General features: G+C 65.8%; 51 protein-coding genes and 1 tRNA gene (1 of these 52 running past the window's edge). 43 read left to right on the top strand and 9 right to left on the bottom strand.

Going from position 1 to position 57,244, the window contains the following annotated elements:
* Both GGD90_RS10180 and GGD90_RS10175 read left to right on the top strand, forming a co-directional pair.
* Window positions 1–243 carry the 3' portion of a protein-export chaperone SecB gene (locus GGD90_RS10180; RefSeq protein ID WP_153116467.1) on the top strand. It extends 231 nt beyond the left edge of the window, so the window shows 243 of its 474 coding nt (coding positions 232–474); its start codon lies beyond the left edge, outside the window; its stop codon occupies window positions 241–243.
* Between the two features lie 103 nt (window positions 244–346).
* Entirely contained in the window at window positions 347–1,975 is a 1,629-nt protein-coding gene (locus GGD90_RS10175; protein WP_153116468.1) for a GIY-YIG nuclease family protein, read from the top strand.
* 451 nt (window positions 1,976–2,426) lie between these two features.
* Here the strand turns inward: GGD90_RS10175 and GGD90_RS10170 are convergent.
* A tRNA-Ser gene (locus tag GGD90_RS10170) sits at window positions 2,427–2,517 on the bottom strand.
* Window positions 2,518–2,780: 263 nt separating this feature from the next.
* Between GGD90_RS10170 and GGD90_RS10165 the strand changes: the two genes are divergently transcribed.
* From GGD90_RS10165 to ubiG, 4 genes are all read left to right on the top strand, one after another.
* Complete coding sequence (locus GGD90_RS10165; protein ID WP_153116469.1) at window positions 2,781–3,458, top strand: OmpA family protein; 678 nt, start codon at window positions 2,781–2,783, stop codon at window positions 3,456–3,458.
* Between the two features lie 51 nt (window positions 3,459–3,509).
* Complete coding sequence (locus GGD90_RS10160; RefSeq protein WP_221227726.1) at window positions 3,510–4,838, top strand: TRZ/ATZ family hydrolase; 1,329 nt, start codon at window positions 3,510–3,512, stop codon at window positions 4,836–4,838.
* Window positions 4,839–4,911: 73 nt separating this feature from the next.
* Complete coding sequence (locus GGD90_RS10155; RefSeq protein WP_153116471.1) at window positions 4,912–5,580, top strand: OmpA family protein; 669 nt, start codon at window positions 4,912–4,914, stop codon at window positions 5,578–5,580.
* An 82-nt stretch (window positions 5,581–5,662) separates the two neighbouring features.
* Window positions 5,663–6,361 (top strand): bifunctional 2-polyprenyl-6-hydroxyphenol methylase/3-demethylubiquinol 3-O-methyltransferase UbiG, encoded by a 699-nt coding sequence (ubiG, locus tag GGD90_RS10150; RefSeq protein ID WP_153116472.1) that lies wholly within the window; start codon window positions 5,663–5,665, stop codon window positions 6,359–6,361.
* A gap of 92 nt (window positions 6,362–6,453) precedes the next feature.
* On the opposite strand, the gene GGD90_RS10145 is transcribed toward ubiG, so the two are convergent.
* Window positions 6,454–7,107: a helix-turn-helix domain-containing protein gene (locus GGD90_RS10145; protein ID WP_153116473.1), complete on the bottom strand. Its 654-nt coding sequence runs from the start codon at window positions 7,105–7,107 to the stop codon at window positions 6,454–6,456.
* Window positions 7,108–7,210: 103 nt separating this feature from the next.
* Between GGD90_RS10145 and GGD90_RS10140 the strand changes: the two genes are divergently transcribed.
* From GGD90_RS10140 to GGD90_RS10130, 3 genes are all read left to right on the top strand, one after another.
* Window positions 7,211–8,386 (top strand): benzoate/H(+) symporter BenE family transporter, encoded by a 1,176-nt coding sequence (locus GGD90_RS10140; protein WP_228273705.1) that lies wholly within the window; start codon window positions 7,211–7,213, stop codon window positions 8,384–8,386.
* Between the two features lie 94 nt (window positions 8,387–8,480).
* Window positions 8,481–9,113, top strand: a complete 633-nt coding sequence (locus tag GGD90_RS10135; RefSeq protein WP_153116474.1) for an MBL fold metallo-hydrolase — start codon at window positions 8,481–8,483, stop codon at window positions 9,111–9,113.
* A gap of 91 nt (window positions 9,114–9,204) precedes the next feature.
* Window positions 9,205–9,642, top strand: a complete 438-nt coding sequence (locus tag GGD90_RS10130; protein ID WP_228273706.1) for a GIY-YIG nuclease family protein — start codon at window positions 9,205–9,207, stop codon at window positions 9,640–9,642.
* Here GGD90_RS10130 and GGD90_RS10125 read toward each other — a convergent pair.
* Entirely contained in the window at window positions 9,639–12,122 is a 2,484-nt protein-coding gene (locus GGD90_RS10125; protein ID WP_184415077.1) for a putative bifunctional diguanylate cyclase/phosphodiesterase, read from the bottom strand. The two genes, GGD90_RS10130 and GGD90_RS10125, sit on opposite strands and share 4 nt — an antisense overlap.
* A gap of 7 nt (window positions 12,123–12,129) precedes the next feature.
* Window positions 12,130–13,404, bottom strand: a complete 1,275-nt coding sequence (locus GGD90_RS10120) for an EAL and HDOD domain-containing protein (RefSeq protein WP_153116476.1) — start codon at window positions 13,402–13,404, stop codon at window positions 12,130–12,132.
* A gap of 274 nt (window positions 13,405–13,678) precedes the next feature.
* On the opposite strand from GGD90_RS10120, the gene GGD90_RS10115 reads away from it, so the two are divergent.
* From GGD90_RS10115 to tilS, 3 genes are all read left to right on the top strand, one after another.
* A complete protein-coding gene (locus GGD90_RS10115) occupies window positions 13,679–14,296 on the top strand; it encodes a DNA-3-methyladenine glycosylase family protein (RefSeq protein WP_153116477.1) in 618 nt (205 codons plus the stop codon).
* A gap of 61 nt (window positions 14,297–14,357) precedes the next feature.
* Window positions 14,358–15,326, top strand: a complete 969-nt coding sequence (locus GGD90_RS10110; RefSeq protein WP_153116478.1) for an acetyl-CoA carboxylase carboxyltransferase subunit alpha — start codon at window positions 14,358–14,360, stop codon at window positions 15,324–15,326.
* Window positions 15,295–16,797 carry a tRNA lysidine(34) synthetase TilS gene (gene tilS, locus GGD90_RS10105; RefSeq protein ID WP_153116479.1) on the top strand — a complete coding sequence of 501 codons (1,503 nt, stop codon included), beginning with the start codon at window positions 15,295–15,297 and terminating at the stop codon, window positions 16,795–16,797. The genes GGD90_RS10110 and tilS overlap by 32 nt, the downstream gene beginning before the upstream one ends.
* On the opposite strand, the gene GGD90_RS10100 is transcribed toward tilS, so the two are convergent.
* From GGD90_RS10100 to GGD90_RS10090, 3 genes are all read right to left on the bottom strand, one after another.
* Complete coding sequence (locus GGD90_RS10100; protein WP_153116480.1) at window positions 16,725–19,436, bottom strand: sensor domain-containing protein; 2,712 nt, start codon at window positions 19,434–19,436, stop codon at window positions 16,725–16,727. The two genes, tilS and GGD90_RS10100, sit on opposite strands and share 73 nt — an antisense overlap.
* Before the next feature lie 129 nt (window positions 19,437–19,565).
* Window positions 19,566–20,174, bottom strand: coding sequence for a response regulator transcription factor (locus GGD90_RS10095; RefSeq protein WP_200384479.1), 609 nt, complete (start codon window positions 20,172–20,174; stop codon window positions 19,566–19,568).
* Window positions 20,168–22,216: a sensor histidine kinase gene (locus tag GGD90_RS10090; RefSeq protein WP_228273707.1), complete on the bottom strand. Its 2,049-nt coding sequence runs from the start codon at window positions 22,214–22,216 to the stop codon at window positions 20,168–20,170. Before GGD90_RS10090 ends, GGD90_RS10095 begins: the two co-directional genes overlap by 7 nt.
* Window positions 22,217–22,407: 191 nt before the next feature.
* Between GGD90_RS10090 and GGD90_RS10085 the strand changes: the two genes are divergently transcribed.
* The 25 genes from GGD90_RS10085 to GGD90_RS09965 all read left to right on the top strand — a co-directional run bounded on the left by GGD90_RS10085 (window position 22,408) and on the right by GGD90_RS09965 (window position 45,947).
* The gene (locus GGD90_RS10085; protein WP_153116482.1) at window positions 22,408–23,412 is read left to right on the top strand and encodes a TRAP transporter substrate-binding protein; all 1,005 of its coding nucleotides are present in this window, start codon (window positions 22,408–22,410) and stop codon (window positions 23,410–23,412) included.
* A 76-nt stretch (window positions 23,413–23,488) separates the two neighbouring features.
* Window positions 23,489–24,205, top strand: coding sequence for a TRAP transporter small permease (locus GGD90_RS10080; protein WP_153116483.1), 717 nt, complete (start codon window positions 23,489–23,491; stop codon window positions 24,203–24,205).
* Window positions 24,202–25,485 (top strand): TRAP transporter large permease, encoded by a 1,284-nt coding sequence (locus tag GGD90_RS10075; RefSeq protein WP_153116484.1) that lies wholly within the window; start codon window positions 24,202–24,204, stop codon window positions 25,483–25,485. The genes GGD90_RS10080 and GGD90_RS10075 overlap by 4 nt, the downstream gene beginning before the upstream one ends.
* Before the next feature lie 209 nt (window positions 25,486–25,694).
* A complete protein-coding gene (gene ndk / locus GGD90_RS10070) occupies window positions 25,695–26,123 on the top strand; it encodes a nucleoside-diphosphate kinase (RefSeq protein ID WP_153116485.1) in 429 nt (142 codons plus the stop codon).
* 68 nt (window positions 26,124–26,191) lie between these two features.
* Entirely contained in the window at window positions 26,192–27,286 is a 1,095-nt protein-coding gene (gene rlmN / locus GGD90_RS10065; RefSeq protein ID WP_153116486.1) for a dual-specificity RNA methyltransferase RlmN, read from the top strand.
* Complete coding sequence (pilW, locus tag GGD90_RS10060; protein WP_153116487.1) at window positions 27,283–28,149, top strand: type IV pilus biogenesis/stability protein PilW; 867 nt, start codon at window positions 27,283–27,285, stop codon at window positions 28,147–28,149. The genes rlmN and pilW overlap by 4 nt, the downstream gene beginning before the upstream one ends.
* Window positions 28,146–29,387 carry a helix-turn-helix domain-containing protein gene (locus GGD90_RS10055; protein WP_153116488.1) on the top strand — a complete coding sequence of 414 codons (1,242 nt, stop codon included), beginning with the start codon at window positions 28,146–28,148 and terminating at the stop codon, window positions 29,385–29,387. Before pilW ends, GGD90_RS10055 begins: the two co-directional genes overlap by 4 nt.
* 13 nt (window positions 29,388–29,400) lie before the next feature.
* Window positions 29,401–30,636, top strand: coding sequence for a flavodoxin-dependent (E)-4-hydroxy-3-methylbut-2-enyl-diphosphate synthase (ispG, locus tag GGD90_RS10050; protein WP_153116489.1), 1,236 nt, complete (start codon window positions 29,401–29,403; stop codon window positions 30,634–30,636).
* Window positions 30,633–31,919 (top strand): histidine--tRNA ligase, encoded by a 1,287-nt coding sequence (hisS, locus tag GGD90_RS10045; RefSeq protein ID WP_153116490.1) that lies wholly within the window; start codon window positions 30,633–30,635, stop codon window positions 31,917–31,919. Before ispG ends, hisS begins: the two co-directional genes overlap by 4 nt.
* The gene (locus GGD90_RS10040; protein WP_184415076.1) at window positions 31,919–32,608 is read left to right on the top strand and encodes a YfgM family protein; all 690 of its coding nucleotides are present in this window, start codon (window positions 31,919–31,921) and stop codon (window positions 32,606–32,608) included. Before hisS ends, GGD90_RS10040 begins: the two co-directional genes overlap by 1 nt.
* Complete coding sequence (gene bamB / locus GGD90_RS10035; RefSeq protein WP_153116492.1) at window positions 32,605–33,759, top strand: outer membrane protein assembly factor BamB; 1,155 nt, start codon at window positions 32,605–32,607, stop codon at window positions 33,757–33,759. Before GGD90_RS10040 ends, bamB begins: the two co-directional genes overlap by 4 nt.
* Entirely contained in the window at window positions 33,756–35,156 is a 1,401-nt protein-coding gene (gene der / locus GGD90_RS10030; protein WP_153116493.1) for a ribosome biogenesis GTPase Der, read from the top strand. Before bamB ends, der begins: the two co-directional genes overlap by 4 nt.
* Before the next feature lie 74 nt (window positions 35,157–35,230).
* Window positions 35,231–35,470, top strand: a complete 240-nt coding sequence (hfq, locus tag GGD90_RS10025; RefSeq protein WP_153116494.1) for an RNA chaperone Hfq — start codon at window positions 35,231–35,233, stop codon at window positions 35,468–35,470.
* A gap of 165 nt (window positions 35,471–35,635) precedes the next feature.
* Window positions 35,636–36,814 (top strand): GTPase HflX, encoded by a 1,179-nt coding sequence (hflX, locus tag GGD90_RS10020; RefSeq protein WP_153116495.1) that lies wholly within the window; start codon window positions 35,636–35,638, stop codon window positions 36,812–36,814.
* A gap of 20 nt (window positions 36,815–36,834) precedes the next feature.
* Window positions 36,835–38,061, top strand: a complete 1,227-nt coding sequence (gene hflK / locus GGD90_RS10015) for an FtsH protease activity modulator HflK (RefSeq protein ID WP_153116496.1) — start codon at window positions 36,835–36,837, stop codon at window positions 38,059–38,061.
* Window positions 38,061–38,951 (top strand): protease modulator HflC, encoded by an 891-nt coding sequence (gene hflC / locus GGD90_RS10010; RefSeq protein WP_153116497.1) that lies wholly within the window; start codon window positions 38,061–38,063, stop codon window positions 38,949–38,951. Before hflK ends, hflC begins: the two co-directional genes overlap by 1 nt.
* Complete coding sequence (locus GGD90_RS10005; protein WP_153116498.1) at window positions 38,948–39,133, top strand: DUF2065 domain-containing protein; 186 nt, start codon at window positions 38,948–38,950, stop codon at window positions 39,131–39,133. Before hflC ends, GGD90_RS10005 begins: the two co-directional genes overlap by 4 nt.
* Complete coding sequence (locus GGD90_RS10000) at window positions 39,130–40,290, top strand: ATP phosphoribosyltransferase regulatory subunit (RefSeq protein ID WP_153116499.1); 1,161 nt, start codon at window positions 39,130–39,132, stop codon at window positions 40,288–40,290. Before GGD90_RS10005 ends, GGD90_RS10000 begins: the two co-directional genes overlap by 4 nt.
* A gap of 8 nt (window positions 40,291–40,298) precedes the next feature.
* Window positions 40,299–41,606, top strand: coding sequence for an adenylosuccinate synthase (locus GGD90_RS09995; RefSeq protein WP_153116629.1), 1,308 nt, complete (start codon window positions 40,299–40,301; stop codon window positions 41,604–41,606).
* A 100-nt stretch (window positions 41,607–41,706) separates the two neighbouring features.
* Window positions 41,707–42,396 (top strand): tRNA (adenosine(37)-N6)-threonylcarbamoyltransferase complex dimerization subunit type 1 TsaB, encoded by a 690-nt coding sequence (gene tsaB / locus GGD90_RS09990; RefSeq protein ID WP_153116500.1) that lies wholly within the window; start codon window positions 41,707–41,709, stop codon window positions 42,394–42,396.
* A gap of 25 nt (window positions 42,397–42,421) precedes the next feature.
* The gene (gene rimI / locus GGD90_RS09985; protein WP_153116501.1) at window positions 42,422–42,898 is read left to right on the top strand and encodes a ribosomal protein S18-alanine N-acetyltransferase; all 477 of its coding nucleotides are present in this window, start codon (window positions 42,422–42,424) and stop codon (window positions 42,896–42,898) included.
* Window positions 42,895–43,773: a uracil-DNA glycosylase gene (locus tag GGD90_RS09980; protein ID WP_228273708.1), complete on the top strand. Its 879-nt coding sequence runs from the start codon at window positions 42,895–42,897 to the stop codon at window positions 43,771–43,773. Before rimI ends, GGD90_RS09980 begins: the two co-directional genes overlap by 4 nt.
* Window positions 43,774–43,829: 56 nt before the next feature.
* Window positions 43,830–44,462, top strand: a complete 633-nt coding sequence (locus GGD90_RS09975) for a LemA family protein (protein WP_153116502.1) — start codon at window positions 43,830–43,832, stop codon at window positions 44,460–44,462.
* A 31-nt stretch (window positions 44,463–44,493) separates the two neighbouring features.
* On the top strand, window positions 44,494–45,438 hold the full coding sequence (locus GGD90_RS09970; RefSeq protein WP_228273709.1) for a TPM domain-containing protein: 945 nt from the start codon (window positions 44,494–44,496) through the stop codon (window positions 45,436–45,438).
* An 11-nt stretch (window positions 45,439–45,449) separates the two neighbouring features.
* Complete coding sequence (locus GGD90_RS09965) at window positions 45,450–45,947, top strand: TPM domain-containing protein (protein ID WP_153116503.1); 498 nt, start codon at window positions 45,450–45,452, stop codon at window positions 45,945–45,947.
* Window positions 45,948–45,954: 7 nt separating this feature from the next.
* Here the strand turns inward: GGD90_RS09965 and lplT are convergent, their stop codons facing one another.
* Window positions 45,955–47,220: a lysophospholipid transporter LplT gene (gene lplT, locus GGD90_RS09960; protein ID WP_153116504.1), complete on the bottom strand. Its 1,266-nt coding sequence runs from the start codon at window positions 47,218–47,220 to the stop codon at window positions 45,955–45,957.
* Between the two features lie 48 nt (window positions 47,221–47,268).
* A complete protein-coding gene (locus tag GGD90_RS09955; RefSeq protein WP_153116505.1) occupies window positions 47,269–47,676 on the bottom strand; it encodes a hypothetical protein in 408 nt (135 codons plus the stop codon).
* 5 nt (window positions 47,677–47,681) lie between these two features.
* On the opposite strand from GGD90_RS09955, the gene alr reads away from it, so the two are divergent.
* From alr to GGD90_RS09925, 6 genes are all read left to right on the top strand, one after another.
* Window positions 47,682–48,854, top strand: a complete 1,173-nt coding sequence (gene alr, locus GGD90_RS09950) for an alanine racemase (RefSeq protein WP_153116506.1) — start codon at window positions 47,682–47,684, stop codon at window positions 48,852–48,854.
* Window positions 48,855–48,856: 2 nt separating this feature from the next.
* Window positions 48,857–50,221, top strand: coding sequence for a DNA repair protein RadA (radA, locus tag GGD90_RS09945; RefSeq protein ID WP_153116507.1), 1,365 nt, complete (start codon window positions 48,857–48,859; stop codon window positions 50,219–50,221).
* A gap of 180 nt (window positions 50,222–50,401) precedes the next feature.
* Window positions 50,402–52,978, top strand: a complete 2,577-nt coding sequence (locus tag GGD90_RS09940; RefSeq protein ID WP_153116508.1) for an ABC transporter permease — start codon at window positions 50,402–50,404, stop codon at window positions 52,976–52,978.
* Between the two features lie 139 nt (window positions 52,979–53,117).
* On the top strand, window positions 53,118–53,510 hold the full coding sequence (locus GGD90_RS09935; RefSeq protein ID WP_153116509.1) for a hypothetical protein: 393 nt from the start codon (window positions 53,118–53,120) through the stop codon (window positions 53,508–53,510).
* The gene (locus GGD90_RS09930; RefSeq protein WP_153116510.1) at window positions 53,501–55,201 is read left to right on the top strand and encodes an NAD(P)H-dependent oxidoreductase subunit E; all 1,701 of its coding nucleotides are present in this window, start codon (window positions 53,501–53,503) and stop codon (window positions 55,199–55,201) included. Before GGD90_RS09935 ends, GGD90_RS09930 begins: the two co-directional genes overlap by 10 nt.
* 41 nt (window positions 55,202–55,242) lie before the next feature.
* Window positions 55,243–57,156, top strand: a complete 1,914-nt coding sequence (locus GGD90_RS09925; RefSeq protein ID WP_153116511.1) for an NADH-dependent [FeFe] hydrogenase, group A6 — start codon at window positions 55,243–55,245, stop codon at window positions 57,154–57,156.
* Window positions 57,157–57,244 lie beyond the last annotated feature (88 nt).

The following is a 57,244-nucleotide window of genomic DNA, read 5'->3' as shown; positions in this document are numbered from 1 at the left end:
TATGAATTCTCGGCAACAACCGAGGGCGTCTTCGAGTATATCGGCGAAGAAGACGGGGATACGATGAAGCGAATCGTCGTGATAAATGGAGCAGGTTTGCTCTACGGCGCCATCCGTGACCAGTTGATGACTCTTACCGCTCGACTCAACTATGGTCCGATGCTCCTTCCCAGTCTGGACTTTCGGTCACTTGAGCCAGAATGCCAAGAGGCAACGGCTGCCGTGGCATCAGAACAGAAATAAGAACGCCGACATAATCAACACCATCGAGGGCAACAAGTCCACGAAACCCGCTTTCCCGGCGGGTTTTTTATTACCATGACATTTTCCAAAAAAGGGAGGTGCCATGGAGCTGCTACTCATTGTCGCGCTCGTCGCGGTGTTCGTGCTCTGGTTCAAGAAGCGCAAGGTCGAAGCCGCTCTCGCTGCGGCAAAGGAGGCGTCCGGCAAAGCTGCCCAGGAAAGCGCGGCCAAGCGCAATCAGGCGGAAGCCTTGCACAATCAGGTGCAGCGCCGCCTGTTCGAGCAAATAGAATCTCTTGAGAAGCGCATCGCCACCCTCTCCAAATACGAAGGCATCCTCGATGCCGACGCGAAGGCGCAGGACATCCTCGGCGAGGCCAACGACACGCTCGCACAGGCGAAGCTGGACGCCGAGCGCGAACGCAAGGAGGCCAACCAGGCAGCACGTGCCAAGCTCGAGCAGAGCGAAGCACGCCTGCAGGCCGCCGCCTTCGAAGCCGCGCGAATCATCGAAGCCGCGAAGCGGCGGGCAGAAGAAATCGCTGGCGAGGCCTACGGCGCCATGAACCGCGCCAAGGAGTTCGCCGACACTGCCCAGGCGATGAAGAACATCATCGAGGGCTACGGCGACGCCTACATCGTCCCCACCTACAACCTGCTCGACGACCTGGCGGAGGAGTTTGGCTACACCGAGGCAGGGCAACGGCTCAAGCAAGCCCGAGATACCAGCCGGGCCATGGTCAAAGCCAGTCGCGCCGCCACCTGCGAGTACGTCGAAGAGAACCGCAAGGAAACCGCCATCCGCTTCGCGGTCGACGCCTTCAATGGCAAGGTCGATTCGATCCTGTCGCGCAGCAAGGCCGACAACCACGGCAAGCTCGAGCAGGAGATCCGCGACGCCTACGCGCTCGTCAACTTCAACGGCGCCGCCTTCCGCAACGCGCGCATCACCGAGGAGTACCTCGATGTCCGCCTCGAAGAGCTGAAGTGGGCCGCCACCGCCAATGCGCTGAAGGAGCAGGAGCGCGAGGAGCAGCGTGCCCTGCGCGAACAGATGCGCGAGGAAGAAAAGGCCCGCCGCGAGTATGAGCGTGCCATCAAGGAGGCGGCGCGCGAGGAAGAAACCATCCGCAAGGCGATGGAGAAGCTGCAGCAGCAGGTCGCCATTGCAACCGACGCCCAGCGGGCCGAATTCGAGGCAAAGCTGCGCGACATGGAGGCAAAGCTGGCGGCGGCCGAGGAAAAGAACCAGCGCGCGCTATCGATGGCGCAGCAGACCCGCGCCGGCCACGTGTACATCATCTCCAACATCGGCTCCTTCGGCGAAGACGTTTTCAAGATCGGCATGACGCGCCGACTCGAACCCGTCGACCGGGTACGCGAGCTGGGCGATGCCAGCGTGCCGTTCGAGTTCGACATCCACGCCATGATCTACAGCGACGACGCGCCAGCGCTCGAACACGCCCTGCACCGCCATTTCCGTCGGCGCCAGATGAACAAGGTCAATCCACGCAAGGAGTTCTTCCGCGTGGATCTGGGCAAGATCCGCAGCGAAGTCACCACGCTCGGCGTCGAGGCGCAATGGACCATGGCGGCCGAGGTGCGGCAATACCGCGAGACGCTGCGCATTGAGCAGCAGATACTGGAGAACCCGCAGATCGCCGAAGAGTGGGAAGAGCGCCAGGAGAAGATCGAGACCGATACGCCAGAGGAAGAAGAAGTCACCGCGTAAGGAAACGTCCCAACCCACCCGACCCGCCGCCCGAAAAGCCGGCGGGTTTTTCTTCCCATCGCATTTTCAACAACCAAAAACGCACAGGGGCGAAAGGCCGACGGGTATCTCCATGCCAATCATGCAAGCGGCCATCGTTGCTGCCGTCACGAGCAGGAACCGTCAAAGCGCACACAGTACGAACTGGCCGAGCATGAGGCGCAGATTGCTCAGAGAGGACTGTGGCGCGATCCTAATCCGACGCCGCCATGGGCGTGGCGTGGAGCGAAGAAGGAATCGATTCGCTAGAAAGCCTAGAAGCGCACGGCCGCACTCCCGGGCGCTCGATGCAACTTGGGGCAGCTTCTAGGTGAGTGCCGGCCTGAACCAGAGCCTTGTTGTAGGCTGTATTGTAGGCCGGAGATGGTGACGCAAAAAAATCCCTTTTTATTCAAGGACTTTTTAGTGTTCTTGGCGGAGAGAGGGGGATTCGAACCCCCGTCAGGATATTATCCTGAACACGCTTTCCAGGCGTGCGACTTAAACCACTCATCCATCTCTCCGCGAGAGGCCGGATTCTAGCAGAACAGGTGCGGCCGTCAAAGCGCTTGCTGTCCCCGTTGTGGCTGACGGATGAGCTGATAGGCGCGTTTTCTCTGGCGGCCGGCAATCCTTGCGGATACGGCATTTGCCCGCTTTCCGGCTGGTCGCGAGCGTGGTTGAAAATTCGTCATGGGATATGTTTAAATCGTTCGGCGACGGGCGTTTGCGTCCGATCGGGACTAATAATTCATAACAGCCAGACAGAATCCCCAGGAGGAGTACCTTGAACAACAGAATTCTTGCATCCTTGCTGCTTGCCGCCGGTTTTGTCCTTGCCGGTTCGGCGATCGCGCAGACCGCCGTCGATCGCGTTTACGCGGTCGATAGCCGTAACGAAGTGGCCACCAGCGGTTTTGGTCTGTGCTGGCGTACCGGTTACTGGACGCCAGCGGCGGCCGCCAATGATCCGGCTGGCTGTGCCTGCGACCGCGACCTGACGCCGAAGGGCGTGTGTGAACCCGCCGCGGCCAAGGCGGCGCCGGCTGCGCCAGCCGTTGCCGCAGCGAAGAAGTGCGATTTCACCGTCGCGCTGAAGGATGACCAGTTGTTCGAGTTCAACAAGGCGGTGCTGCGTCCGGCGGCAATGGCAGCGTTGGACCGTGATGTCGTCGGCAAGCTCGCGACGTGTGCTGATGTGAGCCTGGTGGTGATCACCGGTCATACCGATCGCCTCGGCGACCAGACCTACAACCAGAAGCTCTCGGAAAAGCGTGCCGACGTGGTCAAGCGCTATCTGCTCAAGCAGGGCGTCAAGGAAGATGTCGTCGATACGATGGGCGCTGGCAAGACGCAGCCGGTTCCCGGCGTCTCGTGCAATGACAGTCTGCCGCGCAAGCAACTGATCGAATGCCTGGCGCCGAATCGGCGCACGGTGGTTGAGGTCAAGGGGCCGGCAAAGTAAGCGCTGCGTCGCAGCAACCCCGCTGCGGCGGGGTTTTTTGTTTTCCGATGAATGCTCATGAATATAGATCTGCTTATCGATGCGCGCTGGATCGTTCCCGTCGAACCGGTCGGAGTCGTCCTCGAAAACCATGCCGTCGCGATCGACGCCGGGAAAATCGTCGCGCTGATGCCGCGGGCCGCCGCTGCCGAAGCGTTTACGCCGCGTGTGCATCGCCGTCTTGACCGCCACGTGCTCATTCCCGGCTTGATCAATCTGCATACGCACGCGGCGATGAGTCTTTTGCGTGGCCTCGCCGACGATCTGCCCTTGCGCGAGTGGCTGGAAAACCACATCTGGCCGGCGGAGGGCAGGCACGTCTCGGCGCAGTTCGTGTACGACGGCACGCGCCTTGCCGCAGCCGAGATGTTGCGTGGCGGCATCACCTGCTTCAACGACATGTATTTCTATCCGAAGGCGGCAGCCGATGCGGCCGTCGCCGCGGGAATCCGTGCGGCGATCGGCATCGTCAGTTTCGATTTTCCGACCCCCTACGCCGCCGACCCGGACGATTATCTGCTCAAGGGTCTGGCGGCACGTGACGCCTTGCGCGACGAGCCGCTCATTTCTTTCTGTCTGGCACCGCACGCCCCCTACACCGTCGGTGATCGCAACTTCGCCCGCGTGCTGACGCTGGCCGAGCAGATCGACGCGCCGATCCACGTGCACATCCATGAAACCGCGCACGAGATCGAGGAGAGCATCAAGGTGCATGGCGTACGCCCGCTGGCGCGGCTGCATCGCTTGGGATTGCTCAGTCCCGGCCTGATCGGTGTGCATGCCGTTCACCTGACAGGCGACGAAATCGCGCTACTCGCGGCGCACGGCTGCTCGCTCGCGCATTGTCCGACGTCCAATCTGAAGCTGGCCAGCGGCATCGCGCCGGTCAGCGAGCTTCTGCACGCCGGCGTCAATGTCGGGCTGGGAACTGACGGTGCCGCCAGTAACAACCGCCTTGATCTCTTCCAGGAAATGCGGCTGGCGGCGCTGCTGGCCAAGGGCGTCAGCGGCCGTGCCGATGTTCTCGGCGCACATCAGGCCCTGCACATGGCGACGCTGGGCGGTGCGCGTGCGCTCGGACTCGATGCGAAAACCGGTTCGCTGCTGCCGGGCAAAGCCGCCGATCTGTGCGCTGTCGCTTTCGACGACCTTGCCCTTTCGCCGTGTTTCGATCCGGTATCCCATCTGGTTTATGTTGCGGGACGTGAGCATGTTTCCGATGTCTGGGTCGATGGTCAGGCACGCGTCGAACAGCGGCTATTGCTGGGAATTGACGAATCCGAATTGATCAAGCTTGCTGCTTTGTGGCAGAATAAAATTTGTCCGCGCGATGTAACGTGAAGGTGTAACGTAAAAGAAGCGCAAAAGTTTGCGCGGGTCGCTTCCGCTGACTACTAACAACGAGGATTCTCCAATGAACATGATTGCCAAACACACTCTGGTTGCTGCGATTAGCGCAGTGATCGGCCTGAGCGCTTCCGTTGCCCAGGCTCAAACCGCTGCTGACCGGGTCTATGTGATTGATTCCCGCAATGAAGTCGCCACCAGTGGCTTTGGCCTCTGCTGGCGTACCGGCTACTGGACGCCGGCCGCTGCCGCGACCGATCCCGCAGGCTGCGCTTGCGACAAGGATCTGCTGCCCGCTGAAAAGTGCGCACCGAAGAGCGCCACCGTCGCTGACAAGGCTGCTGGCGTGAAGCCGGCTGGCGAGAAGATCACCCTCTCCGCCGACGCGCTGTTCGACTTCGACAAGGCTGTTCTGCGTCCCGAAGGCAAGGCCAAGCTCGACGAACTCGCCGGCAAGGTTGGCAAGATCAAGCTGGAAGTGATCATCGCTGTCGGTCACGCCGACCGCTTCGGTTCCGACGCCTACAACCAGAAGCTGTCCGAGAAGCGCGCTGCCGCGGTCAAGGAATATCTGGTGAGCAAGGGTGTTGAAGCCAACCGTGTTTACACCGAAGGCAAGGGCAAGAAGCAGCCCGTCACCAAGGCCGATCAGTGCAAGGGCGGCAAGAGCGCGAAGGTTGTTGCTTGCCTGCAGCCTGACCGTCGCGTCGAAATCGAGGTTATCGGAACCAAGTAATACCGAAGCCGTCGAACTGAAAAGCCCTGCTTCGGCAGGGCTTTTTTGTTCCCCAGCCCATTGTCAGAAGATGCAGACGAAAATGATCAACGCCGACCCCAGTGAACTCGACAAATTCAGCCAGCTCGCGCACCGCTGGTGGGACCCCACCAGCGAATTCCGTCCGCTGCACGAGATCAATCCCTTGCGCCTTGAGTGGATTGACGGCCTTGCCGGCCTCGCCGGCAAGCGCGTTCTCGATATCGGCTGTGGTGGTGGCATCCTCTCCGAGGGGATGGCTGGCAAGGGCGCCCGCGTGACCGGTATCGACCTGTCGGACAAGGCACTCGCCGTCGCGCGCCTGCATCTGCTGGAAAGCGGCGCTGCCGTCGATTACCGCAAGGTTTCGGCCGAAGAACTCGCGGCCGAAGCGCCCGGCGAGTTCGACGTCGTCACCTGCATGGAAATGCTTGAGCACGTTCCCAATCCGGGCAGCGTCGTTGCCGCCTGTGTGGCGCTGGTCAAGCCGGGTGGTCACGTCTTTTTTTCGACGATCAACCGCAACCCGAAGGCCTATCTGTTCGCGGTGATCGGTGCCGAGTACGTGCTGAAGATGCTGCCGAAGGGCACGCACGATTACGCCAAGTTCATCAAGCCTTCCGATCTGGCGCGCTGGGCGAAGAGCGTCGGCCTGCCGCCGCAGGCGGTCATCGGCATGAGCTACAACCCGCTGTCGAAGCAGTACTGGCTGGGTAGCGACACGAGCGTCAATTACCTGATGCACACGCTGCGCGAGAGCTGAAACCGCCAATTGCCGTGCTGCTGCGAGGCGGCAGCGGCTGCTGGCAGGCGTTCATGACGGCTGCGCCGAGTGCTGTCCGTCCGGGCTGCCAGCTAGCCTCCTTCGCTTTCGTGACGGCCTCTGTCGAGCACTGGTGACAGGCTGGCGACTTCGCCGGCATAGTGGATCAGGTTGTGGCAGACCGCTGCCGTCGCGCCAAGGTTGCGATAGCCGTGCGCACGGTCGCCGGCAAAGCGCACGGCTTCGCCTTCGCGCAGCAACAGCCAGTCCCCGTCGACCAGCACTTCCATCGATCCGCTGATCAGTAATACATGCTCGGTGACGCCCGCTGCATGTGCTTCGGAATGGCGTACGTAGCCCGGCAGCAGCGTCAGTTCCAGCCATTCGAAGGCAAAGCGCGGCTCGTAGGGAAAAAGCGGCGCCACCAGCATGTCGTCGCTGGCGGGTTTCTCGCGCAAGGCATCGGCGCTGCGGAACAGCGCCGCGTCGGATTGCGTCGGCGGAGCAACGAGGAACGCCGACAGCGGACACTGCAAACCGCTGGCGATTTTCCACAGGGTAGCGACGGTCGGGCTTGATTCGCCGCGCTCGATCTGGCCGAGCATGGCCTTGCTGACGCCGGTTTCGCTGGCCGCGCGGTCGAGACTCCAGTTGCGCGCGCAGCGCAGCGCGCGCAACTGTGCCGCCAGATGCCGGTTCAAGGCCTGCGGGTCGGCGGCGGGAGAGGGAGAGGTCGGCGCTGCCATGGCGTTGACTCCGCTGAGGTTCTTGTGCGTTATGGCGCACGTCTGTTAAGGTTCGCTTTGTGCGCTAAAGCGCACGTCCGGATTACAACAGAAAGGTGCTGTGGTGAGCAAATCCCTGACAGCGTGGTTTTCTCTGTCGCACGTGCTCGCCGGCTTCGTCGCGGTGCTCGTCGGCTATACCAGTTCGGCAGCGATCATCTTCCAGGCAGCAGCGGCTGCCGGGGCGACACCGCAGGAGACCGCGTCGTGGTTCTGGGCGCTCGGCGTCGGCATGGGGCTGACCTGCATCGGCCTCTCGCTGCGCTTTCGCAGTCCGATCCTCACCGCCTGGTCGACGCCGGGCGCCGCGCTGCTGGTGACCGGCCTCGACGGCGTGCCGATGGCCGAGGCGATCGGTGCTTTCCTGTTTGCCTCGGTGCTGCTGGCGCTGGCCGGTTTCAGTGGCGCTTTCGAGCGCATCATGCGCCACGTGCCGAAAACGCTGGCCGCGGCGATGCTTGCCGGCGTGCTGCTGCGCTTCGGCATCGAGGTCTTTACGGCTTTGCCGGCGAACGCGGCATTGATCGCGCCGATGCTGCTCTGTTTCATCGTCGCGCGCCGTCTGCTGCCGCGCTACGCGGTGCCGCTGACCTTGTTGCTTGGCCTCTTCATCGCGGCCGGGCAGGGCGCCATCTACCTCGATCGTGTCAAGGTTGACTGGGCGGTGCCGGTCTTTACGACGCCGGTGTTTTCGCTGCCGGCGCTGATCGGCGTCGGCCTGCCGCTGTTCATCGTCACCATGGCTTCGCAGAACGTACCGGGCCTCGCCGTACTGCGCGTCAATGGCTATGCGACGCCGGCGTCGCCGCTGATCGGCTGGACCGGACTGACCGGCGTGCTGCTCGCGCCCTTCGGCGGTTTTTCCTTCAACCTGGCGGCGATCACCGCGGCGATCTGCATGAGCCGCGACGCTGACGCCGACCCGGCGCGGCGCTACCGGGCGGCGGTGTGGGCCGGCGTTTTCTACCTCGTCAGCGGCCTGTTCGGCGCCACCGTCGCCAGCCTGTTTGCCGCCTTCCCGCACGCGCTGGTGATGGCCATCGCCGGACTGGCGCTGCTCGGTACGATCGGCAACAGCCTGGCGGCGGCGTTGGCCGACGAAGGCGAGCGCGACGCGGCGCTGGTCACTTTCCTCGTCACTGCCTCAGGCATTGCGCTGTTCGGCGTCGGCAGCGCCTTCTGGGGCCTGCTCTTCGGTCTGCTGACGGCCTTCGTCAGCCGCCGCCGCGCAGCGGGCTGAAACGCACAGCAACAGCGCCGCCGTGCCTGCGGCCACGGGCAGTGGCGGCGCTTGCCGGTACAATCCGCGGATCAACTTTCCGGTAGATTTGTCCATGCAATATCGAATCATTCCCGTGACGCCTTTCCAGCAGAACTGCACGCTGCTTGTCTGCGAAAAAACGAAGCGGGCGGCGGTCGTCGATCCGGGCGGCGATATCGAGCAGATTCTCGCTGTCGCCGCCAAAGCCGGCGCGACGCTGGAGAAGATCCTCGTCACGCACGGCCATATCGACCATGCCGGCGGCGTCGCCGCGCTCGCCGAGCGCCTGTCGCTGCCGATCGAAGGGCCGCAGCGCGAGGACCAGTTCTGGATCGACGGCATGCCGCAGCAGAGCAAGATGTTCGGCTTTCCCGACGTGCGTGCCTTCACTCCGGACCGCTGGCTCGAGCAGGGTGACGTGGTCTGCTTCGGCGCTGTCTCGCTGGAAGTGCTGCACTGCCCCGGACACACGCCGGGCCATGTCGTCTTCTTTCACCGGCCGTCGCGGCTGGCACTGGTCGGTGACGTGCTCTTCGCCGGTTCAATCGGGCGCACCGATTTCCCGCGTGGCGATCTCGACACGCTGCTCGCGTCGATCCGCGAGCGCCTGTGGCCGCTCGGCGACGACGTCGCTTTCATCCCGGGGCACGGGCCGATGTCGACCTTCGGCGACGAGCGCGCCAGCAACCCCTACTGCGGCGACTGAGGTGGCGGGCGGCAAGGCGGAAAAGCCGCGCGCCGCTGCGGGGCGCCAGTTGTCACCGCAGCGGATGAAGCCCGGGCAGACAAAGCCGGCGTTGGCTAGGAAAACGGGCGCTGCGCACTCGCTGCCCGCAGCGTCGCCGGCCACGCCAGAGGCGACGCTGCCGGAGCAGGCTTTCTGCACCTACCAGATCATCTTCGACCTGCCAGCGCCGGCGCGCATCGCCGTCGGCCGTTTTGGCAGCTTCGATTTTCCGGCCGGCCGCTATTGCTATACCGGCAGCGCGCGGCGTGCCTTCGAGGCGCGTATCCGCCGCCACCTGTCGCGCGAGAAGCGGCTGCGCTGGCATATCGACTATCTGCTGTCGGCGCCGGGCGTGCGCATCGTCGACGTGCATCGGCTGACGCTGCCCGAGTGCGAGGTCAATCGGCAGACCGCCGGCGAGATCGTCGTCGCCGGCTTTGGCGCCAGCGACTGTCGCGCGGCTTGCGGCAGCCACCTCAAGCGCATCGGTGCCGCGGCCTTGCCTTAAACGCTGTGCCGGCGCAGCAGTGCGGCGAATTCGTCGGCGGGTAGCGGCCGGCTGAAGTAGAAGCCCTGGATCTCGTCGCAGCCGGCGGCTTCCAGAAAAGCCAGCTGCTCGACCGTCTCGACGCCCTCGGCGATCACCGTCAGACGCAGGTTCTTGGCCAGTCCGATGATGGCGCGGGCGATCGCCGAATTGTCGGCGTCGTCGGGAATGCCATGGACGAAGGAGCGGTCGATCTTCAGCGTGTCGATCGGCAGGCGCTTCAGGTAAGACAGGCTCGAGTAGCCGGTGCCGAAATCGTCGAGCGAGAGATGGATGCCGGCGTCGCCGAGTTCCTGCATCATCACCAGCACCTCTTCGGTGCCGCTCATCAGCATGCTTTCAGTGATTTCCAGTTCAAGCGCGTCGGCCGGCACCGCGTACCGCGCCAGTGTGTTGAGGATGGCCTGCGGCAGATTGGCGCTGAACTGGCGTGCCGAAAGATTGACCGCAAAGCGCACCTGCGGCAGACCGGCGGCGCGCCAGGCGGCGATCTGCCGGCAGGTGGCGTCGATCACCCATTCGCCGATGCTGGCGATCAGTCCCGTTTCTTCAGCGACCGGGATGAACTGCGCCGGCGACACCGGCCCGACGCCAGGACGGTTCCAGCGCAGCAGTACCTCGGCGCCGCGGATGCTGCCGTTTGCCAGCGCCAGCTGTGGCTGGAAATGCAGGCTGAGTTCGTTGCGTTCGACGGCACGACGCAGATCACTTTCCAGCTTGAGCAGTTCGAGCGAGCGCTGGTTCATCTCCTGCGAGTAGAAGACGTGAATGCCGTTGCCAGCGCGCTTGGCGCGATGCATCGCCACGTCGGCGCAGTTGAGCAGCGCTTCGCTGTCGCTCTCGTCTTCCGGGAAGATGCTGATGCCGATGCTCGCCGAGAGCAGAATTTCGTGTTGTTCGAGCTGAAAGGCTTCGCCAATGGCTGCCAGCAGTTTCTGTGCGACGTGGCCGGCGTGTTCGCGGCGCGCAATGCTCGGCAGCAGGATGACGAATTCGTCGCCACCGAGGCGCGCGACGACATCTTCCTCGCGCAGGCACACGCTCAGCCGGCGGCTGACTTTGCGCAACAGCGCATCGGCGGCGGCATGGCCGAACGAGTCGTTGATGTTCTTGAAACGATCGAGGTTGAGCAGCAGCACGGCGCCGTGCGCCTGGCCGCGTCTGGCATTGGCGAGCGTCTGCTGCAGCAGGGTGAAGAACAACGTGCGGTTGGGCAAGCCGGTGGTGGCATCGAAAAAGGCCAGACGCTCGATTTCGCGTGCCGCTGCGCGCCGCTCGCTGATGTCGGAAAAGACAACGCACAGGTGGCGGCTGTCCGGGTCGGCAGCGGCGGTCGAGCTGATCGAGACGCAGCCGGGAAAGCTGCTGCCATCGCTTTTGCGTATCTGCAACTCGCCACGCCAGACCTCGCCACCGCCGACGTGCCTCGCGATGGCGGCCGAACGGAGTGCGTCTTCGGCCGCCAGCAGCTCGGCGATCGGCCGGCCGCCAATGCGGTCCGCGGCGAAACCGGTCAGGCGCGTAAACGCCTGGTTGACCGAAACAACGGCGCCGACAGCGTCGGTGACAATGATCGCTTCGCTGTTCTGTTCGAAAATGCGCGCGTGCAGGCGCAATTCCTCTTCTGCGGCAAGTTGTCCAGATATATCAATAACATAGCCTATCATGCCGCAGGCGTTGCCGTTTTCATCGCGGGCCAGCGACAGCGAGACGCTGGCCCAGAAGATCTCGCCCGATTTCCGCCGGCGGCGGACGGTCATCTCGTGGCTGCCGTTTGCGAAGCACAGGTTGAAGGCATGGTCGTCTTCCGCTTCGTCGGCGTAGAGCAGCAGCAGGTGCTGACCAAGCACTTCGTCGGTGGCATAGCCGAACATGCGTTCGGCACCGGCGTTCCAGCCGGTGATATGACCGGCGCTGTCCATGGTGATTACCGAATCGCGGATCTGCGCCAGCATCTGCGACTGGCGGCGAAGCTCGATTTCGCTGTGCGTCAGCGCCGCGACGCGCTGGTCGTAGGCGCGCCGCGAGTGCAGCAGGCCAGCGAGCAGCGAGGCGAAGTCGGCAAAGCGGCGCAGTGCACCGGTGGCGTAAATTCCGTGTTGGCCGACGCCGATGAAGCCCAGCGTTTCCTCGCCGAAAACCAGCGCCAGCGCCAGATATTCGCTGTCGGCGGCGACGCCTCGTCGGCGCGTCAGCGTGCCGCAGCGCGCGGCGTCGGCGAACAGTTCAAACCAGGGCGCGGGCAGTGTGGCCGGCAGCCCGTCGGCGCAGAACAGCGCTTGCGGACTGCCGACGGCGCAGCGGAACAGGGCGGCGATCGAATCGGCGCAGACGCCGCTGTCGCGATAAAGCACCGCCGAATACAACTGCCCGGCCAGTTCGAAATCCCCGGGCCCGGCGTCGATACCCGGACTGAGGATGGCGCTGGACTCGGGTGACATGCCTCGATTATTCCAGCGGCTGACGCGCGATTTCTGCTGCCCAATGCACGGCCGTCGCCTGGGCGTCGAGATGCAGGGCCGGCGCAATGCCGAGGCGGTCGAGCGCTGCCGCGGCAAGCTGGTCATGGCCGGATTCGCTGGCGATCTGCGCGGCAAGCAGTTCACCGAGCATGCCGCGACGCTCGACCAGTGCTGCGCTGATCGATTCGTGCAGCGGCAGGGCAGCGGTGATTTCCGCCAGTGGCAGATTGAGCAGCACGTCGAGTAGCGAGAAGATGCCGACGGTGAAGGCTGCGTCGCTGAGGTTTTCGATGCCTTCGGGAGCCGGCAGCTTTTCGCACATCGCTTCGAGCGCGCGGCCGCGCGCCGCGGCCAGCGTCAGCAAGGGATTGGGTTCGCCGTTGCCGATCGGGTTGGCGTAAATGAGCAGTTGCAGCCAGCGCTTGAGTTGGCGCCGGCCGAGCACGTCGATCGCCTGGCGGAAACTGACGATCTTGGTCCGCGCGCCGACGGCGACCGAATTGACCAGACGCAGCAGGTTGTACGACAGGCGTGCTTCTTCGCGGAAGATTGCCTCGATCTCGCGCGTGTCGGCGTCGGCGATGACCAGACCGAGCAGCTTGACCAGCTTCAGGCGCGCGATGTCGGCCTCACGCCGGCGCTGCCGGTCGAGCAGCGCGACGAAACGTCCGTCATGCAGCGCGAAGTGCTTTTCCTTGAGCCACTCGGCCAGCGTGCGCGTGCCGACGCCGGTCGCCATCATCTGCAGGCCGGACTGGTGCGCGCGAATCAGTTCAAGCACCGGCAGTTCGGTGCGCGCAAAAGTGGCGTCGAGTTGCAGCCAGTCGAAGGCATCTACGGGAACTTGTGCGATCAGGTCCTTGCGGTCGATGCGCAGGCCGCAGTGATAGCCGCGTTGGCGTAGCGCGGCGCAACTGGCGATTGCTTTCGGCGACGACAGCGCTGCCGCGGGAAGGACGAAAACGCTTTGCTGCGCCGGCAGGCTACGGCTCAGTGCCGGGTCGCCGAGGTCTTCTGTGGTAACCGGCAAAAACAGCGGCATGGCTTTCGTCAGCGCCTTGATGCCGGTGGATCTGCCCAGCGAGTCGGCCAGTGCAGCGAGCGGCGCGGCAACTGCCGGCGGCGCGGACGACGCGTTGGCCGCGCCGCTTGCGGCGTTGCCGCCGTCTGGCCAGACGCGGCAAACGGCTGCCGCCCACGCGTGTTCGGGTGAAAGCAGCGCTTGCAGAAACAGTCGGGGTACGGGAGATAGTTCGTTCATCTGCTTAGCGGCGCTCCGAACCGTGGCCGGGTTCTGGCGCCGTCGTTCTGGTGAGAGCGCTGATACTACGCTGCCCGTAAGGGAATTCAAGCCCGTGATCAGCGCAGTTTATGCTCGCGTTTTATTTGCTGATCGGCGCTGCTGCATTATCGCGGTAACGCGAACCGTTCGCGAGGCCCGAGGTGGCCGGTGTGGCTCGTCAGATGCGCCTGCGCGCGGCCCTCGCCCCTACAATGCTGCAATCTCTTGTCGCAACCCAGGCTGGTACCCGGCGATGATCCCCAACTATTGGCAACAGGCGTCACAGGCTCTGGCAGAAAATGACGTGGTGATGGCGACGCTGGTCGAGCGCTACGCCGACGTTTCGCTGGCCACGCGCGGCGATGCTTTCGCGACGCTGGCGCGTTCGATCGTCGGTCAACAGATTTCGGTCAAGGCCGCCGACAGTGTCTGGTCGCGGGTGCTGGCCGCGCTGCCGGAGCTTTCGCCGGCGGCCGTGCTGGCCAGCGAGGTGCCGGTCTTGCGTGGCTGCGGGCTGTCGGCACGCAAGGTCGAATACCTGCTCGACCTCGCCGGGCATTTCCGCGACGGCTCGCTGGAAGTGGCGCGCTGGCCGACGATGAGCGACGCCGAGGTGATCGCCGAGCTCACAGCGGTGCGCGGCATCGGCGTGTGGACGGCCGAGATGTTCCTGATCTTCAACCTGCTGCGCCCCGACGTGCTGCCGCTTGACGACATCGGCTTGCAGCGCGCGGTGGCGCTGCACTACCACGCCGGCGAGCGGCCGACGCGGCGCGTGCTGGCCGAGCATGGCGAGCGCTGGCGGCCCTGGCGTTCGGTGGCGACCTGGTATCTCTGGCGCAGTCTGGACCCGGTGCCGGTCGAATACTGAGCCCCGGAAGCCGCGGCGTTTTCGGTTAAAATGCGCCACCTTGCACTTGGACCCGCGCCAGATGAAGACCACCTTTCTCGATTTCGAACAGCCGATCGCCGAACTCGAAGCCAAGATCGAAGAACTGCGTTTCGTCCAGGACGATTCGGCTGTCGATATCTCCGAAGAAATCGGCCGGCTCGAAAAGAAGAGCCAGTCGCTGACCAAGGACATCTACGGGAAGCTCACTTCCTGGCAGATCTGCCAGGTGGCGCGGCACCCGCAACGGCCGTACACGCTCGATTATCTCGGCCGCATCTTCACCGACTTTCACGAACTGCACGGCGACCGCTCCTTTGCCGACGACCGGGCCATCGTCGGCGGTCTGGCGCGCTTCAACGGCCAGACGGTGATGGTCATCGGCCACCAGAAGGGTCGCGACACCAAGGAAAAGATCCTGCGCAACTTCGGCATGCCGCGTCCCGAGGGCTACCGCAAGGCATTGCGCCTGATGAAGCTGGCCGAAAAGTTCGAGATTCCGGTGTTCACCTTCGTCGATACGCCGGGCGCCTATCCGGGCATCGACGCCGAGGAACGCGGCCAGTCCGAAGCCATCGGCCGCAACCTCTATGAACTCGCCGACCTGAAGACGCCGGTGATCGTCACCATCATCGGTGAGGGCGGTTCCGGCGGCGCGCTGGCGATCGCCGTCGGCGACGTCGTGCAGATGCTGCAGTACTCGACCTATTCGGTGATCTCGCCCGAGGGCTGTGCCTCGATCCTGTGGAAGAGCGCCGCGCGCGCGGCCGACGCGGCCGAGGCGATGGCGATCACCGCGGCGCGCCTGAAATCGTTTGGCCTGGTCGATCGCGTCATTCCCGAACCGCCCGGCGGCGCCCATCGCGACCACGCGGCGATGGCGCAGAGCCTCAAGAAAGCGCTGCAGGACGCGTTGCGCGAGGTGTCGGCGCTGTCGACCGAGGCGCTGCTGGAAACGCGTTTCAAGCGCCTGATGGCCTATGGCCGGACGAAAGAGCAGCCCGTCAGCTGATCAGCCCGCCGGCGTCGCCACGGCCGCCGGCTTGCAGCGTCGCGAGGCGGCCACGGCTGACGCTGGCGACGCCGCCGTGCAGGCTGTTCTTAGCAGTCTCTCCACTTTTTGCGTCGCCCGCGTGCCAGCGGGCGATCGTCTTTGCGTCGCCCTCTCGGGTGGCCGCGATTCGCTGGTGCTGCTCGACGCGCTGCAACGCCTGGCGCTGCCGAACGCGCTGTCGGCGCTGCACGTCAATCACGGTCTCTCGCCACACGCCGCCGACTGGGCTTGCTTCTGCGCCGATTTCTGCGCCGCACGCGCCATTCCGCTGCAGGTGATCGAACTGGCGCCGATCGCCAGCGATGGCGAAGGTCTCGAAGCGGCGGCACGTCGCCAGCGCTATGCCGCTTTTGCGCGCTGCGCGGCCGACTGGCTGGCGCTCGCGCATCACCGCGACGATCAGGCGGAAACCTTGTTGCTGCGCCTGCTGCGCGGCGCCGGCGTCGCTGGTGCCGGAGGCATGCCGGCCGAGCGGGCGCTGCACGCCGACCCCGCACCGGCAGGCGGATCGCCAGCGCGCGCGCCGCGGCTGATCCGGCCCTTGCTCGATCTGCCGCGGGCGACGCTGACCGCCTACGCCGGGCACTTCGGCTTGCGCTGGATCGAGGACGAGAGCAACGCCGATTGCCGGCATCGGCGCAATTTCATCCGCCACCGGATCCTGCCGCCCTTGTCGTCGGTCTTTCCCGGTGGCAGCGCTGCGCTGGCGCGCGCTACCGGCCATTTCGCCGAAGCGGCGCTGCTGCTCGACGAACTGGCGCAGCTTGACCGGGAACGACTGGCACCGGCCGGCGGGCGGCTGTCGCTGGCCGCGCTGAATTCACTGACGGATGCACGGGCACGCAATCTCCTGCGCCACGAGATGAGGTGCGCCGGGCTGCCGGCAGCGGACGCGCGCTGGCTGGAGGAAGCGCGCCGGCAACTGGCGAGTACGCGCGCGACGGCAGAAACCTGTGTCGCCCTGCCGGCCGGATCGCTGCGCGTGTTTCGCGGCGAGCTGTACGTGTTGCCCCGGCTGCCACCCTTGCCCTCAGCCTTGCCCTGGTCTTTTGACGGTGATGCGGTGCTCGACTGGGGAGGCAGGCGGCTGCTGCTTCGCCGGACGATCGGCGCCGGCATCAGCCTGGCGCGACTCGCTGAAGGCGCGGCGCACTTTGCGCTGCGCTGCGGTGGCGAACGTCTGCAGCCCGATGCGCGACGGCCGCGGCGCAGCCTGAAGAACCTGCTACAGGAGCAAGCCGTTCCGCCCTGGCAACGCGAGCGTTTGCCGCTCCTGTGGTGCGGCGGGCAACTGGTGTGGGCGGCCGGCATCGGCGTCGATGCGGCCTTTGCCTGCGCCGCCGGCGAAGCGGGCGTTCAGCTTGATTGGGAAGGGCTGTCGTCAGCCGCTGTGGTCGCGTCGCCTCTGGCGAGCAGTTCGGCAAACTGAGCGGCCGGCATCGGCTTGCCGAACAGGTAGCCCTGCGCCTCGTTGCAGCCCGCTGCGCGCAGGAAACTGGCGTGCTGCAATTCTTCGACCCCTTCGGCGATGGTCGTCAATTTGAGAATGCGGCCGAGCTGGACGATGGTGTCGACGATCGCGGCATCGTCGTTGTTGCGCGCAATATGGCGAACGAAGGACTGGTCGATCTTCAGCTTGTCGATCGGGAAGCGCTGCAGGTAGGACAGGCTCGAGTAGCCGGTGCCGAAGTCGTCGATGGCGAGGCGTACGCCGAGCGCTTTCAGGCGCTGCAGCATGCCGAGCACCTCGTCGGCCTCGCTGATCAGCATCGACTCGGTGATTTCGAGTTCCAGAAGTTCGCCGGGCAGGCCGCTGGCGGCGAGCGCACGCTTGATCAGTGCGACCGGGTCGCCGCGGCGGAACTGCTGCGCCGAGAGATTGACGGCGACGGTCAGTCCCGGCGGGTAGTGCTGCCGCCACAGTTCCGCCTGGTGGCAGGCGGCAAGGAGCACCCATTCGCCGATCGCGTGGATCAGGCCGCTCTGTTCAGCCAGCGGGATGAAGATGTTCGGGCCGATTTCGCCAAACTCGCGGCTGGTCCAGCGCAGCAGCGCTTCGGCGCCGGTGATGGCGCCGCTGGCGAGATCGATCTGCGGTTGATAGTGCACCGACAGTTCCTCGCGTTCGATCGCCAGCCGCAGCCCGTTCTGCAACTGCAGACGGCGCCTGCCGTCGGTATTCATGTGCTCGTTGAAGAAGCGGTAGGCGTTGCGGCCACTTTCCTTGGCCTTGTACATCGCGGTATCGGTCTTCAGCAGCAGGGTGTCGAAGTCCTTGCCGTCCTCGGGCCAGACGGCGATGCCGATCGAGAACGAGCAGGCCAGCGTCTGGTCGTCGACGGTGAAGGGCGCTTCCATCGCCTGCAGGATGTTGGCAGCAATGCTGGCAACGGCAGCGCTGTCCTTGACGCTGCTCAGCGCGATCAGGAATTCGTCACCTCCCTGCCGGCTGATGGTGTCGGTATCGCGTACGCAACTGCCCAGTCGTGCGGCGATGGCGATCAGCAGGCGGTCACCGATGGCGTGGCCGAGGCTGTCGTTGATTTCCTTGAAATGGTCGAGATCGAGCAGCAGCAGCGCGAGTCTGCGCCGTTCGCGGCTGGCGAAAGCGAGTGCCTGTTCGACGCGGTCGCGCAGCAGCAGGCGATTGGGCAGATTGGTCAGCGGGTCGTGATGCGTCAGGTGTTGCAGGCGCGCTTCGATCGCCTTGCGTTCCGACAGGTCGGCGAGGATCGCAATGAAATGCGTCGGCTGGCCGGCGTCGTCATGCACCGCGGTGATCGCCAGCCAGCCGGGAAATACCTCGCCGCTGCGCCTGCGGTTGGAGATTTCTCCCTGCCAGTGTCCCGTTCGCACCGCCTCTCGCCAGATATCCGCAACATAGTCCTTGCTCTGCAGCCCGGAAGCGAGAAAGTCCGGCGTCTTGCCGAGGATTTCGTCGCGCGCGAACCCGGTGATGCGGCTGAAGGCATCGTTGGCGGCGAGCACCAGCCGCTCGCAATCGGTGATGATGATGCCTTCGGCGCTGCTTTCGAAGACGCGCGCGGCAAGGCGCAATTCGCTCTCGGCCTGACGCAGCTTGCCCATGTCGACGTCGAGACAGAACATCTCGGGCTCGTCGCGGCTGTTGACGATCAGCGCGTGGCTGGAATAGACCGGTACCAGGCTGCCGTCGCTGCGGCACAGTGCGATTTCTCCGGCAGGAATCGGCACGCCTTCATCGAGCCAGCGCTGGTGCTGGTCGACAAGCACCGTGCGCAGCTCGGGCGGGATGATCGTGTCTTCGAGTTTTCGCCCGAGCACCTCGTCGCGCCGGAAGCCGTACAGTCTTTCGCTCGCCGGGTTCCAGAAGATGATGCGGCGTTCGCGGTCGTAACCCTGGACGGCGATATTGGGCAAGCCTTCGAGCAGGGTGCGGAAGGAAAGCTCGCTGTCGCGCAGTTTATCTTCGGCGCGGTGGCGCGCCGACACGTCGCGGGCAACTGCGGTGACGCCGGCGAAGGCGCCTTCGCCGTCAAGCAGTCGCGACAGGCGCGATTCAAACCAGTGACGACCCTGTGGCAGGTCGAGTGCGTAATCGATGCTGATGACTTCGGGCTTGCGCCGCAACTGTTCGATGGCGTCGAGCATCTTTGCGGCGACATCGGCCGGAAGTCCGACCGAGTCGAGGCGGCGGCCGAGAAACTGTTCCATCGGCAGCAGCAGCGTCGGCGCGTTGGGTTGCGCGCAGTCGATCAGCGTGCCGTCGGGGTCGATGACGAAAACGAGGTCGTCGATCGAGCTGAGGATCGACTGCAGCCGGCCCTCGTCTTCAAGGACCGTTTGCTGCGAGCTAGCCAGTTGCGTCAGCCGCCAGCGCATCAGGAAGAAGAGCAGAACCGCGGTGATGCCGACGAAAAGCCAGCCTTTGAGCATCTGCAACTGGACGAGCTGCTCGGTATTGCTGACCAGCGTTGCAAGCGCGCTGTCGGACAAGGCAATCCACAGCGCGGCGACCAGCGCATAGATGCCGGCGACGATCGCCGCCGAAGCATTGACGCTGATGGCCTGCGGGTGCTGGGGGCACATTTTCGTCGCTTTCCTTTCACGGGGGCTGCCGGATTCGCCTCGCTGTGCTGAGCGCTGTCGCTTGCGCCTGGAATGACCTATTCATTTTCCGCACCAGCGTCGCGCGAGGCGAGCGCGGCGAGCGAAAATTCAGCGTTCGCCGAGGGCAGAGAGCCGTTGCGCAAGCTCGACGGCGGTTTTCACGCCCATTTTTTCAAACAGGTTGGCACGATGGACTTCGACGGTGCGCATGCTGATGTTCAGTTCGTCGGCAATGACCTTATTGAACTTGCCGGCGAGAACGAGTTCCATGACCTGCCGTTCGCGCTGCGTCAGGCGCGCCAGCAGCGCCTGCGTCGAGCCGAGCGATGACGCGGCCGAACGCTGCCGGGTATCGGTTTCGATGGCGGCGACGACCCGGTCGACCAGTTCATTGTCGTTGAAAGGCTTCTCGACAAAGTCGAAGGCACCCTTCTTGATCGCGGCGACGGCCATCGGTACATCGCCGTGGCCGGTGAGAAAGATCACCGGCAGCTGGCTGCCACGCTGGCGCAACTGCTCGAACAGTTCCGGGCCGCTCATGCCGCCCATGCGGATGTCGAGGACGACACAACCGGCCAGTTCGCAAGTCCAGGCGGCGAGGAAGTCCTCGGCCGACGGATAGGCGAGGCAGGCGACGCCTTTCGATTCGAGCAGCCAGCCGAGCGAATCGCGGATCGCCTCGTCGTCGTCGACGAGATAGGCGCGGGCGCTCACGATGCCGGGCCGTCGGCTGCCGTTTCGGTCGAAATCGGCAGATTGATGACGAATACACAGCCGCCCTGCGGGTTCGCTTCAAGCCACAGGCGGCCGTGGTGGAATTCGATGATCGAACGGCAGATGTTGAGCCCCATTCCCATTCCCTCCGGCTTGCTCGAGAAAAACGGCGTGAACAGCTTGTCGCGGGTGTCTTCCGGAATTCCAGGGCCGGTGTCGATGACGCGGATCTGCATCTGCCGGTCGACGCGTGCCAGCGCGATGGTCAGGTTGCGCCGCTCCGGCGGCAAGTCTGCCATGGCTTCGACGGCGTTGCGCATCAGGTTGACCAGCACCTGCTCGAGCATCACGCGGTCGGCCTGGATCTCCGGCCGCATTCCCTGCACCTCGCGCAGGATGCGTACGTTGCGGCTCTTCGCCACCGCCTCGATGAAGCCGATGCTGTCGTCGACCATCTCGGCCAGATCGCAGGGCGCCAGCTTCGGTTCGCTCTTGCGCACGAAGTCATGCACGCGACGGATGATCTGGCCGGCGCGCTGCGCCTGCACGCCGAGCTTGCCGAGCGCGTCGCGCAGTTCGCCGACGGTGTAGGTGCCGGATTCGAGCTTGTTCAGACAGCCGGTGTTGTAGCTGGCGATCGCCGCAAGCGGCTGGTTGAGTTCGTGCGCCAGCATCGACGCCATTTCGCCCATGGTTACCAGGCGCGAGGTGACCTGCAGTTTTTCCTCCTGCTGGCGTGCCAGTTCGTCGGCGCGTTTGCGCGCGGTGATGTCGAGGATTGACGACATCCAGCCGGTGTGCTGGCCGTCGGCATTGATCAGTGGCGCGGTGCACACCAGCACATCGACGCGCTCGCCGTTCTTGTGCCGGAAGCGCAGCTCGAAGCCTTCGCCAGGGCCGCGGCCGGCGAGCGTGGCGTGGTAGAAGCCTTCGGACTTCTCCTTTTCTTCGGGCGCCCAGTACGGCATCGGCGGCGCGCAGCCGATCAGTTCCTCGGGAGTGAAGCCGACCATCTGGCAGAAGGCCGGGTTGACGTAGGTAATGCGGCCGTCGCGGTCACGCGCGCGCATGCCGACGGTGAGCGAATCCTCCATCGCCTTGCGGAACGCGTGCTCGGCGCGCAAGGCCTGTTCTGCCGCCAGGCGGCGCTGGATCAGGCCGTGCACCACCCACAGGCTGAGCAGGACGGCGCCGGCAAGGATCAGGATCAGCGTCGCGATCAGCGTCTGCGCGACGCTGCTGGCGACCTTGTAGGCGGTGACATGGAAGAGCAGACCGTAGCCCGGCGGGTCGAACGCCAGCTTGTAGCTGAGCAGCGGATCGGCGGCGTCGACGCGCGACTTGCTGGCGAGAACCTTGCCGTTGCCGTCGACGATGCGTACCTGATACTTCTCGGCCAGCCACCACGGCGTCAGGTGCTTGAGCAGCGCGTCGAGCGAATAGACGGCGACGATTTCGCCGCGCGCCCGGCCGGCGTTTCCGGCGCTGTCCGGTTCGCGCACCGGTAGGTGCAGCTCGAACGAGGCCTCGCCCGACTCGCCAAGGATGTCCGAATAGACTGGCTTGAGCAGTTTGTCGGCGCGCTCGCTGGCCAGCGTCGAAGTGTTGTTCTTCGCCGCTTTGGCGGGGGCGGCCGGCGTCGTACCGGCGGGGGGCAGCGCGTCGATCATCCTGCCCTGCGCGTCGAGCCAGAAGATCTGCGTCAGTTCCGGGCTGTTGCGCAGGATGTGCCGGGCACGCGTGGCAAACAGGCGGTTCGCGTCGCGCTCGAACGCGATGTCGAGCGCCAGTTGCTGCAGTGTTTCGGTATTGCCGTCAAGGTGGAAGCGGACGTTCTGCTCGAGCCACAGTACGTCGGCAATCAGGGTCGAACGCTGCTCCTCGACCTCGTTCTGGCGCAGCAACCAGAGCAGGGCGATGAGCAGCACCAGCAGCAACGTTACGGCGAGCTTCGGAATGGTCAGATACCAGCTCGACCAGGCCTGCGTGGCTGGCTCCTGGCGTGGGGATGCGGGACTCTGCGTCATGGCGGCGATGTTACCCAAGTTCTTCTCCGGGCGCCGTGCTTTGCCCTAGCCTGGTGGCGCTTGTTCCGTCGGCGCGGCGCGACTTGCGGTTATCCACAATAGGCGATTTTCCATACTTAAGTAACATCTGCGCGGTCGCCCCGGCGCGCCTTGCGGCGAGGCGTTTCCTTCGGTCACCGAGCGTCAATAACGAGAATAGAGGAGCCAACATGAGAATTTCCGCATTGCTGCTAGGCCTCGTCGCCTGTGCGCTATCCGCTACCGCGTCGGCGGATGCGCCGATCGTCATCAAGTTCAGCCACGTCGTTGCCGTCGACACGCCGAAGGGCATGGCCGCCGAGTTCTTCAAGAAGAAGGCCGAAGAGCTGAGCAAGGGCAAGGTCAAGGTCGAGGTGTACGCCAACTCGACGCTCTACAAGGACAAGGAAGAAATGGAAGCGCTGCAGCTCGGCGCGGTGCAGATGCTGGCACCGTCGCTGGCCAAGTTCGGCCCGCTCGGCGTCAAGGAATTCGAAGCCTTCGACCTGCCTTACATCTTCGACAACTACACTGAACTGCACAAGGTCACGCAAGGCCCGCTCGGTCAGAACCTGCTCAAGAAGCTCGAGCCCAAGGGCATCCTTGGTCTGGCTTTCTGGGACAACGGCTTCAAGTCCTTCTCGGCGAACACGCCGATCAAGTTGCCGGCCGACCTCAAGGGCAAGAAGATGCGCATCCAGTCGTCGAAGGTGCTCGAAGAGGAAATGCGCACGCTCGGCGCCTTGCCGCAGGTGATGGCCTTCTCCGAGGTCTATCAGGCGCTGCAGACCGGCGTCGTCGACGGCACGGAGAACCCGATCTCCAACCTGTACACGCAGAAGATGCACGAAGTGCAGAAGCACCTGACGCTGACCGACCACGGCTACCTCGGCTATGCGGTGATCGTGAACAAGAAGTTCTGGGAAGGCCTGCCCGCCGACGTCCGCGCCTCGCTGGAAACCGCGATGAAGGAATCGACCGTCTACGCCAACAAGATCGCCAAGGATCAGAACGACAAGGATCTCGAGTCGGTGAAGAAGAGCGGCAAGACCACCGTCTACTCGCCGACCAAGGAAGAACGTCTGGCCTTCAAGAAGGCGCTGGTGCCGGTGCATCAGAAGATGGAATCGCGCATCGGCAAAGAGCTGATCGAGGCGATCTACAAGGAAACCGAGTTCGACCCGAGCAAGCTGTAGGCTCGGTTGAGGTAACGACGCCCGTCCGGCCGCATGGCTTGACGGGCGTTTTTTTGCATCGCGGGAAGGACTGGCAATGAAGTGGCTTGATCATCTCGAGGAATGGATCATCACCTTCCTCATGGGCGCGGCGACGACGATCATCTTCGTCGCCGTCATGCACCGCTATCTGGCGGGCATGGCGATTCCGGGGCTGCAGGACTGGTTGCTCGGACTCAATTTCAGCTGGGCGCAGGAACTCACCATCATCATGTTTGTGTGGATGGCGAAGTTCGGCGCTGCCTATGGCGTGCGCACCGGCATCCACGTCGGCGTCGACGTGATGATCAACCGCCTCAACGAGAAGAACCGCCGTCTCTTCATCATCTTCGGCCTGTGTGCGGGCGCGCTGTTTACCGGCATCGTCGGCACGCTCGGTGCCAACTTCGTCTGGGAAAACGGCGCCCATTACGCATTCCTCAGTGCTCTCGGCAGCGATGTCGGCGATATCCCCGAGGGACCGACGACCCCCGACCTCGAGTGGCCGACCTGGATGGTCTACAGCGCGATTCCGCTCGGTTCTTCGCTGATGTGTTTCCGCTTTCTGCAGGTGCTGTGGAATTTCCTGGGCACGGGCGAATTGCCGCACCACGACCACGGCCACGTCGAAGGACTGGAAGAGGAAAAGGACAAGACGCCGGTCGATTTCAATCCCTTCGCAATGAACGACGACCTGCACATGCGCGACCTGAAACATCCACAGCCCGGTGACAATCCCGCTGTCGACGAGAGCGGCAAGGGAGAGCGCAAATGAACGCCGCCATCATCTTCGGTCTGCTGCTGGCGCTGATGCTTACCGGCATGCCGGTGTCGATCTCGCTCGGCCTGACCGTCCTCACCTTCCTGTTCACCATGACGCAGGTGCCGCTTGAGTCGGTGGCGCTGAAGCTGTTCACCGGCATCGAGAAGTTCGAGATCATGGCGATCCCGTTCTTCATCTTGGCCGGCAATTTCCTCACGCACGGTGGTGTGGCGCGAAGGATGATCAACTTCGCGACGGCGATGGTCGGTCACTGGTACGGCGGCCTCGGTCTGGCCGGCGTGCTCGCCTGTGCGCTGTTCGCCGCGGTGTCCGGTTCCAGCCCGGCGACTGTGGTGGCGATCGGCTCGATCCTGTTGCCGGCGATGGTCAAGGCCGGCTTCCCCAGTCGCTTCGGCGCCGGCGTCATCACCACCTCGGGCGCGCTCGGCATCCTGATTCCGCCGTCGATCGTCATGGTCATGTATTCGGTGGCGACCAATACCTCGGTCGGCGCGCTGTTCATGGCCGGCGTCATTCCCGGTCTGGCGCTGGCTGGCGTTCTCGGCGGCGTCACCTGGTACCGCGCGAAGAAGTTCAACTATCCGCGCATGACGAAGGCGAGCTGGGCGGAACGCGCGAAGGCTTTCCGCGAATCGATGTGGGGACTGCTGTTGATCGTCGTCGTCATGGGCGGCATCTATTCGGGAATGTTCACGCCGACCGAAGCCGCGGCGATGAGCGCCGTCTACGCCTTCTTCGTCGCTGTCTTCGTCTACAAGGACATGTCGTTGAAGGATGTGCCGAAGGTGCTGCTCAACTCGGCCAACATGTCGGCGATGCTGCTCTACATCATCACCAACGCCGTGCTCTTCTCGTTCATCATGACCAACGAGAACATCCCGCAGGCGCTGGCTGACTGGATGCTTGGCCACGGCCTCGGCATCATCGCCTTTCTGCTGGCGGTGAACATCATCCTGCTGCTCGCCGGTAACTTCATGGAGCCGTCGTCGATCGTGCTGATCTTCGCGCCGATCCTCTTCCCGGTGGCGATGAAGCTTGGCATTCACCCGGTGCACTTCGGCATCCTGATGGTGGTGAACATGGAAGTCGGCATGTGTCACCCGCCGGTCGGCCTCAATCTGTATGTCGCTTCGGGTATTACCAAGATGGGGATTACCGAGCTGACGGTGGCTGTCTGGCCGTGGCTGCTGTCGATGCTCGGCTTCCTGGCGCTGGTGACCTACTGGCCCGATCTCTCGCTCTGGCTGCCGCGCACGCTCGGCATGATCTAGCCAGTTGCCGCCGGCGTGCTGCCGGCGGCTCCTCGTTGCGAAGCCCGCGCCGCACTGGCGCGGGCTGCCTTGCGTCGGTCATTTCAGCAATCGGCGCGGACTCTTGGTAGAATCGCGAGTTCCTCGCCGACGCGGCGCGCCTGTGCGTGGCCGCTTGACGGCGCCGGCATTTCCCCTTTCTTGTCCTTTCCCCTGTGGAGAACTGATTCATGGCTATCGAACGCACCCTTTCCATCATCAAACCCGACGCCGTCGCCAAGAATGTCATCGGCCAGATCTACTCGCGCTTTGAAGGCGCCGGCCTGAAGGTCATCGCTGCGCGCATGGCCTGGTTGTCGGAGCAGGAAGCCGGCGCCTTCTACGCCGTGCACAAGGAACGTCCCTTCTTCAAGGATCTGGTCAAGTTCATGACCTCCGGCCCGGTGATGATCCAGGCGCTGGAAGGCGAAAACGCCATCCTGACGAATCGCGACCTGATGGGCGCCACCGATCCGAAGAAGGCCGCGCCGGGAACCATCCGCGCCGATTTCGCCGATTCGATCGACGCCAACGCCGTGCATGGCTCCGATGCCGCTGAAACGGCCGCCGTCGAGATCGCCTTCTTCTTCCCGACGCTCAACGTTTTCGCCGGTCGCTGAACCAGTGAAACGCGCGCTGCGTGTGCCGCGTAGCCGGCCCGCGCAGCGCGGCTACTGACCGATCCGCGATGTCAGCCAACCTGCTCGATTTCGACGCCGCCGGACTCACCGCCTTCTTCGCCGAGCGCGGCGAGAAGCCTTTCCGTGCGCGGCAGGTGCTGCGCTGGCTGCATCGCGGCGGTGTCGGCGATTTCGACGCGATGACCGACATCGCCAAAAGTCTGCGCGAAAAACTGAAGGAGGTGGCGACGGTGACGCCGCCGGCGATTGTCGCCGACCGCCTGTCCGGCGACGGTTCGCGCAAGTTCCTATTTGACGTCGGTGCCGGCAACGCCGTCGAGAGCGTCTTCATCCCCGAGGACGACCGCGGCACGCTGTGCATTTCGACGCAGGCCGGTTGTGCGCTTGATTGCGCTTTCTGCTCGACCGGCAAGCAGGGCTTCAACCGCAATCTGACGACCGCCGAGATCATCGGCCAGCTGTGGCAGGCCAATCGCGCGCTCGGCGCCGATCCCAAGGGCGAGCGCATCATCAGCAACGTGGTGCTGATGGGAATGGGCGAGCCGCTCGCCAATCTCGACAATTCGATCACTGCGCTGCGCCTGATGCTCGACGACAACGCCTACGGCCTGTCGCGGCGGCGTGTCACGGTATCGACCTCGGGCCTCGTGCCGGCGATGGACCGCCTGCGTGACGAGTGCCCGGTGGCGCTCGCTGTCTCGCTGCACGCGCCGGACGATGCGCTGCGCGACGAACTGGTGCCGATCAACCGCAAGTACCCGCTGCGCGAACTGCTCGCTGCCTGCCTGCGCTATCTTGAGCGTGCGCCGCGCGACTTCGTCACTTTCGAATACGTCATGCTCGACGGCATCAACGACAGCGACGCGCACGCGCGCGCGCTGCTGGCGATTGCCCGCCGCGTGCCGTGCAAGTTCAATCTGATTCCCTTCAATCCGTTTCCCGGTTCGCCCTACCGCCGTTCGCCGTCGCCGCGCATCCGCCGCTTCGCCGAAATCCTGCAGGAAGGCGGCTACGTCGCCACCACGCGCAAGACGCGCGGCGACGACATTGCTGCCGCCTGTGGCCAGTTGGCCGGGCAGGTGGACGACCGGACGCGGCGTAGCGAACGCCGGATCATCAATGTTCACAAGGTGGCCCCATGACCGACAGGCTTGCACAGCGTCAGCGCGCGGCATTGCGTCTGCCGCCTTCTCCGGCATCCGTCCGCTCCCGCGCAAGCTATCGCGGTGTTCTGGCACTGGTGGCGGCGTTTGCGGCGTTCCTTCCCGGCGTCGCGTTGGCGCAGGGTGCGACGCAGGCGACTTCGGAGCAGGTGACGCAAGGCGGCGTCGGCGATCCGCGTACGCGCGCCAAGCTGCACACGGAACTCGGTTCGCTGTACTTCCAGGATGGCAATATGGCGGTCGCGCTCGAAGAGCTGCGCATCGCCATCGCCGCCGATGCTTCCTACGCCCCGGCTTTCAACGTGCGCGGTCTGGTCCATGTCTATCTGCGCGAGATCGCGCTCGCCGAGGACGACTTCAAGGAAGCTTTGCGGCTTGCCAGCAACGATCCGGAAATCAACAATAACTACGGCTGGTTCCTGTGCCAGACCGGGCGCGAGAAGGAGGCGATCAGCTTCTTCATGCGCGCGCTGCAGAATCCGCTCTACCAGACGCCCGAGCGCGCGTGGCTGAATGCCGGCCAATGCTCGCTGAAAGCCGGCGATATCGCGTCCGCTGACGATTATTTCCAGAAATCGCTGCGCTTCTCGCCGAACAATGCACAGGCATTGTTGCAGCTCGCCAGCATCAGTTATCTGCGCGGCGATTTCAGCGGCGCGCAAACCCGTCTCGGCGAGCTTCTGCGTCGCGTCGAACCCAACGCTGAAGCGCTGTGGCTGGCGCTGCGCATCGAGCGCCGCCTCGGTGACCGCGCCGCCGAGGCGAGTTACGCCAGCCAGTTGCGTCGCCGCTTCCCGGCGTCTCCCGAATTCCAGAAGCTGTCCAAGGGCGAATACGAATGAGCGAAGAGACACCTGCACCGGCAGTCGCGCAAGCCGCTGCCGTTACCGAGCCTGATCTGGCAGGGCAGGCCACCGAGTCGTTGCCGGTGGCTGAAGTCGACTCCTTGCCCACCGGCCCGGCGGAGACGGCGCCTGCCCTGCCGGTCGAGCCGGCCGCAGTGCCTGTGCCCACTCCGGCTCCCGGCGTCGGCAGCATCCTGCGTACGGCGCGCGAAGCGAGAAACCTCGCCGTCGCCGATGTTGCCAAATCGCTCAAGCTGAGCACCCGACAAATCGAGGCGCTCGAGTCGGGCGACTGGTCGCGCTTGCCGGGAATGACTTTCGTCCGTGGTTTTGCGCGCAATTACGCGCGGCTCCTGCAGATTGACGCCAGCGTACTGCTCGCGGCCTTCGATGCCGAGAAGCCGGCGGCCGAACCGGTCAAGCTGGCGCTGCCGCCGAGCGAAGGGGCGACGCTGCCGCAGGCCGGGCGTCCCGAGCGGCGTGACCTGATGGTGGTGATCACCGGCGTGTTGCTGGTGGTCGCTGCGCTCGCCGTTTATTTCCTGATGCCGCAAGGTGTTCAGGGCGAGCCGGACAAGGCTGCGTCGGCTGGGGAAGAAGCCGCTGTCGAGCCGACGCCGGCCGACGTCGCGCCGGAGCCGGTGGTGCCGGCTTCGCCGGAAACGATCCCGGCGGCACCTGCCGCCACGACCGCGACGGCTCCTGTCGCTACCTCCGTGGCGACGCCGCCTGCCGTCGTCACGCCGCCTGCCGCTCCGGCGCTTGCTTCCGACGCACGCGCAAAACCGCTGGCAGACCTGCCGGCGAAGACTGCGGCCGCCGCTCCTCAAGCGAACGCGACAGTTGCCAACGCTGCCGTTCCTGTTCCCGCCCCGGCAACAACGCCCGTGCCCGGCGCGCCCGCAAAAGCGGCAAGCAGCGCGACGCCGGCGTCTGCGGCGCTCGCTGTCGAGAAGCCGAGCGCTGCCGCCGCACAGCCGGCGGCGGCAGCTGGCGGCGAGGCCTCGCTCGTCTTCAGCTTTGCCAAGCCGGCGTGGGTTGAAGTCCGCGACCGCAGCGGCCAGATCGTTTTCTCGCAGCTCAGCCCGGCGGGCAGCGAACGCCGCGTCGATGGCCGGCCGCCGTTCACGCTGGTCGTCGGCAACGCCACACATGTCGTTTTGCGCTACAAGGGCAAGCCGGTTGAAATGAGCACCCGCAGCAAGGACGATGTGGCGCGTCTCACTCTCGAATGACCAGGATTTTTCAATGAACGTGATTTCCCGCAAGCCGACGCGCGCTGTTCGCGTCGGCAAGACGGTCATCGGCGGCGGCGCTCCGGTCGTCGTGCAGTCGATGACCAATACCGATACTGCCGACTGGCTCGGCACCGCGATCCAGTGCGCCGAACTGGCGCGCGCCGGTTCCGAACTCGTCCGTATCACCGTCAATACGCCTGAAGCGGCGGCTGCCGTGCCGCGCATCCGCGAGCATCTGGCGAAGCTCAACCTCGAAGTGCCGCTGATCGGTGACTTCCACTACAACGGCCACCGTCTGCTCGCCGACTATCCCGAGTGCGCGCAGACGCTGGCCAAGTACCGCATCAATCCGGGCAACGTCGGTCACGGCAAGAAGCGCGACGAGCAGTTCGCGCAGATGATCGAGTTCGCCTGCCGCTACGACAAGGCGGTGCGCATCGGCGTGAACTGGGGCAGCCTCGATCAGGAACTACTGGCGCGCGTGCTTGACGAAAACTCGCGCCGCGCCGAACCGGCGCCGCTCGGCGCGGTGATGCGCGAGGCGATGATCAGCTCGGCGCTCGAATCGGCGGCGAAAGCCGAGGAGCTGGGCCTCGTGCGCGCGCGCATCGTGCTCTCGTGCAAGGTCTCGGGCGTGCAGGACCTGATCGCGCTCTATCGCGAACTCGCGGCGCGCGCCGACTATGCGCTGCATCTGGGACTCACCGAAGCCGGCATGGGCTCGAAGGGCATCGTCGCCTCGACCGCTGCGCTCTCCGTGCTGCTGCAGGAAGGCATCGGCGACACCATCCGCGTCTCGCTGACGCCCGAACCCGGCGGCAGCCGCACCCAGGAAGTGATCGTTGCGCAGGAAATCCTGCAGACGATGGGACTGCGCGCGTTCACGCCGATGGTTACCGCCTGTCCCGGTTGTGGCCGCACCACCAGTACAGTCTTCCAGGAACTGGCGCAGCACATCCAGAACCACGTCAGGAGCCGCATGCCCGACTGGCGCAACGAGTACGACGGCGTCGAGAACATGACGCTGGCGGTGATGGGCTGCGTCGTCAATGGCCCCGGCGAGAGCAAGCACGCCAACATCGGCATCAGCTTGCCGGGATCGGGCGAGGCGCCGGCGGCGCCGGTGTTCGAGGACGGCGTCAAGACCGTCACCCTGCGCGGCGAGCATATCGCCGAAGAATTCACCGCCATCGTCGAACGCTACGTGGCACGCACCTACACCAGAAAGAACCCGATTCACTCATGAGCCGAAACATCCAGTCCGTCCGCGGCATGAACGACATCCTGCCGGACGAGGCAGAACTCTGGGAACGCTTCGAAGAAATCGTCCGCAGCTGGCTGAAAGGCTACGGCTACCGGCCGATCCGCCTGCCCATCGTCGAGCCGACACCGCTCTTTTCGCGCGCCATCGGCGAGGTGACCGACATCGTCGAGAAGGAAATGTATTCCTTCGTCGACAGCCTCAACGGTGAGCCGCTGACGCTGCGCCCGGAAGGCACCGCCGGCTGCGTGCGTGCCGTCATCCAGCACAGCCTCGCCGGCGAGCGGCCGCAGCGCCTCTACTACACGGGCCCGATGTTCCGTCACGAGCGGCCGCAGAAGGGGCGCTACCGGCAGTTCCATCAGGTCGGCGTCGAGGCCTTCGGTTTTGCCGGCCCCGACGTCGATGCCGAGCACATCCTGATGGGCGCGCGCCTGTGGGACGATCTCGGCCTTGACGGGATCCGTCTCGAGATCAATACGCTCGGTCAGGCCGAAGAACGTGCGCGCCATCGTGCCGAACTGATCACCTACTTCGAGGCGAACGCCGAACTGCTCGACGAGGACGCCAGACGGCGGCTGCATAGCAACCCGCTGCGCATCCTCGACACCAAGAACCCGGCGATGCAGGAACTCGTTGCCGCCGCGCCGAAGCTGATCGATCACCTCGGGCCGGAATCGCTGGCGCACTTCGAGGGCGTGCAGCAGATCCTGCGCGACGTCGGCATTCCCTATACGATCAACCCGCGGCTGGTGCGCGGCCTCGACTATTACAACCTGACCGTGTTCGAATGGGTCACCGACCGCCTCGGCGCGCAGGGTACGGTCTGCGCCGGCGGCCGTTACGACGGTCTGGTCGGCCAGCTCGGCGGCAAGGCGACGCCGGCCTGCGGTTTCGCCATGGGCGTCGAGCGCCTGCTGGCGCTGATCAGCGATGCCGGCGGTGTGCCGGCGCCGGTGGCGGTCGATGCCTATATCGTGCACCAGGGCGACGCCGCGTCAAGGCTGGCGCCGCGCGTCGCCGAAGGTCTGCGCGACCAGGGGCTCGACGTGCTGCTGCACTGTGGCGGCGGCAGCTTCAAGTCGCAGATGAAGAAGGCCGATGCCAGCGCTGCGCCGTTTGCGATCATTATCGGCGACGACGAGGCCAATGCTGGCGAAGTCAGCCTGAAGCCCTTGCGCGACGGCGGCGAACAGAAACGTATTGGCGTCGATCTGCTGGCTGACGCCATCATCCAATGCTTACTCGACGATGAGGACGAATCCTGATGGCCACTTACGACCTCGAAGAGCAGGAACAGCTCGACGAAATCAAGACCTGGTGGAAGCAGCACGGCAATACCGTTACCGCGGTCGTCCTCGCCGCTTCGCTCGCCGTCGCCGGCTGGCAGGGCTGGAACTGGTACCAGCGCAATCAGGCGGCGCAGGCCGCGGCGATCTTCTCCGTGCTGCAGCAGGCGGCGGCCAGCGGTGACGCGCAGCGCGTCAAGACGGCCAGCGGCGAACTGCTGGAGAAATTCCCCTCGACGCCGGTGGCGGCGCTCGCTGCGCTGACCGCGGCCAAGTCGGCAGTTGATAGCGGCGATGCGAAGACCGCGCGCGCACAACTCGGCTGGGTGGTCAGCAACGGCCGCGACGAAGCGCGCGAACTGGCGCGCCTGCGTCTGGCGACGTTGCTGATCGACGACAAGGCCTACGACGAGGCGCTGCGCCTGCTCGACGGTGCGGTCAGCGAAGGTTTTGCCGCCCGCTTTGCCGACGTGCGCGGCGACGTGCTCAGCGCACAGGGCAAGAAGGCCGAAGCCGCCGCGGCCTGGCGGCAGGCCAGCGCTGCGCTCGACGCCAAGGACGCCGCTGCCGGGAAGGGGCGCAGCACGCTGCAGGATCGCGAGGCGAACGCGCCCTTTCGCGAACTGCTGCGCCTGAAGCTCGAGGCCAGCGGCGAGGCGGCACGATGAACCGGGCGCTGGCGCGGGCCGCCTGCGTTGCGCTGTTGCCGCTGCTCGGCGCCTGCTCGACGCTCGATTCGCTCAATCCGTTCGCGAGCAAGCCGGGCGGGCCGAAAATGGCCGAACTGAAGGCGATCACCGCCAGCGCCGATACGCGCGTCGTCTGGCGCGACAGCGTCGGCAAGGCAGGCGACTACGTGCTCGTGCCGGCCGTGGTCGGCAGCAGCGTCTATGCCGTCGGCCGTGACGGCGCGCTGACGCGTTTCGACAACGGTCGCCAGGTGTGGCGCGTCAAGATCGGTCAGACCGTCTCCGGCGGCGTCGGCGCCAGCGAGCGCATGGTCGTCGTCGGCACGCCCAAGGGCGAGATACTTGCCTTCAACGCCGCCGACGGTGCCGCCTTGTGGACTTCCCGCGCGACCAGCGAAGTGCTGTCGCCGCCGGTCATCGCCGAAGACGCGGTGGTCGTGCGCAGCGGCGACAACCGTCTGGCGGCTTTCGAACTCGCCGACGGCAAGCGCCGCTGGGTCTATCAGCGGCCGTCGACGCCGCTGTCGGTGCGCGTCACGGCGGCGCCGCTGGTCGCCGATCGCTTCGTTTTCGCCGGTTTCCCCGGCGGCAAGCTGGTTGCCGTCAGCCTCGGCAACGGCGCACCGATGTGGGAAGGCGCCGTTGCCGTGCCCAAGGGCGTCACCGAACTCGACCGCGTTGCCGACATCACCAGCGTCCCGGTGATCGACGGGCGCGAGATCTGCGCCGTCGCCTTCCAGGGCCGCGTCGCCTGCTTCGACCTCGGCAACGGCTCGCTGGTCTGGGCGCGCGAGCTGTCGAGCGCTGCCGGGCTGGCCATCGACAGCCGCTACGTCTATGTCAGCGACGACAAGGGCGCCGTGCACGCGCTCGACCGCAACAGCGGTGCCAGCATCTGGAAACAGGACCGCCTGTTCCTGCGTCGCCTGACGGCACCGCTGGCGCGGCGTGGCCTGATCGTCGTCGCCGATGTGCAGGGTGTGGTGCATTTCCTCAATCGTGAGGATGGCGCTTTTGCTGCCCGCCAGACCACCGACGGCAGCCCGGTGCTGGCGCCGCTGCAGGCCAACACTGACGGCGTCGTCGTGCAGACGAGCAACGGCAGTATTTACGCAATCGAGATGCAATGAAACCGACCGTAGTTCTGGTAGGACGGCCGAATGTCGGCAAGTCGACCCTGTTCAACCGCTTGACCAAGACGCGTGACGCGCTGGTGGCGGACATTCCGGGGCTGACGCGCGACCGTCACTACGGCCACGGCCGCATCGGCGACCGTCCTTTCCTGGTCGTCGATACCGGCGGCTTCGAGCCGCTGGCCAAGGACGGCATCATGCACGAAATGGCGCGGCAGACCGAGCAGGCGATCGCCGAGGCCGACGTCGTCGTCTTCGTCGTCGATGGCCGTGCCGGACTCGCCGCACTGGACAAGGAAATCGCCGTCAAGCTGCGCCGTGCCGGCCGGCCGGCGCTGGTCGCCGTGAACAAGGCTGAGGGGCTCAACCCCGGCGTCGTCGGTGCCGAATTCCATGAGCTCGGTCTTGGCGAACCGCATCCGATTTCGGCGACGCACGGCGAGGGCGTGCGTGCGCTGGTCGAAGCCGCGCTCGATACGCTCGGCCCGGCCCCGGCCGAAGACGAGGAAGGCGCCGCGGTTGCCGACGATGTGCTCAAGGTGGCGATCGTCGGCCGCCCCAATGTCGGCAAGAGCACGATGATCAATGCGCTACTCGGCGAGGAGCGCGTCATCGCCTTCGACCAGCCGGGAACGACGCGCGACGCCATCGACATCGATTTCGAGCGCGCCGGGCGCAAGTACCGCCTGACCGATACCGCCGGCCTGCGGCGCAAGGGCAAGGTCTTCGAGACGATCGAAAAGTTCTCGGTGATCAAGACCTTGCAGTCGATCGAAGAAGCCAATGCCGTCGTCCTCGTGCTCGACGCGCGGCAGGAGGTTTCCGACCAGGACGCGCACATCGCCGGCTTCATCGTCGAATCCGGGCGCGCGCTGACCATTGCCGTGAACAAATGGGACGGGCTTGATCCCTACGTGCGTGAGCGCGTCAAGGTCGATCTCGAGCGCAAGCTCAAGTTTCTCGACTTCGCGCGCTTCCACTACGTGTCGGCGCTCACCGGCCTCGGGCTCGAGCAGGTGTTCCGCTCGGTTGATGCCGCTTACAAGGCCGCGACGGCGAACCTGCCGACGCCGCAACTGACGCGTGCGCTGATCGACGCCGTGGCTCGCCAGCAGCCACCGCGGCACGGCGTCTTCCGCCCGAAGATGCGCTATGCGCACCAGGGCGGACGCAATCCGCCGCTGATCGTCATTCACGGAAATGCGCTCGAACACATCTCGGACAGCTACCGGCGCTACCTCGAGAGCTACTTCCGCGAGACTTTCCGCCTGCAGGGAACGCCCTTGCGCATCCAGTTCAATGTTTCGCACAATCCGTATGCCGATCGCAAGAAGCCTGCCGAAAAACCGGCACGCGGCGGGCATGCGGTGGCGACCGGTCGGAAAATCCATTAAGCTGTTCCACAGGGTCGCCGTCAGGCAGAAAAATCAGGGCACACCCAGCCACCCCACAAGATGGAGCTTCAAACATGAGCAATAAAGGGCAACTTCTACAAGACCCGTTCCTCAACACGCTGCGCCGCGAGCATGTGCCGGTGTCGATCTATCTGGTCAATGGCATCAAGCTGCAGGGCCAGGTCGAATCCTTCGACCAGTACGTCGTGCTGCTCAAGAACACCGTGACGCAGATGGTTTACAAGCACGCCATCTCGACCGTCGTGCCGGCGCGTCCGGTCAATATTCAGGTTGATTCGGGCAACGAAGCCTGAGCACCCGCCGACGCGTGTCACTCGTTCCGACTGCTCGTCTTTACCGGCGCTCCTGCCCGCCGGCGCAACAACAGCCCGGGATGCCTGTCCCGGGCTTCCGCCGGTTTCCGGCGTCAGGCCGCAGCCGGGGTGCATCCGTCAATGCCTCGCCGCTGAAGCCAGTGCATGCGTGAGGCTTCCCCCGCCGAACGCGCGGTGATCGTCCAGATCGATTTCGGCAGCGACGCTATCGCCGAGCAACTCGACGAAGTGCGTCTGCTGGCCTTGTCGGCCGGCGCCGAGATTGCCGGTGAGGTATGCGCCCGACGCAGCAGTCCCGATCCGGCGACCTTTGCCGGCAAGGGCAAGGTGCAGGAAATCGCTGCTTTCGTCGCCGCTTCGGCGGCGCAGCTGGTGATCTTCAACCACCAACTGTCGCCGGCGCAGGAGCGCAATCTCGAGCGCGCCATCGGCTGTCGCGTGCTCGACCGGACGCGGCTGATTCTCGACATCTTCGCGCAGCGCGCACAGAGCGCCGCCGGCAAGCTGCAGGTCGAACTGGCGCAGCTCGACCATCTGGCGACGCGCCTGGTGCGCGGCTGGACCCACCTCGAGCGGCAGAAGGGCGGCATCGGCCTGCGTGGACCAGGCGAAAAGCAGCTGGAAACCGACCGTCGCCTGCTCGGTGTGCGCGTCAAACTGCTGCGCGAGCGGCTGGCGCGGCTGGAACGGCAGCGTGGCGTGCAGCGCAAGGCACGGCTGCGTAGCGAGGTGCTCAGCGTGTCGCTGGTCGGCTACACCAACGCCGGCAAGTCGACACTGTTCAATGCGCTGACACACGCTGGCGCCTATGCCGCCGACCAGCTGTTCGCGACGCTGGATACCTCGTCGCGCCGCCTGTGGCTGCCGGAAGCCGGCAATATCGTCATTTCGGACACGGTCGGCTTCATTCGCGACCTGCCGCATACGCTCGTCGCCGCTTTCCATGCAACGCTCGAGGCGACGGCGCAGGCCGATCTGCTGCTGCATGTCGTCGACTCGGCGAGCCCGGCGCGCGAACTACAGATCGCCGAAGTTGACAAAACACTGGCGGCGATCGGTGCCGCCGCCGTGCCGCAGATTCTGCTCATGAACAAGGCCGACCTGACCGGGCTGCCGGCGGCGGTCGAGCGTGACGAGTATGGTAGAATCCGTCGCATTCGCGTCAGCGCAAGAAGTGGTGAAGGCCTGCCCCTGTTGCGCGACGCACTTGCCGAAACGGCGCTCGCGAAGGCCCGCGACGCCCGTCTTCCGTCATCCCGGACGGCCATGCCGGCAACTGCCGACAATGCCGGAACTGCATTGGATCCTGTCTCCTTCCTATGATCGCAAGCATCGGAGTACTCATGTCGCTTAACGACCCGCAATGGGGAGGTGGTGGCGGCAAGCGTCCCAATCAGGGGCCGCCCGACCTTGAAGAATTGTGGCGCGATTTCAACCGGCGCCTGTCCGGCATGATCGGCAAGAAAAGCGGTGGCAACGGCGGCGGTGGCAGCGAACGGCCGCCGACCAATTTCAGCCCGCGCTTTCTCGGCGGCGGCGCCGGCGTGCTGCTGGCGCTCGGCTTGGTGGTCTGGCTGGCGAGCGGTTTCTACATCGTCGACGCCTCGCAGCGCGGCGTTGTCCTGCGTTTCGGCAAGTACAAGGAAACGACCGAGTCGGGTCTGCGCTGGCGCCTGCCGTACCCGGTCGAGTCGCACGAGCTGGTGAATATTTCCGGCGTGCGTACGGTCGAGGTCGGCTATCGCGGCAGCGAGCGCAACAAGGTGCTCAAGGAAGCACTGATGCTGACCGACGACGAGAACATCATCAACATCCAGTTCGCCGTCCAGTACATCCTCAAGGATCCGGTCGAATACGTCTTCAACAACCGTTTCCCCGATGAATCGGTGATGCAGGTGGCCGAAACGGCGATCCGCCAGATCGTCGGCAAGAACCGCATGGACTTCGTGCTCTACGAAGGCCGCGAGCAGATCGCCGTCGATGCCGCCAAGCTGATGCAGGAAGTGCTCGACCGCTACCAGACCGGCATCCTCATCTCCAAGGTGACGATGCAGAACGCGCAGCCGCCGGAGCAGGTGCAGGCCGCTTTCGACGACGCGGTGAAAGCCGGTCAGGACCGCGAACGGCAGAAGAACGAAGGCCAGGCCTACGCCAACGACGTCATTCCGAAAGCGCAGGGCACCGCCGCACGGCTGACGCAGGAAGCCGAAGGCTATCGCCAGCGCATCGTCGCCACCGCCGAGGGCGACGCCAGCCGCTTCAGGCAGATCAACGTCGAATACGCGAAGGCGCCGGAAGTCACGCGCACGCGCATGTATCTGGAAACCATGCAGCAGATCTACTCGAATACCAGCAAGGTGATGATCGACGCCAAGGGGCAGGGCAACCTGCTCTACCTGCCGCTCGACAAGCTGATGCAGGCCTCCGGCGCGCTCGCGCCGGCCAACGCCGCCGCCGATCCGGCGCGTGCCGGCACCGCAACCACCTCGCCGGCCGATCCGGCGCCGGTGGTCGAGCGCGATACGCGTTCGCGTGAAGCGCTGCGCTCGCGTGATCGGGAGGTGCGCTGATGAAAAACGGACTCAATTTCCTCGTCGCTGGCGTCGCCGCGCTGTTCGCCGTGCTCGGCGCGTCGATCTTCACGGTCGATCAGCGGCAGTACGCGATCGTCTTCCAGCTTGGCGAAGTCAAGGACGTCATCGCCGAACCGGGGCTTTATTTCAAGTGGCCGATGATCCAGAACGTGCGCTTTTTCGAGAAGCGCATCCTGACGATGGACAGCGCCGAACCCGAGCGCTTCATCACCTCGGAAAAGAAGAACGTGCTGGTCGATTCCTACGTCAAGTGGCGCATCGTCGATCCCAAGCTCTACTACGTCTCGGTCAGCGGCGACGAGGCGCGCGCCAAGACGCGCCTGTCGCAGACGGTCAACGCCGGCCTGCGCGAAGAATTCGGCAAGCGCACGGTGCATGACGTCGTCTCCGGCGAGCGCGACCAGATCATGGAGCAGATGCGCGAAAAGGCCGATCAGGATGCGCGCAAGATCGGCGTGCAGATCGTCGACGTGCGCGTCAAGCGCGTCGATCTGCCGCTCGAAGTGAGCGAGTCGGTCTATCGGCGCATGGAAGCTGAACGCAAGCGCGTCGCCAACGAACTGCGCTCGCAAGGTTCGGCCGAAGGTGAAAAGATCCGCGCCGACGCCGACAAGCAGCGTGAGGTGATCGTCGCCGAAGCCTATCGTGACGCGCAGAAGATGAAGGGCGAGGGTGACGCCAAGGCGGCGGCGATCTACGCGCAGGCCTTCTCGGCCAATCCCGAGTTCTACGCCTTCTACCGCAGTCTCGAGGCCTATTCGGCATCGTTCCGCAACAAGAGCGATGTGCTCGTGGTCGAGCCCAATTCCGATTTCTTCAAGTATCTGAAGAGCTCCGGCCGTGGCGGCGAAAAAACAGGGAAATGAGTGACACGCTGTTGATGGCCTTCGCACTGATGCTGGTGCTTGAAGGCGTCGTTCCCTTTATCGCACCGACTGCCTGGCGCGACGCTTTCCGTCGCCTTACCGAGTTTTCCGACGGGCAGATCCGTTTCTTTGGCCTGACGGTCATGCTCGTCGGCCTCGTTTTGTTGATGGTGCTGAATTGAACTGGTTGCTTCCCGACTACCTCGCCGACGCGCTGCCGCAGGAGGCGGCGCAGGTCGAGCGTCTGCGCCGTCGCGCGCTCGATCTCTTTGCCGGCCACGGCTACGAACTGGTGATGCCGCCGCTGGTCGAGCATCTCGACTCGCTGCTCACCGGCTCGGGTCAGGATCTGACGCTGCGCACTTTCAAACTGGTCGACCAGTTGTCCGGGCGTACGCTCGGCGTGCGTGCCGACATCACGCCGCAGGTGGCGCGCATCGATGCGCACCTGCTCAACCGTGACGGCGTTGTCCGCCTGTGCTACTGCGACAGCGTTCTGCACACGCTGCCGGCGGCACAATCGGCCAACCGCGAGCCGATCCAGCTCGGCGCCGAGCTCTATGGTCATGCCGGCGTCGAAGCCGATCTGGAAACGATCCGCCTGCTGGCAGCGACGCTCGCCGATCTCGGCGCGCCGGCCGAACGCATCGACATCGGCCACGTCGGCGTCTTCGCCGCGCTCGCCGACGCGGCCGGTCTGGCTGATGCCGACGAGGCGGCGCTGCTGCAACTGCTGCAACAGAAGGACCTGCCGAGCCTGCGCTGCGCCTGCGCCGACATCGCCGAGCCCTGGCGCAGCGCGCTGCTGCGCCTGCCCGAACTCTATGGTGACGTGGCGATCCTCGACCGTGCCGAACGCGAACTGCCGGCCTTGCCGGCGCTGGCGGCGGCGCTTGACGCGCTGCGCCGGCTGAGCGCAGCGATGCCCGAACTGCCGCTCTCCTTCGATCTCGCCGATCTGCACGGCTACAACTATCACAATGGTGTCGTCTTCGCCGCCTACCGGCGCGGTTACGCTGGCGCCATCGCGCGCGGCGGCCGTTACGACGGCGCCGGCGCCGCCTTCGGCCGCGCCCGTCCGGCTACCGGTTTCTCGCTCGACCTGCGCGAACTGGCGCGCCTGGCTGCGCCGACAGCGCTGCCGATGGCCGTTGCTGCGCCCTTCGCCGAAGCTTCCGGCAGCGCGCTGGCGCAGGCGATCACCGCGCTGCGTGCGGCCGGTGCCGTCGTCATCGAACAGTTGCCCGGTTCGCCGGCAGACAGCCGCTGCGACCGTCGCCTGAGCGAGCGCGCCGACGGTAGCGGCCAATGGATTATCGAAACAATCAACAGGGATTGATCAACATCATGGCGAAGAACGTAGTCGTTGTCGGCACGCAGTGGGGCGACGAGGGTAAGGGCAAGATCGTCGATTGGCTGACCGATCATGCGCAAGGCGTCGTCCGTTTCCAGGGCGGACACAATGCCGGGCATACGCTGGTCATCGGTGAAACCGAATACAAGCTCAACCTCGTTCCTTCGGGAATCGTCCGCCGCGGCGTCAATTGCTATATCGGCAACGGCGTCGTCCTCGACATTCATCACCTGCTCACCGAGATCCGCGGTCTCGAAGCCGGCGGCATCGAAGTGCGCTCGCGCCTGAAGGTGAGCCCCGGCTGTCCGTTGATCCTGCCCTATCACTCGGCGCTTGACCGCGCGCGCGAAGCGAAGCGCTGCGCCGATACGCGCATCGGTACCACGGGCAAGGGAATCGGCCCGAGCTACGAAGACAAGGTGGCGCGGCGTGCGCTGCGCGTCTATGACCTCTTCCATCCCGAACGCTTCGCCGAAAAGCTGCGCGAGAACATGGAGTACCACAACTTCGTGCTCACCCAGTATCTCGGCGCCGAAGCGGTCGATTACGACGCGACGCTGGCGCAGGTGCTGGCCGATGCCAAGGAAGTGCTGCCGCTGGTGGTGGACGTCTCGGCGACACTGCACGCGGTCAATCGCGCCGGCGGCAATCTGCTCTTCGAAGGCGCGCAAGGCGCGCTGCTCGACATCGACCACGGTACCTATCCCTTCGTCACCTCGTCGAACTGCGTCGCCGGTCAGGCGGCGGCGGGTGCCGGCGTCGGTCCGGGAATGCTGCACTACGTTCTCGGCATCACCAAGGCCTACTGCACGCGCGTCGGCGGCGGCCCCTTCCCGAGCGAACTCGACATCGAGGGCGAAGGCCTGCCCGGTACGCAGATGTCGCAGAAGGGCCGCGAGTTCGGCACGGTCACCGGCCGCAAGCGTCGCTGCGGCTGGTTCGATGCCGCCGCGCTGAAGCGTTCGATCCAGATCAACGGCGTTACCGGCCTGTGCATCACCAAGCTCGACGTTCTCGACAAGCTGTCCGAATTGCACATCTGCACCGGCTACAGGATCGACGGCCGCGTCGTCGACCTGCTGCCGCTCAGCGCCGAAGAAGTTGCCGGCTGCGAGCCGATCCTCGAAACGCTGCCGGGCTGGAGCGAGAGCACCTACGGTGTGCGTACGCTCGAAGGCCTGCCGGCGGCGGCGCGCGCTTACCTCGCGCGCATCGAGCAGATCGTCGAAACGCCGATCGACATCATTTCGACCGGTCCGGAACGCGACGAAACCATCCTGCGCCGCCATCCGTTTCTGTAAACCCTGATTTGATTGCGGTTTTGATCAGTGTCGTGGCGCCGCAAGGCGCCACGCTGCGTTGCAGCAGTCCGCAACAGATCCTTCCGGGTAGAATCGGCGCATGAACCTGCTCGCCCTGGAAACTTCAACCGACGCCGGCTCGGTCGCGCTGTGGCGCGACGGCGAAGTCAGCGAACTCGCCTGTCCGTCGGGTGATCCGGTTGGTACAACGCATTCGCAGACCCTGCTGCCACAGGTGCGCGCTCTGCTCGACCAGAGCGGGCTCGGTTTCGCCGATCTCGATGGCATCGCCTTCGCCGCCGGCCCGGGTGCGTTCACCGGCCTGCGCGTCGCCTGTGCTGTCGCGCAGGGGCTGGCTTTCGCGCATTCTCTGCCGCTCTTCCCGGTCGCCACGCTGGAAGCGATGGCGCTGGCCAGCGGTGGCGAACGCGTTCTCGTCGCGCTCGATGCACGCATGGGCGAGGTGTACTTCGGCACCTATGTCGACGGCGTCGCGCAGTCGCCGGTCGTCGTGCTGCCGCCCGAGGATATCGTGCTGCCGGCCGGCAATGACTGGCTCGCCTGCGGCAATGCGCTGGCCGCCTACCCGCAGCTGGCGGAGCGCCTGCAGGGCAGGGTGGTCAAGCAGCTGCCGCAGCTGATGCCGTCAGCGGCGGCGGTTGCCCGTCTTGCCGCGCCGCGCCTGTTGCGCGGCGAGAACGTCGCCGCCGCCGACGCCGTTCCCGTCTATGTGCGCGACACGGTGGCGCTGACCGTTGCCGAACGCCTGGCGCAGGGCGGCCGCGCATGAACGGGCGCAGGCCGGGAGTTTGCGCGTGAGCGCCTGCCTGATGCCGGCAGTCGAACTGCTGCCGATGAACGAGCACGACCTCGACGAGGTGCTGCGCATCGAGATCGACGTCTACGCCTTTCCCTGGAGCCGCGGCAATTTCCTCGATTCGATCAACGCCGGCTACAGCTGCTGGGTGTGCCGCAGCGCCGGCGAACTGGTCGGCTACGCGGTGATCATGCACGCCGTCGACGACGCGCATCTGCTCAACGTCAGCGTCGCCGCGCGCCGCCAGGGCCGGGGTTTCGGCGCGCGTCTGCTCGCCCATGCGATGCAGGTCGGCCGTGAACTCGGCGCGACGACCTTGCTGCTCGAAGTGCGTCCGTCGAACGTCAAGGCGGTCGGCCTGTACAAGGCCTTCGGCTTCCAGCAGATCGGCGTGCGCCGTGGCTACTACCCGGCGCATGTCGGGCGAGAGGATGCGCTGGTGTTGACGCATGCGCTCGGCGAGGTGTCGGCGTGAATCTGTCGCGCGAGGAAATGCTGCTCGAAATGGGCCTCGGGCCGCTGTGGAAGCTGCGTGGTGCCGGCACCGCCGCTGGCGCGCCTGCGGCCGACGCCGCGACGCAAAGGGCTTCAGCGCCAGCCGACACGCCGGCTACGGAATCCGCGCGGCAGCTGTCTGATGCGCCGCGTGGTGTGTCGCCCATGCCGGCGGCTGAAGCAGTGCGCGCTACGCCAGCACACTCTGCACCGGCCGCCGTTGCGCCGGCTGCCAGCGACCCCGCCGTTGCCGGCGAGTGGGCAGCACTCAACCGGCAGATCATCGACTGCCGCGCGTGCGCGCTCTGCGCGCAACGGCAGCAGGCTGTGCCCGGTGTTGGTGATCAGTCGGCCGACTGGCTGTTCATCGGCGAAGGCCCCGGCGCCGAGGAGGATGCGCGCGGCGAACCTTTCGTCGGCGCCGCCGGCAAGCTGCTCGACGCGATGCTGGCGGCGATCGACCTGCAGCGCGGCGACGACGTCTATATCGCCAACGCCGTCAAATGCCGGCCACCGAACAACCGTACGCCGGAAGCCGGCGAGATTGCCGCCTGCCGGCCCTACCTCGAGCGGCAGGTGGCGCTGCTGCGGCCGCGCCTGATCGTTCTGCTCGGCCGTGCCGCGGTGCAGGCAACGCTCGGTCTCGATGGCTCGCTGGCCAGCCTGCGCGGCCGCGCGCATGCGTGGGAGGTCGGTGGCCGGAGCATCCCGGTGATCGTCACCTACCATCCGGCTTACCTGCTGCGCACGCCGCTCGACAAGGCGCGTGCCTGGGAAGACCTGTGCCGCGCGCGGGCGCTGATGCGCGCGGCCAAAGCCGCCGCTCTTGACAACGCGAGCACCGCCCCCAACTGATGTGCCACGGCGTCGTCGCCGGACCGCTCAATCTTGGTCTTCCCGGGAGAAACAGCATGCGCAGTCGCCTCGTTATCGTCCTCGCCTTCGTCGCCAGCCTGCTCTCGGGCTGCGGCTACAACCAGTTCCAGAGCGGCGACGAAGCCGCCAAGGCCGCCTGGTCGGAGGTGATCAACCAGTACCAGCGGCGCGCCGATCTGGTGCCCAATCTGGTCAGCACCGTGCAGGGCTACGCCAGCCACGAGAAGGAGGTGCTGACCGCGGTGACGCAGGCACGCGCCAGCGTCGGCGGCATCCAGGCGACGCCCGAGCTGCTCAACGACCCGGCCGCCTTTGCCCGCTTCCAGCAGGCGCAGGCCGGACTTACGAGCGCGCTGTCGCGCCTGCTGGTCGTTGCCGAAAACTATCCGCAGCTGAAGGCCGACACCGCATTCCGCGACCTGCAGGCGCAGCTCGAGGGCACCGAGAACCGCATCGCCGTGGCGCGCAACCGCTACATCAAGGCGGTCGAGGCCTACAATGTTTCGGTGCGCAGCTTCCCCAACAACCTGACGGCCAAGGCCTTCGGCTACGAGGTCAAGCCGGTATTCACGGTCGACAACGAAGCCGCCATCGCCAAACCGCCGAAGGTCGATTTCGGTAGCGCCCCTGCCGCCAATTCTGCTACTCCCGCCGAAGCTTCGCGCTGAGTTGGCATAGCGCCCGAAAAGTACAGCCGCCATGGCTGGTCTGAAACTCCTGACGGCACCGGCAGGCGGCATGGCGTCGCTGGTGCTGCTGCCTTCGCTGCTGCGCCAGTTTGCCGGCATCTTGCTGGCGGTCGTACTCGGCCTGAGTGCAGCAACGGTCTACGCGCAAAGCCTGCAGCCGCTGCCGACGCTGAGCGCGCGCGTTACCGACCGCGTCGGCGCGCTCAGCGCCGAACAGCGCGCGACGCTCGAACAGCGTCTCGCCGCCTTCGAGCAGGAGCGTGGCACACAGATCGCCGTACTGATCACCGACACGGTGCAGCCCGAGTCGATCGAGCAGTACGCGCTGCGCGTCGCCGAAGCCTGGCGCCTCGGCCGCAAGGGCGTCGACGACGGCGCCCTGCTGCTCATTGCCTTGCAAGACCGCAAGCTGCGCATCGAGGTCGGCTACGGACTGGAGGGATCGCTCAGCGACGTCGTCTCGCGCCGCATCATCGGCGACGTGATGGCGCCGCGCCTGAAAAACGGTGATGTCTACGGCGCCGTCGACGCCGGCGTCAGTGCGATGATCGCCGCTGCCTCCGGCGAGCAGCTGCCGGCGCCGAGCCGGCGCCCGACGGCCAAGCCGGCGGCGAGCGATGATGGTTCCTGGCAGACGCTGATCTTCGTCGGCTTCATCCTCGTCTTCTTTGTCGGCGGCATCTTGCGCGCGCTGTTCGGCCGTCTGCTCGCTTCGCTGCTGATCGGCGGCGCCGCTGCCGTGCTCGCCTGGTTTCTTGTCGGTGCGCTGCTGGTCGCTGCCGCTGCCGGCGTGCTCGCCTTCATTGTTTCGCTCGTCGTCGGCGTTGCCGGTTTCCGTTCAGGCGGTTTTCCCGGAGGTGGTTTTGGCGGTGGCGGCGGTGGCTTTGGCGGTGGTGGCGGCTTCTCGGGCGGCGGTGGCGGCTTCGGCGGCGGCGGCGCATCGGGCAGCTGGTGAGGGGCGAGGCAATGGACTGGTCAAGGTTTTTCCGGCACAGCGCGCAGCCGCACTGGTGGACACAGCGCGCATTTCCGCCGGCGGCACAGGAGGCGGTGCGCGAGGCGATCGCCGCTTCCGAGCGGAGCCATCGCGGCGAGCTGCGCTTTGTTGTCGAAGGCGGTTTGCCGGTCGCTGAGCTGCTGCAGGGCGTGATGCCGCGCCGGCGGGCGCTCGCTCTCTTTGCGCAACTCGGCGTCTGGGATACACAGGACAACAGTGGCGTGCTGATCTACGTGCAACTGGTCGACCGGCGCGTCGAGATCGTCGCCGACCGCGGTGTAGACGCCCGTCTCGGCGAGGCTTTCTGGCAGGCCGTCTGCCGACGCATGGAAGCGGCTTTTGCCAGCGGCGACTTCCAGTCCGGGGCGCTGGCGGCGATCGCCGAAATCAGCGCCGAACTGGCGCGCCACTACCCGCCGCTCGGCGACAATCCGAACGAGTTGCCGGATCGGCCGCTGCTGCTCTGATCTGCGCTCAGTGCAGTCCGCCGTCGTCGAGGTGGATCACGTCGTCGTGTTCGCGCTGATTGGCGTCATGTCTGCGCTTGACCAGATACATGGCGCTGCTGACAAACAGACCGAACAGCGTCAGTACCCAGTAAACCGACAGGTCAGCCTTGACCATCGCGTAGTAGAGACCGGTCATGATCAGGATCGACAGGTTCTCGTTGAAGTTCTGCACGGCGATCGAATGGCCGGCGCCCATCAGGATGTGGCCGCGGTGCTGCAGCAGCGCATTCATCGGCACGACGAAGAAGCCCGAGAGACCGCCGATCAGGATGAGCAGCGGCACCGCCAGCCAGACCTCGTGCACGAAATTCATCACCAGCACGATGATGCCCATGGCGATGCCAAGCGGAATGACGCGCACCGACTTGCGCAAGGTGATCATCTTCGCCGCTGCCGCCGCGCCGATGGCGACGCCGACGGCGACCACTCCCTGCAACATGCTCGAATGCGAAAGATCGAGCGCCAGCGCAGCTTCCGCCCACTTGATGACGATGAACTGCAGCGTCGCGCCGGCGCCCCAGAACAGCGTCGTCACCGCCAGCGAAACCTGCCCGAGCTTGTCGCGCCAGAGCAGCGCCAGGCAGTGGTTGAATTCATGGATCAGGTAGAGCGGATTGCGCCTGACCGGCTTGTGGTCGACGCCGGTATCGGGAATGTAGAGATTGAACAGCGACGCCAGCAGATAGAAGACGGCGACGACGCAGACCGCCATTTCGCCGGCGGTATCGACGCCGGTATCGATCAGCGGAAAGTCGAAACTGAGCATCGTCGCGGCGACGTCGGGCTTGATCAGCGTGCCGCCAATGACGACGCCGAGGATGATGGCGCCGACGGTCAGCCCCTCGATCCAGCCGTTGGCGACGACGAGCAGGCGGTGCGGCAGGTATTCGGTGAGGATGCCGTATTTGGCCGGCGAATACGCGGCGGCGCCGAGGCCGACGATGGCGTAGGCAACGAGCGGGTGCGCACCGAAGAACATCATTGAACAGCCAATGATCTTGATCGTGTTGCTGATGAACATCACCCGCCACTTCGGCATCGAGTCGGCGAAGGCGCCGACGAAGGCGGCGAGGACGACGTAGGAGACCGTGAAGAAGGTCTTCAGCAATGGCTCATACTCGCTCGGCGCTTGCATTTCACGCAGGGCGGCGATGGCGGCGATGAGCAGGGCATTGTCGGCCAGCGCGGAAAAAAACTGCGCGGCCATGATGATGTAGAAGCCGAAAGGCATCAGGAGGGGGACTCCCTTTTGTGTCGCCGGTTTATACCATGAATGCCTTTAACTTGTTAGCCGCCGCGGCCCCTGTCGATTGCCGGTAAAGCCCGTCCGGCGGGGCTTTCCGGCTCTTGCCAGCGCATTGGCATGAGCGCGAAGTGCGGCGAAACAGCCGCGAAAATGCAGCTTCGCGCCAAGGCGGGCGCAGCTGCCATCGGGCACCGTAGACGGGCCGGCAGCCGCGCCCGCGCTGTCGGCGGCGGGGGATTTGTGCTTGAATACTGCCTCGCGCAATAGCGGAGGCCAGCCCAGGCCGATCGCCGTCTGCAGGTCTTTGGCCGTCGTCACTGCTACCGGTTTCACCCGCGCAGACTGCCGGCTCAGGCTGCGCAATGCCGGTCGCGGCCGGTGGTGGCTGACCCGCATTCTTTCGGCGCCGATCTTGCGGTTTTGCCACTCAAGGAAAGCCATTTCTGATGTCCGCCTCGCCTGTTTCATCCATCGCCGCTTCACCCGCCACCGCCTCACCCGTCGCTGTTTCCCGTCTCGTCTCGAACTCCCGTCCCATCCACGCGCGCATCGATCTCGCGGCGCTGCGTCATAACTACCTCGTTGCCAAGCGCCATGCGCCGGCGGCGCGCGCTTTCGCCGTCGTCAAGGCCGACGCCTACGGCCACGGCCTGCAGCGCGCCGCGCGCGCGCTCGGCCCGGTCGCCGACGGCTTCGCGCTGCTCGACCTCGGCGAAGCCATCACCCTGCGCGACGCCGGCATCAGGCAGCCGATCGTCCTGCTCGAAGGTCTGTTTGCGCCCGGCGACGTTGCCGTCTGCGCCGATTACGATCTGCGCCCGGCGATCCACTGCCGCGAGCAGATTGCCATGCTGCGCGCGGCGCCGCCGGGCGTGCGCCTGGCGGTCGGCCTGAAGATCAACAGCGGCATGAACCGTCTGGGTTTCCTGCCGGCCGAAGCGCCAGCGGTGCTCGCCGAACTACAGTCGCTGCCGGCGGTGGCGTCGGTGATGCTGATGAGCCACTTCGCCAACGCTGACGACGCGCGCGGCGTCGACTGGCAGCTAGAGCGGCTGGCGCCGCTGGTTGCCGGCTTCCCCGGCGAGATTTCCTTCGCCAACTCGGCGGCGATCCTGCGCCACACCAAGGCCGCGCACGACTGGGTGCGGCCGGGAATCATGCTTTACGGCGGCAGCCCGTTCAGTGATGCCAGCGCGGCGAGTTTCGACCTGCGCCCGGCGATGACGCTGACGAGCCGCATCATCGGCGTGCAACAGATCGGTGCCGGCGAACGCGTCGGTTACGGCGGCCTGTTCGAGGCGACGCGGCCGACGCGCGTCGGCGTCGTCGCCTGCGGCTACGCCGACGGTTATCCGCGCCACGCGCCCGGTGGTACGCCAATCCTCGTCGATGGCGTGCGCACGGCGACGCTCGGCCGCGTGTCGATGGACATGCTCGCCTGCGACCTCAGCGCGCTGCCCGGCGCCGGCATCGGCAGCACGGTGACGCTGTGGGGCGAAGGCCTGCCCGCCGACGAGGTGGCGGCGGCGGCCGGCACCATCAGCTACGAGTTGTTCTGCGCGCTGGCGCGGCGCGTGCCGGTCAGCGATGTTGGCAGCGATTCCGCCGGCGGGGCCTGAGCGTGGCGCGCGACAAGACCGTCTATAGCTGCGGCGAGTGCGGCGCCACGTCGCCGAAGTGGCAGGGCCAGTGCCCCGGCTGCGGCGCGTGGAACACGCTGACCGAGACGCGTGCCGTCGGCAGCGGCCCCGGTGCGCCGCGCTTTGCCGGTCTGGCGCCAACGTCGGCGCCGCGTGTGCTCGCTGACATCGAGGCGCGCGAGGCCGACCGCGTGCCGACCGGCGTCGGCGAATTCGACCGCGCGCTCGGCGGCGGTCTGGTCGCCGGTGGCGTCACGCTGATCGGTGGCGACCCCGGCATCGGCAAGAGCACGCTGCTGCTGCAGGCGCTCGCCGGCCTGTCGGCGACGCGGCGTGTGCTTTATGTGTCGGGCGAGGAGTCGGGCGAGCAGGTGGCGATGCGCGCACGCCGGCTGGCGCTGGAAACGCGCGCGCTGCCCTTGTTCGCCGAGATCAACCTCGAACAGATCCTCGCCGTGCTGGCGCGCGAGCGCCCCGACGTGGCGGTGATCGACTCGATCCAGACCCTGTGGAGCGACGCGCTCGCCTCGGCGCCGGGGTCGGTGGCGCAGGTGCGCGAGTGCGCGGCGCAGCTCACCCGGCTGGCCAAACAGACCGGCATCAGCATCCTGCTCGTCGGCCATGTCACCAAGGAAGGTGCGCTCGCCGGGCCGCGCGTGCTCGAACACATCGTCGACACCGTGCTCTATTTCGAGGGCGACACGCACTCGGCTTTCCGCCTCATTCGCGCGGTGAAGAACCGTTTCGGTGCGGTCAACGAGATCGGCGTCTTCGCCATGACCGAGCGCGGGCTGAAGGGCGTTTCCAACCCGTCGGCGCTGTTCCTGCCGTCGCGCTCGCAGGCGGCACCGGGTGCTGCGGTGCTCGTCGCGCAGGAGGGAACACGCCCCTTGCTCGTCGAAATCCAGGCGCTGGTCGACCCGGCGCACGGCAATCCGCGCCGGCTTACCGTCGGTCTCGACGCGCAGCGTCTGGCCATGCTGCTCGCCGTGCTGCACCGCCACGCCGGCGTCGTCTGCTTCGACCAGGACGTTTTCGTCAATGCCGTCGGCGGCGTGCGCATCATCGAACCGGCGGCTGACCTCGCGGTGACGCTGGCGATCGTCTCCTCGCTCGCCAACCGGCCGCTGCCGCAGAAGCTCGTCGTCTTCGGCGAAATCGGCCTGACCGGCGAAATCCGCCCGGCGCCGCGCGGTCAGGAGCGCTTGCGCGAAGCGGCCAAGCTCGGCTTCACGCGCGCACTGATTCCGGCGGCGAACGCGCCGAAGCAGCCGATCGAGGGAATGGAGACGATCGCCGTCGCGCGCGTCGAGGAAGCCGTGGCGCGCTTGCGCGATCTCGACTGAGCGGCGCGCGCTGACGACGGAACGCCCGCTGCGAGTCTGGCGCCTGCGCTGTCCTTGGCTGTCTTGTTTGGCGCTTGATGGATCGTTTGCGGCCCCGGCCGGTCCGAACGATAGCGGGCGAACTCTTCAGCCCGGAATGGTCAGTTGCAGCTTGGGAGACGGCATGAGTTTTCGCGTGGTATGTGGGGCAACGCGGTGGTGAGCGCGGCGGCAGCTTCGGCAGGGCGCTCGCCGGCAGCGGCGAACTCGCTGCGCCTGGCCTGGCGCATGGTGTGGCGCGACGCGCGCGGCGGCGAGCTGCGCTTGCTGGCACTGGCGCTGGCCATCGCCGTCGCCGCGCTGTCGGCGGTCGGTTTCTCTGCCGACCGCGTGCGTCTGGCGCTCGAAGGTGAGGCGCGGCAGCTGCTCGCCGCCGATCTGCTGCTGGTTTCCGATCATCCGCCGGCGGCCGACATCGTCGCCGCCAGTGAGCGCGACGGCCTGCGCAGCGCGCAGACGCTGGTCTTTCCGAGCATGGTCACGCGCGCCGCTGGCGAAGCGCATTCGAGTCTGGCCGACATCAAGGCGGTGAGCGTCGGCTATCCCTTGCGCGGCAGCCTGCGTACCGCGCCGGCGCTCAATGCGCCCGACGCGCCGGTCGTCGGCGGGCCGCCGCCAGGCAGCGTCTGGCTCGACGAACGGCTGGCGGTGGCGCTCGCCGCCGCCCCCGGCGAACGCATCGCCGTCGGCCGCAGCACGCTCGTCGTCGGCGCCATCCTGACGCAGGAACCTGATCGCGGCGTCAGCTTCTTCTCGGTGGCGCCGCGCCTGCTGATGAACCTCGCCGACCTCGACGCCACCGGCCTCGTCCAGCCCGGCGCGCGCATCGGCTGGCGCCTGCTGCTCGCCGGCGACGAGGCGGCGCTCGCAGGCTTCCGCGCGACGGTGGCGCCGCTGCTCGAACGCGGCCAGCGTTTCGAGGACACGCAGGGCGCGCGCCCGGAAATCCGCGCGGCGCTCGACCGCGCCGGCAGCTTCCTCGGCCTCGCCGCGCTGCTCACCGCCATCGTCGCCGCCGTTGCCGTCGCGCTTGCCGCGCGCCGCTTCGTGCAGCGCCATCTCGATGCCTGCGCGGTGATGCGCTGCCTCGGCGCGACGCAGGGCGCGCTGCTGCGCCTCTACGGCGGCCAGTTCCTGCTGCTCGGTCTGGCGGCCTCGGCGGCTGGCTGCGCGCTCGGTTACGCCGCGCATTTCGTGCTGCACGGCGTCATCGCGCAGCTGGTGACGACGCCCTTGCCGCAACCGGGCTGGCGACCGGCTGCGCAGGGTTTCGCCGTCGGGCTGGTGCTGCTCTTCGCCTTTGCCGCGCCGCCGCTGCTGCAGCTGCGGCAGGTGCCGACGCTGCGCGTGTTACGCCGCGAACTCGGCCCGCCGGGCGCCGGCCAGATCGGCGGCTTCGTCGTTGGCGCGGCGGCGCTGGCCGGGCTGATGCTGTGGATCGCCGGCGACCTGCGTCTCGGCCTGTGGGTGGTCGGTGGCTTTGCCGTCGCGCTCGCCGCCTTTGCACTGGTCGCGCGTCTGGCGGTACGCGCGGCCGCCGCGCTGGTGCGGCGCTGGCCGGCGCGCGCCGGCAACAACCACGGCTGGCGGCATGGTGTCGCTGGTCTGGAGCGTCGTGCCGCCGGCAGCGTCGTGCAGATCAGCGCGCTGGCGATCGGCCTGATGGCGCTCCTGTTGCTTACCGCCATCCGCGGCGACCTGATCGCTGCCTGGCGCGGCTCGGCACCGCCCGACGCGCCCAACCGCTTCGTCATCAACATCCAGCCGGAACAGCTGGCGCCGGTACGCGATTTCTTCGCTGCCGCAGGTTACCGGCCCGAGCTTGCGCCGATGGTGCGTGGCCGCCTGACGCAGATCAACGAGCGTGCGGTCAGCGCCGACAGCTTTGTCGACGAGCAGGCGCGCCGGCTGATCGACCGCGAGTTCAATCTTTCCTGGCGCGATGCGCCGCCGGCCGGCAACACGCTTGCTGCCGGCCGCTGGTTTGCCGATGCCGATCGCGGCCGTGGCGTCGTCTCGGTCGAGGCCGGGTTGGCCAAGACGCTCGGCCTGGCGCTCGGCGACAAGCTCGTTTTCGACGTCGCCGGCGAGGCGCTGAGCGTCGAAGTGATCGCGCTGCGCAAGCTCGACTGGGATTCGATGCGCGTCAATTTCTTCGTGCTGGCGCCTTCGGGCGTACTCGAGCCGTACCCGGCGAGCTGGATCACCGCTTTCTACCTGCCGCCGGGCGACGCGGCTTTCGTCAACCGGCTGGTCGGCGAGTTTCCCAACCTGACGGTGATTGACGTCGGCGCGATTCTGCGCCAGCTGCAGTCGATCCTCGATCTGGTCGCCGGCGCCATCGAGTTCGTCTTCCTGTTCACGCTCGCCGCCGGGCTGGTCGTGCTCTGGGCGGCGCTGGTCTCGGCAATCGACGAGCGGCGCTACGAACTGGCGCTGTTGCGTGCGCTCGGCGCGCGCCGGGCGCAGCTGTCCGCGGCGCTGCTCGGCGAATACGCGGCGATCGGCGGTCTCGCCGGGCTGATCGCCAGCGCCGGCGCGATGGCCATCGGTCAGGTGCTCGCCGACAAGGTGTTCCGCGTTGCGCTGCCGCTCGATCCCTGGCTGCCGCTGCTGGCGACCGCTGGCGGCGCGCTGCTGGTCAGCGCCGCCGGCTGGCTGGCCGCGTCGCGCCTGCTGCGCACACCGCCGATGCTGGCGCTGCGCGCTGGCGTCTGAGCGAAGGCGGCGCGGCGGCCGCCGGCCGGCGTTTCTTTCGTCGCTGGCGGTACTGCGCGGCGCCAGGCGGGCGCCGCGCAGTACCGCTGTCGCTTTCACGACAAATTCCACGGCTTCTGTCGGCTTTGTTGTCGATTGAATGTCGCATGTCATCTTGCCCGGGCGCCAGGAGCAGGCCATCCGCCGCTCCACCGGCCATGCCCGGGCATTGGCCACCGGCGCGCAGCGCTTCGCCGGCTTTCCCGCCATTACTCTTGATGCGTCATCGGCAGCGGCAAAAGCAGCGCTGTTTTCCATCGCCGGGAAAGGCCGTTGCCGGATCTGGCAGTGCCCTCCTGGTCAGGACCATGCCATTACCACGTTCGCGGTATGGTTTTTGCTCTTCGCACGCAGCGCCAGTGCCATCTTGCAGGCACTTTCGCCGGAAAGTCGTCTCCTTTGCAGCATTCACAAAGCTCGTGCGCACGCGTTCAAGAAGAAGAATCAGGCGTGCAGCAACGGGCGCGATGAGGGCAAACACGCATGTTGTTGACCGAACAGGAAAAGGTCCGGGAGTTCGTCTCCCGCTTGGCAAAAAAGCATGACAACCAGCGCTCGGCGCTGATCCCGATTCTCCGCGCGATCCAGGACGAATACAGCTACGTCTCGGAATTCGCCATGCAGTACGTCGGCGACCTGCTCGGCGTGCACGCGGCGCAGGTCTATAGCGTCGCCACCTTCTATCACTTCTTCAATACCAAGCCGAAGGGCAAGTTCATCATCCGGCTGAGCCGCGACATGTCGTCGATCATGAAGGGCGCCAAGGTCATTGCCCGGCAGCTGGAGAACGATCTCGGCATCAAGTTCGGCGAAACGACGCCCGACGGCATGTTCACGCTCGGCTGGACCAGCTGCATCGGCATGAACTACCACGCGCCGGCAATGCTGGTGAACAACGAGATCTACTCGAGCCTGACGCCGCAGCGCGTGCACCTGATCCTCGAGGAATGTCGCGAGGGCCTGCGTTCGCGCCGCCCGGCGACCAGCCGCGTCGGTTCGACCTTCACCAACGAGCTGACCTACACCGAACACCAGGACGACGCCGGCTTGAAGAAGGCGCTGGCGATGAGTCCATCAGAGCTGATCAACGAGGTAATCGCCTCCGGCATCCGCGGTCGTGGCGGCGCCGGTTTCCCGACCGGCGTCAAATGGAAGCTGGCCGCCGAGGCGGCGAGCGACGTCAAGTACATCATCTGCAACGCCGACGAAGGCGAGCCCGGCACCTTCAAGGACCGCATCATCCTGACGCAGTACGCCAACCTGCTGTTCGAAGGCATGACCATCGCCGCCTACGCGGTCGGCGCGCGCGAAGGCATCGTCTATCTGCGCGCCGAATACACCTACATCAAGATGCTGCTCGAGGAAATCCTGCGCGGGCGGCGTACCGAGAAGCAGTTGGGTAGCGCGATTTTCGGCAAGGAAGGCTTCGATTTCGACATCCGCATCCACATGGGCGCCGGCGCCTACGTCTGCGGTGAGGAAACGGCGCTGATCGAGTCGCTCGAAGGGCACCGCGGCGAGCCGCGCAACCGGCCGCCGTATCCCGTCGTTTCGGGCTTTCATGGCAAGCCGACGGTGGTGAACAACGTCGAGACGCTGGCCTCGGTCAGCGTCATCCTCGACCGCGGCGCCAAGTGGTTTGCCAGCATCGGTACCGAGCGTTCCAAGGGTTTCAAACTGTTCAGCGTTTCCGGCGACTGCAGCCGGCCAGGCGTGTACGAGTTGCCCTGGGGAACGACGGTGAATGAGCTGCTTGATCTGGTCGGCGGTGAGGATGCCAAGGCGGTGCAGGTCGGCGGTTACTCCGGTGCGCTGCTGCCGGCCAGCGAATTCAACCGCAAGCTGGCCTACGAGGATCTCGGCATGGGCGGTTCGGTGATCGTCTATGGCGCGCAGCGCGACCTGCTCGAAGTTGCCGAGAACTATCTCGAGTTCTTCGTCGAGGAGTCCTGCGGCCAATGCACGCCCTGCCGCGACGGCAACGTCAAGCTGCTCGAAGGCGTGCGCACGCTGCTCGGCGGCCGTTGCTCGTCGCGCCATCTGAACGAGCTGATCAGCCTGTCGAAGACGATCCAGGTGGCCTCCAAGTGCGGCCTCGGACAATCGAGTCCGAAGGTGCTGCTGGCGGTCAACGAACATTTCAAGGACGAGATCATGGCGCGCCCCATTGCGGCGAGCCACTGATCCGGCACGCAGACGCCGTGCTTCCCGCTAGGAAAAGAAAAATGCCCAAAAGCTCCGCCCAAGTCGACAGCCTGTGCCGTCAGGCGCAGGACCCTGCGCATGCCGCCGGTGCAGCCGTCGCCAACCCGATCAATCTCACCATCGACGACATTCCGGTTGCCGTCCCCGAGGGCAGCACCATCCTGCAGGCGGCGAGCGTCGCCGGCCTGCGCATTCCGACCCTGTGCAACCACCCGGACCTGCGTGCCGGTGGCCACTGCCGCGTCTGCGTCGTCGAAATCGTCGGTCAGCGCGGCCTGCACGCCGCCTGCACCTATCCGGCGACGCCGGGCTTGAAGGTGGTGACCAGCAGTCCGTCGGTGCGCAAGGCGCGTCGTCACGTCATTGACCTGCTGCTCGCCAATCACTACGGCGAGTGCAACACCTGCTCGCGCAACCGCAACTGCGAGCTGCAGTCGCTGGCGCGCGAGTACGGCGTCGATGCTTTCCGCTTCGGCCAGCCGGCAGCGCCGCGCCACGCGATTGACCACACCAGCGCGTCGATCGTGCGCGACATGAACAAGTGCGTGCTCTGTCGCCGCTGCGTGCGCACCTGCAACGAACTGCAGGACGTCGGCTGTCTGGCGATCGAAGGTCGCGGTGCCAAGTCGCACATCACCACCTTCGGCGACAAGCCGCTGGCGTCGGTCGTCTGCATCAGCTGTGGTCAGTGCATCAACCGCTGCCCGACCGGCGCGCTCAGTGAGGCCGACCAGACCGACGAAATCTGGGCGATGCTCGACGACCCGTCGAAGCACGTCGTCATCCAGACGGCGCCGTCGCCGCGTGCGGCGATCGGCGAGTGCTTCGGTCTGCCGCCGGGCACCGCGCTGACTTTCGAGATGAACACGGCGATCAAGCGCATCGGTTTCGACGCGGTGTTCGACACCAATTTCTCGGCCGACCTGACGATCATCGAGGAAGGCACCGAGCTGCTGCAGCGGCTGCACGGTGCGCTGGTGCGCCAGGACCCCGAAGTCAGGCTGCCGCAGCTGACCAGCTGCTCGCCGGGCTGGATCAAGTACATCGAGCACTTCTACCCCGACCAGCTCGGCCTGCTCTCGTCGGCGAAGAGCCCGCAGCAGATGTTCGGCTCGGTGATCAAGACCTACTACGCCGAGCAGCACGGCATCGACGCCAAGGACATCGTTTCGGTGGCGCTGATGCCCTGTACCGCCAAGAAGTTCGAATGCGACCGCCCGGAGATGGCTGACAGCGGCCACAAGGACGTCGACTTCGCGCTGACCGCACGCGAGCTGGCGAAGATGGTGCGCGAGGCCGGCATCGACCTGCCGCACCTGCCGCAGAGCGATTTCGACGATCCCTTCGAAACGCCGACCGGTTCCGGCGTCATCTTCGGCGCCACCGGCGGCGTCATGGAAGCGGCGCTGCGTACCGTGATCGAGCTGGTTACCGGGCGCAAGGTCGAGGACTTCTACGAGAACGCCAACATCGTTCCGGTACGCGGCATCGAAGGCGTGCGCCTGATCGAACTGCCGATCCCTGAAGTCGGCCCGGTCCCCGATCTCCTCCGCCACCTGTTCGACGACTTCGAATGGTTGCGCGGTGCGACGCTGCGCGTCGGCGTCGCGCACGGCACGGCCAACGCCAGGAAGGTGATGGACGACATCAAGCAGGGCGGCGTGTTCAGCACCTGCCACTTCATCGAGGTGATGGCCTGCCCCGGCGGCTGTCTCGGTGGCGGCGGCCAGCCGATTCCGACCAGCCCGGAAATCCGCGCCGCGCGCGCGCGCGCCATCTACGGCGAGGACGCCAGCTACGAGGTCCGGAAGTCGCACGAGAACCCGCAGATCGCCAGGATCTATCAGGAATTCCTGAAGGAAGGGCCGGGCGGGCACAAGGCGCACGAACTGCTGCACACGACGTATACTCCGCGCGGCAAGTTCATCTCCTGACACCCCGGCCACTCACGCTTGGAGCTTCCGGCGCTGCCGATCCCGCCTGTTGCGGGGCGGCAGCGTGTTCACCTGCCCGAAAAGCCGC

Origin of the sequence: Rhodocyclus tenuis, from assembly GCF_014197755.1 — a bacterium.
Taxonomy (GTDB): domain Bacteria; phylum Pseudomonadota; class Gammaproteobacteria; order Burkholderiales; family Rhodocyclaceae; genus Rhodocyclus; species Rhodocyclus tenuis.
The sequence above is the reverse complement of the archived record's forward strand: the minus strand, read 5'-3'. Positions and strand labels throughout refer to the sequence as shown.

Bases quoted from the DNA above. Each gene is read 5' to 3' on its own strand.
- GGD90_RS10040 (WP_184415076.1), top strand. From the start codon at position 31,919: ATGGCCACTTACGACCTCGAAGAGCAGGAACAGCTCGACGAAATCAAG.
- GGD90_RS10115 (WP_153116477.1), top strand. From the start codon at position 13,679: ATGATCCCCAACTATTGGCAACAGGCGTCACAGGCTCTGGCAGAAAAT.
- rlmN (WP_153116486.1), top strand. From the start codon at position 26,192: ATGTCAGCCAACCTGCTCGATTTCGACGCCGCCGGACTCACCGCCTTC.
- GGD90_RS09955 (WP_153116505.1), bottom strand. From the start codon at position 47,676: ATGGCTTTCCTTGAGTGGCAAAACCGCAAGATCGGCGCCGAAAGAATG.
- GGD90_RS09975 (WP_153116502.1), top strand. From the start codon at position 43,830: ATGCGCAGTCGCCTCGTTATCGTCCTCGCCTTCGTCGCCAGCCTGCTC.
- GGD90_RS10005 (WP_153116498.1), top strand. From the start codon at position 38,948: ATGAGTGACACGCTGTTGATGGCCTTCGCACTGATGCTGGTGCTTGAA.
- GGD90_RS10055 (WP_153116488.1), top strand. From the start codon at position 28,146: ATGAGCGAAGAGACACCTGCACCGGCAGTCGCGCAAGCCGCTGCCGTT.
- hflK (WP_153116496.1), top strand. From the start codon at position 36,835: ATGTCGCTTAACGACCCGCAATGGGGAGGTGGTGGCGGCAAGCGTCCC.
- GGD90_RS10085 (WP_153116482.1), top strand. From the start codon at position 22,408: ATGAGAATTTCCGCATTGCTGCTAGGCCTCGTCGCCTGTGCGCTATCC.
- GGD90_RS09930 (WP_153116510.1), top strand. From the start codon at position 53,501: ATGTTGTTGACCGAACAGGAAAAGGTCCGGGAGTTCGTCTCCCGCTTG.
- GGD90_RS10175 (WP_153116468.1), top strand. From the start codon at position 347: ATGGAGCTGCTACTCATTGTCGCGCTCGTCGCGGTGTTCGTGCTCTGG.
- GGD90_RS09935 (WP_153116509.1), top strand. From the start codon at position 53,118: ATGTCGCATGTCATCTTGCCCGGGCGCCAGGAGCAGGCCATCCGCCGC.
- der (WP_153116493.1), top strand. From the start codon at position 33,756: ATGAAACCGACCGTAGTTCTGGTAGGACGGCCGAATGTCGGCAAGTCG.
- bamB (WP_153116492.1), top strand. From the start codon at position 32,605: ATGAACCGGGCGCTGGCGCGGGCCGCCTGCGTTGCGCTGTTGCCGCTG.
- alr (WP_153116506.1), top strand. From the start codon at position 47,682: ATGTCCGCCTCGCCTGTTTCATCCATCGCCGCTTCACCCGCCACCGCC.
- hflC (WP_153116497.1), top strand. From the start codon at position 38,061: ATGAAAAACGGACTCAATTTCCTCGTCGCTGGCGTCGCCGCGCTGTTC.
- ispG (WP_153116489.1), top strand. From the start codon at position 29,401: ATGAACGTGATTTCCCGCAAGCCGACGCGCGCTGTTCGCGTCGGCAAG.
- tsaB (WP_153116500.1), top strand. From the start codon at position 41,707: ATGAACCTGCTCGCCCTGGAAACTTCAACCGACGCCGGCTCGGTCGCG.
- ubiG (WP_153116472.1), top strand. From the start codon at position 5,663: ATGATCAACGCCGACCCCAGTGAACTCGACAAATTCAGCCAGCTCGCG.
- GGD90_RS10080 (WP_153116483.1), top strand. From the start codon at position 23,489: ATGAAGTGGCTTGATCATCTCGAGGAATGGATCATCACCTTCCTCATG.
- tilS (WP_153116479.1), top strand. From the start codon at position 15,295: ATGGCCGGACGAAAGAGCAGCCCGTCAGCTGATCAGCCCGCCGGCGTC.
- GGD90_RS10145 (WP_153116473.1), bottom strand. From the start codon at position 7,107: ATGGCAGCGCCGACCTCTCCCTCTCCCGCCGCCGACCCGCAGGCCTTG.
- hfq (WP_153116494.1), top strand. From the start codon at position 35,231: ATGAGCAATAAAGGGCAACTTCTACAAGACCCGTTCCTCAACACGCTG.
- GGD90_RS10120 (WP_153116476.1), bottom strand. From the start codon at position 13,404: ATGAACGAACTATCTCCCGTACCCCGACTGTTTCTGCAAGCGCTGCTT.
- GGD90_RS09970 (WP_228273709.1), top strand. From the start codon at position 44,494: ATGGCTGGTCTGAAACTCCTGACGGCACCGGCAGGCGGCATGGCGTCG.
- hflX (WP_153116495.1), top strand. From the start codon at position 35,636: ATGCGTGAGGCTTCCCCCGCCGAACGCGCGGTGATCGTCCAGATCGAT.
- GGD90_RS10135 (WP_153116474.1), top strand. From the start codon at position 8,481: ATGCAATATCGAATCATTCCCGTGACGCCTTTCCAGCAGAACTGCACG.
- GGD90_RS10155 (WP_153116471.1), top strand. From the start codon at position 4,912: ATGAACATGATTGCCAAACACACTCTGGTTGCTGCGATTAGCGCAGTG.
- GGD90_RS10110 (WP_153116478.1), top strand. From the start codon at position 14,358: ATGAAGACCACCTTTCTCGATTTCGAACAGCCGATCGCCGAACTCGAA.
- GGD90_RS10075 (WP_153116484.1), top strand. From the start codon at position 24,202: ATGAACGCCGCCATCATCTTCGGTCTGCTGCTGGCGCTGATGCTTACC.
- GGD90_RS10160 (WP_221227726.1), top strand. From the start codon at position 3,510: ATGCTCATGAATATAGATCTGCTTATCGATGCGCGCTGGATCGTTCCC.
- GGD90_RS09995 (WP_153116629.1), top strand. From the start codon at position 40,299: ATGGCGAAGAACGTAGTCGTTGTCGGCACGCAGTGGGGCGACGAGGGT.
- GGD90_RS09925 (WP_153116511.1), top strand. From the start codon at position 55,243: ATGCCCAAAAGCTCCGCCCAAGTCGACAGCCTGTGCCGTCAGGCGCAG.
- GGD90_RS09965 (WP_153116503.1), top strand. From the start codon at position 45,450: ATGGACTGGTCAAGGTTTTTCCGGCACAGCGCGCAGCCGCACTGGTGG.
- pilW (WP_153116487.1), top strand. From the start codon at position 27,283: ATGACCGACAGGCTTGCACAGCGTCAGCGCGCGGCATTGCGTCTGCCG.
- GGD90_RS10100 (WP_153116480.1), bottom strand. From the start codon at position 19,436: ATGTGCCCCCAGCACCCGCAGGCCATCAGCGTCAATGCTTCGGCGGCG.
- GGD90_RS10125 (WP_184415077.1), bottom strand. From the start codon at position 12,122: ATGTCACCCGAGTCCAGCGCCATCCTCAGTCCGGGTATCGACGCCGGG.
- GGD90_RS09940 (WP_153116508.1), top strand. From the start codon at position 50,402: ATGTGGGGCAACGCGGTGGTGAGCGCGGCGGCAGCTTCGGCAGGGCGC.
- lplT (WP_153116504.1), bottom strand. From the start codon at position 47,220: ATGCCTTTCGGCTTCTACATCATCATGGCCGCGCAGTTTTTTTCCGCG.
- hisS (WP_153116490.1), top strand. From the start codon at position 30,633: ATGAGCCGAAACATCCAGTCCGTCCGCGGCATGAACGACATCCTGCCG.
- ndk (WP_153116485.1), top strand. From the start codon at position 25,695: ATGGCTATCGAACGCACCCTTTCCATCATCAAACCCGACGCCGTCGCC.